This is a genomic window from Actinomadura mexicana (assembly GCF_900188105.1).
In the GTDB taxonomy this organism is placed as follows: Bacteria; Actinomycetota; Actinomycetes; order Streptosporangiales; family Streptosporangiaceae; genus Spirillospora; species Spirillospora mexicana.
On the sequence record NZ_FZNP01000026.1, the window covers coordinates 1 to 57,671 of the forward strand.

Consider the following 57,671-nt stretch of genomic DNA (forward strand, 5'->3'; position numbering starts at 1 on the left):
GACAGGACCTTCGACAAGCCCTATCCTCCCAGCGCAGAGGCACTTTTCTTGTCTAAATGGTCACTCCCGACCCGCCGTCCGGTGAAAGCCCGAGGCTAGCTGGCTGGCCGTTGCCGAGCAGTCGGTAGCAGTCCATGGAGTAGAAATCCCACTTGGCCGGATCAACGGCGAAGTGGTGATCCAGGTTGTCCGGGTAGGGCATCCGCTCCAAGAGCGCCCGGCCTTGGTCTAGGGCAATTTCGACTTGACGGCGGTCGCCGATGCGTGCCCATGCCTTGGCTTTTTGGGCATGGAGTTGGACGGCTGCTCGTGAGTTGGGAGCTATGGCGCTACCGGTCTCTGCGGCTGCGATGACGCCTCGGTAGTCACCTCGGGTGAGGGCGAACCAAGCGCGCATCTCGTGCGCCCAAGCCATCACCTCGGCATCGCCGGACTCCTCGCCGAGACTCAGTGCGGCCTGTCGGGTCGCCTCCGCTGCGGGCCGGTTGGTCGAGTCGTATTCGACGCATCCGACCAGTGCGGCAAGCCAGCCAGCCAAGGACAGGACTTCTTGATGGTGGGCGAGAGACAGGTGCCGATCAAGAAGCGTCGTGATTCGGCGTAGCCAAGCGCGCCCTTCGACAAGGAGTTGATCGGCGGGCATGTGCGGATACTCGCTGCAAAGCCGGTCAACGGTGATCCGGAGTCCTTCGAGTACGGCCGGATCCACGGAGGATGCTCGCAAGCGGGTGACGATCTCCAGGGTGTCCATGCCGGTCCCGGCGACGAGTTCGGCGTCGCTGTCTCGGTTGCCCGCGACGGGCCAGATGGCTGCGGTGACGGTGCCGAAGGTCTTGGCGAAGATGAGCCGGTAGTCGTCATCGGGGCACGACTCACCGCTCTCCCAAGCGTGGACACGGCGAAGCATCGACGCCTTGCCCGGCAGCTGGCGCTCTGCATGCGCCCGTAGAGCCTCGATGAACTGCGGCTTGTTCCAGCCGCGAGCCTCTCGTTCAGCAGTGATCCGCTTCGCCCAATCCGGGCGCTCCTCCGTCACGAGGTTCTCCTCCTGCTTCGGTGTCGTCTCCAGTCTGCGCACGTCGCGGGCGATGTCGCGAGGGGTGTCGAGCAATCATCATCCATCATCACCCCTCGACAGTCTGTTCGAATCATGCTTCTCGTCCGATCGTGGTGACGCAGCACACAGGGAAGCGCACCGAGAGGCGGTGCGGCCCTTGGATCGGAAGGGGAGCTCATGAAGCTCTACGTGGACACCAGCACGAAGCAGGTCATGGTGTCGAAGGACCCGGTGGAGAAGACGGACCAGAACGGGCGTCAGCGGACCGAGCGGAACACCGGCCGGCCGATGTGGTCGACGCAGGTGTTCGTCCAGGACGACGACGGCGGCGAGGTCATCGCCATCACCACGGCGGGTGAGAAGCCGAGCGTGAAGGTGGGACAGTTCGTCACCGTGTCCAGGTTGGAGGCCCTGCCGTGGGCGACCAACGGGCGCAACGGCGTGGCGTTCCGCGCGGAGGAGATCAAGACGGCCGGTCCGGTGGCCAAGTCGGCCTGACCGGGGCTCCTGGCTCCAGCATCGAAATCTGCTGCATCTGGTGACTCACGGAGGGGCCGAACCGATGGCTCCGAAGATCGAACCGTCCCCGAAGCGGGACGCCGCCAGCCAACTGAGCTGGCCGAACCCTGTTCCGGACGCGATGTCCGGCGACAACTCCACCGGCCGAAACGACGGCGCGAAGACCGTCACCGGTGGGACCGGTCACCGCCAACGGCGGTGCCAGGAGGCCGACCAGATCACTGAGTGATCGTCATGGTCGTTCTCACGTCAGTACGAGTGCGGGGCCTGGAGGCAGCCACCTCCGGCCCCGCCATCGATCGCACCCCAACACTCCATGAAAGGGCAGATCAACATGTCCAAGTCTACGGGCCTGCCCGCGTTCGGGCGAGGGTCCTTCGGCCGCTCGTCCGGTCGCTCGGGTCGTGGCGGAACCGTCACGCTCATCGAGGATCGGGTCACCCGGTCCTACGCGCGCACCGCGAAGATCACCTTCTACGTGATCGCCATCGTGGTCGGCCTGCTGGCCGCCGTGGTCGCCGCGTCCTACATTCACCCCATCCTCGCGCTGCTGGCCGGTGCCGCCATCGGCGTCGGCCTGGCACTCCCCGTCGCGGGATTCATCGCCGTCTGGCCCGTGCTGCGGGTCCTGTGGTGGTGGACGCCGGAGATCTTCGCCACCGGCCTGGTGGTGTCCGGGTTCGTCGTCCTGTCGACGCACACCAACCTGGTCGTGCGGATCCTCATCGTCGCCCTGGTGGCCGGTGTCCCCGCGGGGATCCCGGTGGTGCGACGCAGGCTCATCGCCATCGGCTGGTGCCTGATCTCGCGGCACCGGCTCCGCTCGTGCTTCAACGAGTTCATCATCTCCAACCGGTCGGGAAGCCTCCCGCTGATCCTGTGGGCCAAGCCCACCCTGGTCGGAGAGCGCGTGTGGATCTGGCTTCGGCCCGGCCTTTCGCTGGCCGACCTGGAATCGCGCCTAGACAAGATCGCGGTCGCCTGCTGGGCCGCGAACATCACCGTCGAGCGGGCCTCGACCCGCAACGCCGCCTTCGTGCGGGCCGACATCAAGCGCCGCGACGCGCTGACCGGCACGGTGACCTCACCGCTGGTCGACCTGGTCGACCCCGACGCCCCTGTGATGCCTCGCGCCGCTAGCGAGGCCCCGACCGCGCTGGACCTGCCCGACATCCCGGCCCAGCGCACTCCCGACACCGACACCACTCCGCGCACGACCAAGCGCGCGGGACGCAACGAGCGGGCCGACAAGAAGCCGGCCCCCGCTCCCGCACCGGAACCGGCCAAGCCCGGCACCGGTGACGACCTCCTCGACTGGGTCTGAACCCCCGGTCGTCCTGCTTCACCGGCGGCACCCCGGCTGGGTGCCTTCCCGCTACCGGTGACCGACGCCCCTTGCTGATCACAGGTGACCGCACCTGCTGACGGGGCGCCCGTCCGTGTCCACTCGCACGGGTCCTGGGCACGAAGGTCACCCGTCGCGGGTCGCCTCGTGCCCAGGTCCCTCCCAACTACCTGGAAGGGACCTCGCCTCATGGCAACCCTGACCGTCCCACGTCCGGCCGCCACGGCGTCCGTGCCCGTGGGACCGATCCTGTCGATGTTCGACCCCGTCTATCTGGGGGTCGACGAGTTCGGCCAGCCCGTCTACGTGGTGCTGGCCTACCGCAACATGCTGATCGCCGGAGAGCCCGGCGGCGGCAAGTCCGGGCTGATCCAGAACATCACCGCCCACGCGTTCATGGCCGCCGGAACCCGGCCCGTTCTACTGGACCCCAAGCTCGTCGAGCTGGGCATGTGGGCCGACCTCGCCGAAGAGTTCGTCGGCCCCGACATTGACCACGCCCTGGTCACCCTGCGGCGGGTGCAGCAGGTCATGAACAACCGCTACGCCTGGCTGCTGGCCAACGGCCGCCGCAAGATCACCGCCGCTGACGGCGTCACCGTCATCCCGGTCATCCTCGACGAGTTGGCGTACTACTCCGCCACCATCGGCACCAAAGAGCAGCAGGCCGAGTTCATCGCCCTCGTGCGCGACATCGTCGCCCGGGGCCGTGCTTGCGCCATTCCGGTCATCGCCGCGACCCAGCGCCCCAGCGTGGACATCATCCCCACCTCGCTGCGGGACATCTTCGGGTTCCGGGTCGCGTTCCGCTGCACCACCCCCAATTCCAGCGACATCATCCTCGGCCACGGCTGGGCCCATTCGGGCTTTAACGCCGCCGACATCCTCCCCACCAACCAGGGCGTGGCGTACCTGATCGCCGAAGGCGGCGTCCCCGCCCTGTTCAAAGCGGCCTACCTGCGCGACGACCAGATCAACGGCCTGGTCGACCACGCCACCTGGATCCGCACCAACCACACCCGGCCGCCGGCCCCCGCATCCGCCAACGCGCTGGCCGCCTGACCCCCTCGAAGGGACACCCGATGACGCGACCGCAACCCCCGACCCGAATCCTGGTCACCACCATCACACCGGAGACCAACGGCTACACCGGCATCTGCCTGGTCTGCTTCGAACCCCACACCGTCGCCATCGGCGACTACCTGGCCCTCGGCGAGTGGGCCCGCGAACACACCTGCAACCCCGAACGCGCCGCCGTCGTCGCCGACCTCATCGGCGACCGCATCGCCCGATGCCTGTACTGCGGCTCCACCGACGTCTACGAAACCCGCGTCCTGGTCGACGACCGCCACCAGGACATGGCGCTGCAATGCGGCGCCTGCCACGGAGTGTGGGCCCAATGATCCACAAGCACTACCACCCCAACGGCAAACCCGCCTGGTCCCGCTGGGTCATGGAATGCGACTCCTGCCACTGCACCGCCTACATGATGAGCGCGGAAAACGTCGAGTGGCTCGTGTCGGCCTGGCCCGACATGAACATCTACTGCCCCGACTGCTTCAACGCCTGGGCCGACCAGCTCATCATCAGCGCTCTGCGCTGTCCCGACTGCGGCTGCATCGACCTGCGTCTGTGGCCCTGCGAACCCGACGCACACCCCGACGACCAGCACCCCGGCCTGGTCGACTGCGCCCGCTGCGGCGCCATCCTCCTGGTGGTCGAACCGCCCACCTGGTTCTAGATACGGCTCGGGGCCGGACCTCTCGCCAAAGATTCCCGGCCCCCGCCGTCCACCCATCCCTAGCAAGGACGTGGACCCATGCACGGTACCCAGTACACGCACGCCACCACCACCGCCGCCCGCATCCCTGACCTGGATGCCACCATGCGCGGTGGCATCTACCTGACCTACTACGACCCCACCGGCGTCCGCTACGGCCTGCCCACCTACCCCTACCGGTGGGCCCCCACAGGCCTGCTCACCCGCCGCCAGCTCCGCGAGCGCGGACTACGCCCCGGCGGACAGCCCGTCGCCGCACAGATCCTCTGGCGCGATGGCGCCCGCGTCGCCTACCTCTACCGCGAAAACCTGGCCAAGCCCAAGCGCACCGCCACCCCGGCCCAACGGGCCGCCATCGACAAAGCGCTACGCGCTCGCCGCATCTGCTCCACCTGCGGACGCGAGCGCTGGTACTACATCCCCCGCTCACTAGGCGAATGCCTCGACTGCGCCGAACAGTCCGGGGGCCTGGCATGAGCGACTTCACCGTCAACACGGCCTTGACATCCAACCGGCGGCGGCGCGTCGTCGAGAACGACGAGTACGCCGCGTTCCTGCGGCGCATCCTGCGCGCCTACAGCCGCCGCATCGCCTCTGGAGACGTCGAAGCCCTCGCCTACCTCGCCGACGTCGCCGCAGAACTCGACGTCGCCACCCACGACGCCGTCACCGGCCTACGCGCCTACGGCTACTCCTGGGCCGACATCGCCCGGCCCCTCGGCATCACCCGGCAAGCCGCCCAACAGCGCTGGGGCGGTGAGACCCGATGACCACACGGACCGCACGTATTGAAAACCTCGTCCAGCTGCTCATCCTGCTGCTGGTCGGCACCATGGCCGGTGCCGCCTCCTTCACTCACGTCCATGACTGGACCATGGCCAACAGTCCCGCCGGAACCGGCGACTGGTTCGGCTGGGCCAACGCTGTCATCTCCGAACTCACCCCCACTGCCGCCGGACTGGAGATCCGGCGCCGCAGGCGCACCCACCAGTCCGTCACCTACCCCATGGCGGTCCTGATCGCCGCCGCCGGCCTGTCCATCTCCGCGCAACTGGCCGTCGCCAAACCCGGCCCTACCGGATGGCTCCTGTCCGCCGTCCCCGCCCTGGCGTTCCTGGCCCTGTCCAAACTGGTTCTGTCGCGCACCACCCCAGCCAGCGACCCGGCGACCTCGCCGGACTCACCACACATCGACGACACGTCTGCCGTACACATCGACGCCTCGCCGGTCCCCGCGGACCTGCCCGCACTCGAGACCGACCACCACACCCCGGCCGAACCGGTCGAACCTGTACCGGCCCACCTGCTGACCGGCGCCCGCATGGCCGCCTTCACCCACCAGCACACCACCGGCCAACCCATCACCGCCGACGCACTCGCCGAACACCTCGGCATCCCGGCGCCCCTGGCCGCCACCACACTGCGGCATCTCCAGGCACCAACCCCCAGCGAGGGGGACCGCCTGTGACCCACGCCCCGGCGTCAGGTTCGACGCTGGCTCTCGCTCCCGGAACCGCTTCCCCGGCTCCGGGAACGGGGGCGAACACCGAACCTCACCAACTGCGCTTGCCCTCTCGTCGGCTACTGCCCTCACGCATCACCCGCCGTCCTGTCCTGGCCACCGACACCGCCCTGACCCGCGCCGGAGACGGATACTTCGACTGGCTCGACCACGTGTGGCCCGCCGCAGGCTGCTCCCACCCCGTCCGTCTGTTCGGCACCCTCGACGCTGTCGATACCCGGACCGGGGAAGTCACCGCCACCGCCGCAACTACTGACATGCCGGACGGCGTGATCTACAAGGCGTGCGGAAACCGTCGCGTCACTGTCTGCCCCTCCTGCGCCGACACCTACCGCCGCGACGCCTTCCAACTCATCCGCTCTGGCCTGACCGGCGGCAAGACCGTCCCCACCACCGTCGCCCGTCATCCGGCCGTGTTCGCCACCTTCACCGCGCCGTCCTTCGGGCCCGTCCACACTCGGCACGTCCGGCGTCACAGCTGCACCGACAAGACCCGGTGCAGCTGCCGACCCGAACCCTGCCACGCCCGCAGCGACCTACCCGTCTGCCCCCATGGCCGGCCCCTGGCCTGTTTCGCCCGTCATCAGCCCGGCGACGCCCAGCTCGGGCAACCGCTCTGCTCGGACTGCTACGACTACGAACAGCACGCCGTCTGGAACAACCACGCGGGTGAGCTGTGGCGACGTACCAAACAAGCCATCACCCGCTACCTCAACCGTCTCGCCCGCTCACGGCGGCTGCCTCCGGTCCGGGTCTCGCACGGCAAGGTCGCCGAATTCCAGGCACGCGGCGCCGTCCACTTCCACGCCCTTCTACGCCTGGACGGTGTCGACCCTGACGACCCGGCCGCCTTCGTCTCACCACCGGCCGGAATCACCGCCGCCGACCTCGACGACGCTGTTCGCTACGCCGCCGCGCACATCACCTGCACCACCGACCCGCACCTCGCCCGGCCCGGCGGCTGGCCCATCGCCTGGGGTGACCAAGTCGACGTTCGTATCATCAGCCTCAGCGGCGAGTCCGTCAGTGACGCCATGGTGGCCGGTTACCTCGCCAAGTACGCCACCAAAGGCACCGAAGTCACCGGACACACCTCCCGCCGCCTCCACGCCGCGAGCATCGCGCTCTACGCCAAACCCGACGGCACCCACACTGAACGCCTCGTCCACGCCGCCTGGACCCTCGGCGAACACCCCGGCTTCGAATCCCTGCGCCGCTGGGCCCACATGCTCGGCTTCGGCGGCCACTTCCTCACCAAAGCTCGCCGCTACTCGGTCACCTTCGGCGCTCTACGCGCCGCACGCGTCCTGTACCGCCGCACCCAGACCCCAGGACCGGACCACCCACCCGAGCGATTCGAGCGTCAAGCCGACCTTGACGCCGAAACGACCGTGATCCTCGGTCGCTTGTCCTACGTCGGCTCCGGATGGAAGACCACCGGAGACGCCCTCCTAGCCAACACCGCCGCCGACCAAGCCCGCCGCCGACAACAAGCCGGACGCGAGGAACTCGCACACGAGCTTGGTTCGCCCACCCCCACCGCAGAAGCCGCCTGACCGACCAAAGGAACGCGATGACTGAAACCCTCGAACGACAGAATGCCGGGCTGCTGCTCGGCGGCTGGTACACCACCGAAGAACTCGCCGAGATCATCGGTGTTGACCCCTCCACGCTTCGCCGTTGGCGGACCGCTCGCCCTATCCAGGGGCCGCCTTTCGTCAAGCTGAGCGGCTCCGTCACCCGCTACAGCGCCCTCGACGTTCAGCGCTGGTTGATGAGCCACCGGACCGACCCGGAGGAGAAGACGGCATGAGCGCGAGAGAACAGATCCCGGTCGGCGTCTCGCTGTCGGCTGACATCGAGTACCGGGCAGGACGTCCCCGGCCTTACCGCGCTCGCGTCCGCTGGACCGATCCGGCGACTCGTCGGCGGTGTTCCGTTTCAGAGTCGGTCGAGACCGAAGACCAGGCCGAAGACTGGATCGACGAAATCCAGAAAGGTGCTCGCGCGGGCATCGACCCGGCCACGTTCACCATGACCCTCGCCGAGTACGGCGAGAGCGTGATGACCCTCGCCACACGCGGGCTGGAGAGCAAGACGCTCGACCCGTACATGGCGGGCTGGCGCCGCCGGGTAGTGCCGTCGCTCGGGCATCTACAGGTCCGGATGATCAGCAACGGGGCCGTGGACCGCACTGTTCACGCCTGGATCTCCGACGAATGCGGGCGCTCAACCGTCAAGAACAGCCTTGCGATCCTCGTCCGGGTTATGGAGCAGGCCGTACGAGACGGCATCATCACCCACAACCCCGCGCGGGTGACCGGCTGGCAACAGCAGTACAAGAGGGCCGAAGACGAGCTGGACGACCCGCGCGTCCTCGCGCTTCCGGACTGGTCCGCCCTCGTCGGCCTGGCGGCCGCGCTCGTCGAACGATCCTCCGGCCGCTTCTCCGGCTGGGGCGAGGTAGTGATCTTCGCCGCCTGCACCGCTGCTCGGATTGGCGAGGTATCCGGCGTCCGCGTCGGCGACATCGACCGCGATGCTTGGACGTGGAGGGTTCGCCGGCAGACCACGCCCAGTCCCGGCGGCCTGGTCGACAAAGGCACCAAAGGCAAGCGGGCCCGGACCGTACCTCTGATCGAGGAAATCCGGCCGATCGTCGCTCGGCGCCTTGACGCGCTCGGGGACAAGCCCGCGGCTCGTCTATTCACCGGCCCGCGCGGTGGGCGCATCACCACTGCCGTGCTTCGCGATGCGACCCATTGGGACGACGTGGTCACCCAGCTCGGATACGAGCATCTCCGGCGTCACGACCTGCGGCATACCGGCCTGACGTGGATGGCTGATGGGGGCGTTCCGGTGCATGTGCTCCGCAAGATCGCCGGGCACGGATCACTCAGTACGACACAGCGGTATCTGCAACCGGATGCCGCTTCGATCAGTGCGGCCGGAGAGGCTCTGAGCGTCCATCTGAGGGCCCGTAGGTCCCCGGATGGTCCCCGGCTCCGGGCCGTCTAGATCATGACGGCTACGGCCACCAGGAACACAAAAGCCCTGTTGACCTCGGATTACTCCGTGATCGACAGGGCTTCCTGTTCTGTCGGGACGGCGGGATTTGAACCCACGACCCCTTGACCCCCAGTGCCCTGAAAGCGTTCATCTCACCTCCTTTGCGATGAGCCGAATCCATGAGAACATGCAGGTCAGAGGCCTAGAGTGCGTGACGTGCAGTCATCCTGGATCCCGCCCCGTGAGGCAGAGTCCACTAACGAGCGACTAACAAACGATCATTCGGGGGAGTGACGTTGGGGTACGCGTTCAAGCGCATCGACCGCCACGGCAAGCCGCGCTACACCGCCTGCTACGAAGACCTCAAAGGCAAGATCACATCGGCGGGGACCTTCTCGTCCAAGAAGGAGGCCGACCGGGCCTGGCAGCGCGCCGAGGCCGAGGTCGGCAAGGGCAGGGACCTCAACCTCAAGCGAGGCCGGCAGACCTTCAAGAAGTACGTCGAGGAGACCTGGCTACCCAACCACGAGGTCGAGCCGACCACCATGCAGAGCTACCACTACTCGACCTACAAGCACGTCATGCCCGAGTTCGGCGCGATGCGGATGATGGACATCCTCCCCGAGCACGTCCGCGCCTGGATCAGCCAGATGAAGAAGAACGGCGTCTCCGCCGCCACCATCCGCTACAACAAGGTCGTCCTCAGCGCCATCTTCACCACCGCCCTGAACGACCAGGTCACCTACATCCACCCCTGCAAAGGAGTCCGCACCCCCACCGTCCCCGAGAAACCACTGGAAATCATCAGCCCCGAGCAGTTCGACGACCTCTACCACGCCCTCCCGGACGCCGACTCCAAACTCCTGGTCGAAACCGCCATCGAAACCGGCCTGCGCTGGGGCGAACTCACCGAACTCCGCGGCCGCGACCTCAAAACCCGCTCCCGTCTCCTGACGGTCAGCCGCGTCGTGGTGGAGCTCAACCCGAAGTTCCACCCCGAGGGCAAACGCTTCCTGGTCAAGGACTACCCCAAAGACAAAGAGTGGCGCCGCTTCAAGCTCAGCGACCAGATCGTCGCCAAACTCGAAGACCACATCATCGAAGAGAAACTGGGCACCGACGGACTCCTGTTCGTCTACCAACCGGAAGCCGCAGACGAGGAGCGACCCGCCCCGCTCGATCCCGAAGCACTCGGCTGGACCGAAGAGAACGCCAAGGGACGCCGCTACCGGCACGGCACGCTAAGCGCCTACAACGCCGCCAAATGCCGTTGCGGCCACTGCAGACGAGCCTTCGCCGAATACCGGGCCCGCCGCCGCGCCGACGGCAAGGACAACCCCCGCGAACCCCGCCGCCGCGAGACCGATGGTCACGTCCCCGCCAACTGGTTCCGCAACCGGATCTGGAAGCCCGCCCTCAAGAAAGCCGATCTGGACGTCAAGGTCCGCATCCACGACCTCCGCCACGCCCACGCATCCTGGCTCCTGGCCGGCGGCGCCGACCTCCAGGTCGTCAAAGAACGCCTCGGCCACGGATCCATCTCCACCACCGAGCGCTACCTCCACACCCTCGACGACGCCGACGACACCGCCCTCGCCGCCTTCGACAAGATCCGCCGCCGCCGCGCCGACTGACGAAAATCGGCGGTGCGAGGGTGCGCGGATGCGCTGGGACGGACGACCCCTGCTCGCGCGGGGAGAACGAGATGACCACCACGAACGCGAACACCATCAGCGGACCACCCCCGCTCGCGGGAAGAACTCCTCCCAGTACTGCATGAAGATGGCGTGACTCGGACCGCCCCCGCTCGCGCGGGGAGAACCACCCCATGAACCAGGTCACCGTGTCCCTCACCAGGCCACCCCCGCTCGCGCGGGGAGAACAGTGACGTGATCCGCCGCGCAGCCTCCGGGTCCGGACCACCCCCGCTCGCGCGGGGAGAACAAGCCGCCGGTGATGCGGGATCCGAGGCCGGGCGGACCACCCCCGCTCGCGCGGGGAGAACGGGTTGTTGCCCTCGCGGGGCACGTAATTGCTCGGACCACCCCCGCTCGCGCGGGGAGAACTCGACGGCCTGCGCGCGGGCCTCGTCGGCAGCCGGACCACCCCCGCTCGCGCGGGGAGAACCGTCTCGGGAACCGGCCCCGCAAGTTCCGCGACGGACCACCCCCGCTCGCGCGGGGAGAACTCGACCGGCCGGTTCACCCGGGTCAACAGGATCGGACCACCCCCGCTCGCGCGGGGAGAACAACATCTCGTCGGTCTCGGCCTGCCGCCGCGACGGACCACCCCCGATCGCGCGGGGAGAACGCGTCCCGCAGATCGCCACGGACGATGCTCACCGGACCACCCCCGCTCGCGCGGGGAGAACTACGGGATCACCGGGGACACGTCCGAACAGTGCGGACCACCCCCGCTCGCGCGGGGAGAACGGGTACTCCGCCTACTCAGGTGACGGCGGCCCCGGACCACCCCCGCTCGCGCGGGGAGAACTCGGTCAACGCGACCGGCAGCCGTTCCGGGATCGGACCACCCCCGCTCGCGCGGGGAGAACTTCATCGTGCTGGCCATCGCGATCTCGGTCATCGGACCACCCCCGCTCGCGCGGGGAGAACTAGCGGCGGGCGACCGCGACGACGGCGCGGGCCGGACCACCCCCGCTCGCGCGGGGAGAACGCCGCGCGCTGGGCCCGGATGGCCACGCCGAGCGGACCACCCCCGCTCGCGCGGGGAGAACCTGCTCGCCGCTGACACGCGACTGGCGCGGCACGGACCACCCCCGCTCGCGCGGGGAGAACTGGTGAAGCGCGGTCGCCGTCTCCGTCGCGGCCGGACTACCCCCGCTCGCGCGGGGAGAACTTGGCCGGCGCGTCGCCGTCCTCCTTGCCGGGCGGACCACCCCCGCTCGCGCGGGGAGAACATGACGATCGCGGTGCAGTCCGTCCCGAACGGGGACCACCCCCGCTCGCACGGGGAGAACGGCATCGTGTCGCCGGCGAGCGAATCGGACCACGGACCACCCCCGCTCGCGCGGGGAGAACGGCATCGTGTCGCCGGCGAGCGAATCGGACCACGGACCACCCCCGCTCGCGCGGGGAGAACGGCAGGTCCTCGCCCATCGCCACCGCGCGCAGCGGACCCCCCCGCTCGCGCGGGGAGAACCGGCCCCGGCGGACCGCAGCGCCAAGATGGCCTCGGACCACCCCCGCTCGCGCGGGGAGAACATGACGATCGCGGTGCAGTCCGTCCCGAACGGGGACCACCCCCGCTCGCGCGGGGAGAACGATCCCCGGTAGATCACCAGCATGCGGCCGCGCGGACCACCCCCGCTCGCGCGGGGAGAACCGCTGCGCGACGAACTGGAGTGGATCGGCTCCCGGACCACCCCCGCTCGCGCGGGGAGAACGCGTCCAGGGCCTGCCCGTCCCGGTCGGTCCCGGTCGCGGACCACCCCCGCTCGCGGGGAGAACGGCTTGGCCTTGCCGTAGTACTCCAGCCACGCCGGACCACCCCCGCTCGCGCGGGGAGAACCGCTGCGCGACGAACTGGAGTGGATCGGCTCCCGGACCACCCCCGCTCGCGCGGGGAGAACGCGTCCAGGGCCTGCCCGTCCCGGTCGGTCCCGGTCGCGGACCACCCCCGCTCGCGGGGAGAACGGCTTGGCCTTGCCGTAGTACTCCAGCCACGCCGGACCACCCCCGCTCGCGCGGGGAGAACGCTTACTACCGGCTGAACGAGGCCCGCGAGCTCGGACCACCCCCGCTCGCGCGGGGAGAACGCTTACTACCGGCTGAACGAGGCCCGCGAGCTCGGACCACCCCCGCTCGCGCGGGGAGAACGCTTACTACCGGCTGAACGAGGCCCGCGAGCTCGGACCACCCCCGCTCGCGCGGGGAGAACGCTTACTACCGGCTGAACGAGGCCCGCGAGCTCGGACCACCCCCGCTCGCGCGGGGAGAACGCTTACTACCGGCTGAACGAGGCCCGCGAGCTCGGACCACCCCCGCTCGCGCGGGGAGAACGTCACCAGGTCACCCGTCACCGGCGACGTGAACGGACCACCCCCGCTCGCGCGGGGAGAACCCGAGCGCAGGCCAGAACGTCGTGTACGTACTCGGACCACCCCCGCTCGCGCGGGGAGAACACCCGCTGGCCGGACGAGCTGCCCGGCACCGGGGACCACCCCCGCTCGCGCGGGGAGAACGAGTTGGGGTCCTCGGGTTCAGCGGAGGCGGGCGGACCACCCCCGCTCGCGCGGGGAGAACTACCGGCGGACCGCGACCAGCGAGTCCGGGTGCGGACCACCCCCGCTCGCGCGGGGAGAACGCGAGACCGATCACGCGGCCGCCGGTGTGCCGCGGACCACCCCCGCTCGCGCGGGGAGAACGACGTTCAGTTGAAGGGTGGCGAGGAGGAAGTCGGACCACCCCCGCTCGCGCGGGGAGAACATCCCGACCGGGTCCCGCGACGAGGAGCCGTTCGGACCACCCCCGCTCGCGCGGGGAGAACGTCATCTCCGGCACCGGCCTGATCACGCCGACCGGACCACCCCCGCTCGCGCGGGGAGAACGCGCCACAGAACTCGTTGTAGGCCTCCGACAGCGGACCACCCCCGCTCGCGCGGGGAGAACGCTTCCCGACCTGCGACTATGGAGAGCCGTTACCGATCTGAGACATGGGATCTGGGTGGTCGTGATGTCGCATGTGGCTGAGCCTATGCGTTGCGACGAATTTTGTCGGTGCCGCGTGGTTCAGTGAGCGGCGGTACAGGGCGGACAGTGTTGGAGTGGTCCTATGTCGCCAGACGATCAAGAGGCAGCGTACTGGCCGAGGGTCGACGCTCGTTTATGGGGTAAGCATCAGGGGCTGCCGACTCCCTATCCGGTGATCTGTCATCTCATCGACACTGCGGCGATCGCCGGTGCCCTTTGGGATGCGTGGGCCGGAGGGTTCGCTGTACTGCGGGATATTGATCGTTCGGGGCTTGCGGGCACCAGTTTCAGGAGTTTGGTCTGTTTTTGGGCGGGGCTCCATGACCTAGGTAAGATTTCGCCGTCTTTTCAGGCGGTGGTCGATGGGCTCTATCAAGATCTGCTGACACAGACACCGGCCTATGACGGGGTGGGCGATGATCCTGTGCGCTCACTTCGGCATAACGAGGTGACCCAATGGGCGCTGGTCGAGATCCTCAGGGAGATGGGCTATCCGGCCGACGTGGTGGCTCGCCGGGATGTGGGCCACCAGATCGCCCAACTTCTGGGCGGGCATCACGGACGCTTTTGTGCTGCTCTCTCCCGAGCTGAGCTGCGAAACCCCCGGCGGGACGGGGTGGGCGAGGGGATTTGGGCGCAACAGCGCCGGGCCCATGCCGAGGTCTTGCAGAAGTTGACCGGGGCGCGGGAGGCCCTCGGTGAGCGTCTGCCCGTTCCGGTGGCGGTCGTAGTGATCGGAGTCGTGATCGTTGCGGATTGGCTGGCGAGTCAGGAGGAGTTCATCTGCGCCCGGCTCCCGTCACCGGAGTGGGAGACGTCAGAGGCAGAGCTGCGTGCTCATTGGAACCGTGCGGTAACCGAAGCTCCGAGCGTGGTCCGGGCGGCGGGGCTGGGGCGAGCTCAGTTCGGTGACCGAGCTTTTGAGGAGCTCTTTCCGTTCGAGCCGAACGCGTTGCAATCATCGGTCGCGCAGCAGTTGCCCGGCTTGGTCCATGGGCCGGGGCTGCTGCTGGTGACCGCGCCTCCAGGTGACGGCAAGACCGAGGTGGCCTTGTACGGGGCGGGTGTGCTGGCCCGTGCCTGCGGCTCGGGCGGTCTGGGGTTTTGTCTGCCGACCATGGCGACGACCGACGCGATGCACCGGCGGGTTGCTGAGTTCGCGGGGAAGGCGCTGCTAGGGGACGCAGCGCTCACGCGGGTGCACAGCATGGCCTGGCTCTCGGCGGATGCGGCGGCGGAAGCGGCCGCCTCGGCCGTCGACGCCGACCCAGTGGTCACCGATCGTGATGCGTCGGTGGAGGCGGCTCGGTGGCTGCACTCCAGCCGGCGTGGCCTGCTGGCCCCGTTGAGCACCTTCACCATCGACCAGGGGCTGACCGGTGTCCTGCCAGTGAAGTACAACGTCCTGCGGCTACTGGCGCTGGCAGGCAAGGTCGTGGTCATTGATGAGGCACACTCCTATGACGCCTGGATGCACGCGCTCCTGCTGCGGCTGTTGGAGTGGCTGGGGGCGTTGAAGGCTCCGGTCGTGTTGCTGTCGGCGACGCTCACCGGATCGTCCGCTCGGTCGCTGGTCGAGGCCTATATGCGGGGGAGCGGCCACCCGATGTCTGATGGGCTGCGGCCCTGTTATCCGGGGTGGTTGTTCGCCGACGCGGTCACCGGTGAGGTGTTCGAGCCACGGCCGGTGCCCAGCGAGCGGGAACGCCGACTGTCGTTCGAGATTGTGCCGGTGCGTCGCGGCGAGACTCCCGAGCGGTCTGGCCAGCGGACCGCAGTGATCCAGGAGCTGCTGGAGCCGGTCGTGGACAGTGACTTGGGATGTGTGCTGATCTGCTGCACTACGGTGCGGGAGGCGCAAGACACCTATCAGGATCTCGCCCGATGGTTCGCAGATCTGGCGGAAGCTGGCAGTCGGCCGCCCGAGCTGCGGTTGCTGCATTCGCGGTTCCGCGCTTCCGACCGCGCGGCCATCACTGAGGGATGTGAGGCCGACTTCGGGAAGACCGGAAGCCGGCCTCATACCGTCCTGGTGTCGACGCAGATCATCGAGCAGTCACTCGACCTAGACTTCGACCTGCTCATCACCGACTTGGCTCCGGTGGCGTTGCTGTTGCAGCGGGCTGGACGGTGCCAGCGTCACCGCAGCCCGCGGGAGGATCTGCACCACGCCTGCCGCCCCCGGTGGAGCACCGGGGATCCGCGGATCGTTGTCTTGGATCCGGTGGACGACGGGGGGCAATTCGCGGTGCCCAAGGAGTGGGGTGATGTCTATGACGAATCCCTGCTGCACCGTACGAGCCGGCTACTGCGGGAGCGGGCAGCCACACCCGTTATGGTGCCGGGAGCGGTGCAGGAACTGGTGGATGCGGTATACGCCGAGGATTTCGCGCACATCGTGGAGTTGGACGAGTCCACTGCGGGAAAGATCTTGCGCGCGGATGGCGAACGCATGGCCGCCCAGGCCGCCGCTCACCAGATCGCCGAACTCATCAAGATCGAGGCGCCTCACAGTCGGCTTCTAGGTGATCTGTGGAAGCTGAGCAACGCCAAGGCCGAGGTCGATGCGTCATTGATCACGACTCGGTTGGGGGCCGACTCGGCGCGTCTGGTGTGCGTCTATGAGCAGGAGAACGACCGCTGGACGCTCGACGAAGGCGGGCAGGTTCCTGCTCCCGGATTGAGCGGGAGGAAAAGGATCACGGTGGCTGAGGCTCGATTGATCGCTCAGCACATGATCCCGGTACCGGGCAAGTGGGTTGAGGGCGACGCCGACCTTCTGGAACAGCCCCCCGCGTGGATCGACAATTCCGTGCTGGCGGACTGGAGATTGGCGCCGATGCGACGCGGCTCCGATGGTCGATGGAATGGCCGTATGCGGTCAGGACCGTTCCAATACGACTCTCTTCACGGGATTCGACTCCTTTCCTAAGCAGGCTTGCTAAGTTTCCTGCACGCGATAGTCCTGGGGCTGGAAGCCCAGGAGTCAGACATGCCCCCGCTCGCGCAGGGAGCTGTTCTGAGCCAGTGACTCCTGTCCTAGGCAGGCGGCTCACCCCCGCCGAGCGGGGAATTTGAACGCTGCCGACCGGCCGTACACGGGGTGCTTGGGCGCAGCGGTCGTTCCGGTAATGGATCAGGCTACCGGTCAGTTGTTCGGCGGAGGCGGGGAGGCGCTGTGGTTCGGCAAGCCAGCTTTGATCTGGCCGCCAGGGACTGGATCGAGGTTCGTTGGACAGAGCCATCGAGGGAGCGTGCTGCAAGAATCAGTCTGCGGGATCTGCTCGTTCATGCGCATGAGATCGAGGCGTTGACGATTACTCCTGCGCCTGCGTTGTCGGCGATGTACCGGGTCCTGTACGCGATGACGGCGCGGATCACGGGCCTGGACGACCCCGGCGAGCACCAGGACGACTGGCTGGACCGCCGCCAGGAGTTGTTGAGTACGCCACTGGATCCCAAGGCCGTCAATGAGTACTTCGATGGACTGGACGGCAGGTTCGATCTGTTTGACCCCGAGCGTCCGTTCCTGCAGGACCCTCGCCTGGCCGATCCGCAGGTGTGCCCAAAAAGTGCAGGAGTGAACAAGCTTGCGCTGGGCCGCCCCGCCGGAAACAACTCGGTGTGGTTCGGGCACCATTGGGATGCCTCACCCGTCCCGATCACAGCGCCGGAAGCGGTCGTCGCGCTGCTGGTCTGGTTGTACTACGGCCCTTCGGGCCGCTGCGGCACCCGCACGCACGGCGACACCACCAAGGCGGACGTGTCTGCCGGACCGCTGCGCTCCAGCTTGTCGTACCACCCGGAGGGCGCCACTCTGCAAGAGACGCTCCTAGCCGGGCTGACGCCCCCACCCGCAGAGCTTTCCCCCGAGCAGGATCAGTGCCCCTGGGAGCTTCCCGACCTCCCTGACCCGCTGGCCCCACCCCCAGAACCCGCGCCCTACCCGGGACCGCGCAGCCGACTGACCGGCGGGTGGCAGCACGCGGTGCTGCTGGTGCCCGACGCCACCGGCGATCACGTTGTTGACGCCTACATCACCTGGGGACGGCGCCTCAAGCAGCCGTCCACCAACGATGCGTACGTCATCCACCAGATCAGCCAGCAAGGCAACCCGTATGCGCGGCCGGCCGACGCCAACCGGGCCCTATGGCGTGATCTGGACGGCCTGCTGCAACTCCCCACCAACAGCGCCTCCAAACCGCGCCGTCCCGAAGTGTTCGACACCGTAGACGACCTGGGGACGTTCAAAGCGCGGGCGTTGGGGTTCGAACAGGACGGCAAGACCAAGGACATCCAGTTCGTGTCGGCCATCACCCCGCCACTGCTGTTCCGGATCCAGGACGACGATCCCCAGATCGCCCGGCGGATCGGTGACCTTCACGTGTTCGGTGAGCTGTATGGGCGGCGCCTGGAGTTCGCAGCCAAACGAGCGTGGGCGCTGGTGATCGACGACAAGCCCGGCCCATGCGCGTGGGCCGAGCACGCTGCCGCCGCGTACTGGCCCCAGGCGGAGGACATCTTCTGGGCGCGGATGTGCGCCCAGGACTACAAAGAGTCATGGCGACCCTTCCTGCAGGCCGCCAACGCCGCGTTCGAGCAGGTCACTCAGGAGCACGTCCGCAATACGCGCAGCGCCCGAGCGATCGAACAGGCACGGCTGGAACTGTACGGCGGCCGCCCCAAGACCAAACGCAAGCCCTGAACCCATTTACCCGCACCACGGGCAGGACGCCATGACCACTCAGACAGCACCGTCGGAAAACTCCACCATTCGGCGGGCCCGCGAATTCGTCGCCGACGTCGTGCGGCTGTGTGACGATCCCGGTAAACGCGCCGCGTTGCGCAGCGGGCTGGGTCGTCCCCTCGACCGCTGCCACCGCATGCACCAGGTACTCGCCGCCCGGGTCCCGACCGGCAGCGACAGCAGGGAGCGCGCCTACTATGCCGTCGCCGCCATGATCGCCTCACTGCCTCCGCAGGCCCGCGGCACCGCCTCTCCCTCCGCTGCCGATCAGTCCACCGATGACCTCGGTGCGGTGCGAAGGCGCAACTTCGGGCAGTGCCTGGCCGAAGGCGTCGGTCGAGGCGCGCTCCGCGAGACCGCTGCTGAAGCCCGCCTCAACCTTCTCACCCGCCAAAGCATCGACGGCGTACACCGACATCTGCCCGCCGCCGTCCGGGCTGTGGCCGATCACCCCTCAGCGGTGGACTGGGCGCAACTACTGGCCGATCTGCACTGGTGGGAGCACTACCGGGATCAGATCACGCGCCGCTGGTTGCAGTCGTTCTACCGGACCCGGTTCCAGGCCGAACGCGACGCCGCTGAACAAGCTGACCGGGCTGAGCGCCCCAAGGGCGACCCCGCCTAACCTCCTTTTCAAAAGAGCACGCTGGAGTTCACCATGACCGCGATTCCCGGACGTTTCCTCGAAATGCACGTCCTGCAGGCCATCCCCTTCGCCAATCTCAACCGTGACGACACCAACGCGATCAAAACCGTGAAGTGGGGCGGCACCGAACGCACCCGCGTCAGCAGCCAGTGCTGGAAGCGCGCCATGCGCCTGCACTTGCAGCAGCACCTGGGGCAGCAGGCGTTGCGCACCCGGCGGCTGCCCGAATACCTCGCCGAACACCTCCAGCGAGAGCACAACTGGCCAGCCGACTTGGCCGAACGCGCCGGCCGCCATACCGCGGTCGCCTCCAGCGTCGGCGCCGAGGCACCGAAAAAGAAGAAGGACGAGGCAGCCGAAGCCAACGGCGCGTCCGACGCGTGGACAACCGCCGCCATGGTCTACATCCCCGGCACCGCCATCGCCGAACTCGCCGAACTGGCGATCCAGCGCCGAGACGCACTCGAGACGGCCAAGGACCCCGCCAAGTTCGAACGCAAGGACTCCGTCATCCCCACCGCTGAGGTCGACGCGGTGCTGCGCAGCCGTAACGGCATCATCTCCCTGTTCGGCCGGATGCTCGCCCAAGTCGACGAAGCCAAGGTGGACGGCGCCGTTCAGGTCGCCCACGCCTTCACCACCCACGCCACCGACACTGAAATCGACTACTTCAGCGCTGTCGATGACGTCACCGACGCTTGGGGCGACACCACCGGCAGCGCCCACATGGGCCAAGCCGAACACAGCGCTGGCGTCCTGTACCGCTACATCGTGCTGGACCTGCACGAGCTGCACACCAAGCTCGGCAACGATCTCGCCGACACCCGTGAACTGGCCACTGCCCTGGCCCGAGCCGCGTTGCTGTCGCTGCCCCACGCCAAGAAGAACTCCACCGCCCCCAACACCATCCCGCACCTGGCGCACCTGACCGTCCGCGGCGACCGGCCCGTCTCCTACGCCGCAGCCTTCGAACAGCCTGTACGCGCAGCACGCTCCGGCGGCCACAGCGAACCCTCGGTCGAGGCACTCAACAACTACGCCACCGCCGTTAACACACTGCTGGGCACCGACGGGCTGCTCCACAGCGCCCACGCCACCTTGTCGGCTGCCGAAGCTGACGGCCTGGGCGAACGCGTCCCCTCCTTCGAAGCTCTGATCGACACAGCACTGGACAGCGCGCTGCGCGTGAAGGAAACGGTGTGACCACCGAACCGGCCGCAGGCCTGCTGCTGCACCTGAGCGGCCCGCTCCAATCATGGGGGGAGCGGTCACGCTTCAACCAGCGCGACACCTCCCAGGCTCCTACCCGATCCGGCCTGATCGGACTGATCGCCGCCGCCCTCGGACGCCGCCGGAACCACCCCATCGACGACCTGGCGGCCCTGCGGTTCAGCATCCGAATCGATCGACCCGGCGCTCTGCTCCGCGACTTCCACACTGTGGGCGGCGGGATGCCCCGCGAACTCACCGTGATCACCGCGGAGGGCAAGCGGCGCTCCGCCGACAAGGCCACCCTGGTATCGGACCGCTACTACCTGCAGGACGCCGCGTTCACCGTCGCCGCCACCGCATCCGACCGCGATCTCCTGGACAATTGCGCCCAAGCCCTGCGCGCACCGGCCTGGCCGCCCTACCTGGGCCGCCGGTCCTGCCCGCCCGACGCGCCACTGCTGATCAGCGGCCCGCTCGATGACCCGATCAAGAACCTGATCGGCCTGCCGCTCGCCCGCCCAGCATCTGCCAGCAGGCAAACCGTGTCCGTGGAATTCCGCGCGGACACCCCCTTCGAAGGCCTCGCCTGGCCTGGCGACCCCGACACTATCCAAGCCGATCAGGTGTACACCCAGACTCAGGACGACCCCATCTCCTTCGACCCCGGCAACCGGCAATACCGCTCCCGCCCGGTCTACCGGCGGCACCTGGACCTGCCCTCCCAGCAATGCGCTGGCCTAGGCACCGCCTACATCACGCGCCTCACCGCCTACCTGAACGAACACGCCGGGAAGGCCACCTGATGAACACCGAACTGTGGATCACACAAATCGTCCCTGACACACGCGACCGCGCCGTCCTGGCCGACCTGCGGGACGCCACCCGCCTGCACCGCCGGGTCATGACCGTGTTCCCGGACGGCCTAGGCCCCAGCGCCCGCCGGCAAACCGCAGCCCTGTTCCGCCTGGAAGAACAACCCACCGGGTTCGCCATCCTCATCCAAAGCACACTCAAACCCGCGCTGAACAACCTGCCCGCCGGCTACGGCACTGCCCGCACCAAATCCCTGGCCCTCCTACTGGCCGGCCTCACCGAAGGCGCCAACATTCACTACCGGATCATTGCCAACGCCACCAGGAAACTCGGCAAGAACACTACGGCCGGGCGCCCCAAACAAGTCGTCCCCCTCTACGGCGCCGAAGCCGACCAGTGGTGGCACCGCCAAGCCGACTCCGCCGGACTCGTCCTGCGCAGCCTGCACAGCAGCCAACTCTCCACGGTCACTGGACAACGCCAAGGCAACGGCCGTGTCACTCACGCCCGCACTCAATTCGACGGAACCGCCACCGTCACCGACCCCAGTGCGTTGACTGAGAAAATTCGCAGCGGCATCGGACGTGGCAAATCCTTCGGGTGCGGACTCCTGACCATCGCCCCCGCACCATGAGCACGACACCGCACCGAAACGCACGCCAACGCCTGGCCGCCCCCACCGCCGCCATGCTTCCCCGGATCGGCGACTCCCTGTCGTTCCTCTACATTGACGTAGCGCGCATCGTGCAGGACGACACCGGCGTCAAAGCTCTGTTCCAACTCGGCGACGACACTCGCCGCGTCGCTTTACCCACTGCCGCCCTTGGGTGCCTGCTGCTGGGCCCCGGAGTCTCCATCACCACCCGCGCCCTGGCCACCCTCGCCCGCCACGGAACCACCGTGGTCTGCACCGGAACCGCAGGCATCCGCTGCTACACCGCCACCGTCCCCGACTCGTTGCCCACCCGGTGGCTGGAAACCCAGGCCCGGGCCTGGGCAGACGACACCCAGCGCACCGCCGTTGCTCGCCGCATGTACCTTCACCGATTCGGCAACGCCGCACCCAGAGATGCCACCATCGCCCAACTACGCGGCCTCGAAGGGCAACGCATAAAGGTCCTTTATCGCATGCTCGCCGAACGCAACGGCGTTCGCCCCTTCAAACGCTCCTACGCCCCTGACGACTGGGACGCGCAAGATCCGGTCAACCGTGCGCTTTCAGCCGCCAATACCTGCCTCTACGGCATCACCCACGCCGCGATCAACGCCATCGGCTGCGCCCCCGGACTCGGCTTCGTCCACACCGGCACCAGCAACTCCTTCGTCTACGACATCGCCGACCTCTACAAGGGCGAACTCACCCTCCCCCTCGCCTTTACCCTCCACGACTCCACCGACCCCGACGGGCAAGCCCGCCGCTCATTCCGCGACGGTCTCCGTCTTTTCAAACTGCTGCCCCGCATCGTCGCCGACATCCAGAACCTTCTAGAACCCGACGACGGGACCCGGGAAGAAGACGCCCAAGACGCCGCCGAAGAACTCGTCGACCTCTGGGACCCCGACTTCGGACGCATCGCTGGCGGCACCAACTACGGACACCACTGACATGGCAAACATGACCGTCATCGCCACCACCGCCATCCCCGACCACCTACGCGGCGCTCTCACCCGCTGGATGACAGAACCCATGCCAGGCCTCTACGTCGGTACACTCTCCGCTCGCGTCCGCACTGAACTTTGGACCGCAGTCGCCGCAACCGTCGACGACGGAGCCGCTCTCCTCATCCATCCCGACGCCAACGAACAAGGCTTCACCCTCCACACCGCCGGGCGTCGCCGACGCACACCGATCGACTTCGACGGACTCACTCTCATCGCCTTCAACCCCACCGAACCAGCCAACGAACCGGCAGAATCCTAGGAGCGGCGAGCGCCATAAACTGTTCTCGTTCAATCCACTTAGTCGCGTGGGGAACGGCGGGCAAATCGTCTCCGCGAGACTCCTGCGCGGTTTGCCTCTGCTTGTGCGGGGGAGCCCGCCGGGCATCGTCGCGAGCGTGTAAGTCCTGGCCGAACCCTCCCCGCCCGCGCGGGGAGAACATCGAGTACCCGAGCCCGTTCTGGATCAGGCACGGATTACCCCCGCTCGCGCGGGGAGGACTTCTACGCGGCGTCGAACGTCAGGTTGCCGTTCGGACCACCCCCGCTCGCGCGGGGAGAACTCGCGGCCCGGGTTCGCCGGGCCGATGAACCTCGAACCACCCCCGCTCGCGCGGGGAGAACGTCCAGATCGTCCGGCCGGGCGCCAAGGACCGCGGACCACCCCCCCGCTCGCGCGGGGAGAACCGCACCGGGTAGTGCCGGCGCTCGATGCCCCGCGGACCACCCCCGCTCACGCGGGGAGAACTCGTCCAGGACGGCCAGCACCGCGCGCCGCAGCGGACCACCCCCCCGCTCGCGCGGGGAGAACTGGCGGAACGTTCGGCGGATCATCGCCGGGTTCGGACCACTCCCGCTCGCGCGGGGAGAACCTCGGCCCGGCCAGCGACAGCGCGGTCTCCCACGAACCATCCCCGCTCGCGCGGGGAGAACAAGATCAGCGGGAACAGCCACGCCACCTCGAACGGACCACCCCCGCTCGCGCGGGGAAAACGAGGAGTCGGGGTGGAGGGCGTGGGACGGCGCCGGACCACCCCCGCCTGCGCGGGGAGAACCGGCACGAGCCGACCGGCGCGTTTCAGATCAACGGACCACCCCCGCCTGCGCGGGGAGAACGCTAGGAAGACATTGTCATCGACGCCAGTTACCGGATCACCCCCGCCTGCGCGGGGAGAACTGATCCGCTTGTCGGTCCTGCTGCGGAGAGCACGGACCACCCCCGCCTCCGCGGGGAGAACTTGCTGCGGTACGCCATGATGGACGTACCTCCCGGACCACCCCCGCCTGCGCGGGGAGAACGCCCCGTCCAACGCGGCGACCGCAGCGGTCTGCGGATCACCCCCGCCTGCGCGGGGAGAACGCGAGGGCGATCAGGATGATGCGGGGCTGGGTCGGATCACCCCCGCCTGCGCGGGGAGAACGTCGCCCACCGGTCCGCCAGCTCCTCCAGCGCCGGATCACCCCCGCCTGCGCGGGGAGAACGGGGAACATCCGGAATGACGAAGGACTGAACACCGGATCACCCCCGCCTGCGCGGGGAGAACGACGCCACGTGGACCCACCGCGGGTCGAAGTCCGGATCACCCCCGCCTGCGCGGGGAGAACACCGTCGCGTTCATGGATCCGACCGGGGACCGCGGATCACCCCCGCCTGCGCGGGGAGAACCGGCAGCCCCGGCGGCGGCAGTGCGGCAGGATCGGATCACCCCCGCCTGCGCGGGGAGAACCGTCCGCACAACGCCGGCCGTCCCGGCGAACACCGGATCACCCCCGCCTGCGCGGGGAGAACGCCCAGTACCTGGCCGCCCGAATCACCGAGCACGGATCACCCCCGCCTGCGCGGGGAGAACACCTTCGTCTCCGCGCACACCGTCCCGGACGCCGGATCACCCCCGCCTGCGCGGGGAGAACCGCCCCGGCCACCGCATGCACGTCGTCGGGAACGGATCACCCCCGCCTGCGCGGGGAGAACGCCCCAGTCCGCTACGAGGTCCAACCGACCGGCGGATCACCCCCCTGCGCGGGGAGAACGACCTGGCTATCTCTTGCACCTACCCGGATGGCGGATCACCCCCGCCTGCGCGGGGAGAACTGCACCTGTCCAGAGTTCGGCACCCCGGAGTACGGATCACCCCCGCCTGCGCGGGGAGAACGAGCACGCCCACCGCATCGCGAACTGCGGCAGCGGATCACCCCCGCCTGCGCGGGGAGAACGGATCGAGAAATACGATCTGATCGACCCCTCCCGGATCACCCCCGCCTGCGCGGGGAGAACGTTCGCCGACGTGGGTTCCTTGCCGTCGCGGCCGGATCACCCCCGCCTGCGCGGGGAGAACTGATGCGCGAGTAGCAGCGCGGCGTCTGTGGCCGGATCACCCCCGCCTGCGCGGGGAGAACCGGTCTACTGACGTAGTACGTCTTACGTTCTTCGGATCACCCCCGCCTGCGCGGGGAGAACCGCTCGATCCGCGACCTGGTTCGCGTGATCGCCGGATCACCCCCGCCTGCGCGGGGAGAACGCGCTCGCGCTGTTCATGAACGCGGTGGCGCTCGGATCACCCCCGCCTGCGCGGGGAGAACACTTCCCGACCTGCAGCTATGGAGAGCCGTTACCGATTTGAGATGCCCTGGTCCTCCATAGGGACATGACCCAACCTTATGCGGTGACATGAACCAGTAACGAGCAGATGGGCGCCCCTCCAGCCCAGCTGAGTCTCAGTCAGCTGGTCCATGTGTGATGAACGCAAGATCCTTGACGAGTGGAAAATCTGCCCGCGTGAGGCGGTTGAGTTTGGGAGGGGCGGCTTGTTAGAAGCGCTCAGTTAGCCCTCTGCCCGTGCGGAGCCAAGCATGTGCTGCGGGGGCGGGGATGGCTTTCGAGCGCGGCCCGGCGGTGCTGCTGTTCTGGACGGAGGCTAAGGGCGGCTCCTACTTCCGGTGAGGTCAGCGATGGGCGAGTGTCGCCTCCAGGCACGATTGGACCGTGGATCAGCTCATCGACCACGGAACGATGGTTCCTCAGCCCAGGCTGTCCGGCTCGAATGTTGGTGTGGCTGTACTACGTACGCTGAGCGTGTGATCCGTTGTGTGGTCTTCGATGTGGGCGAGACTCTGGTGGACGACAGCCGCGAGTGGCAGGGGTGGGCAGACTGGTTGGGTGTTTCGGCGCACACGATGTCGGCACTGGTGGGTGCGGTGACGGCGCAGGGTCGGGACAACGCTGATGCGTTGCGGCTGGTGCGGCCTGGGTTGGATGTAGGTGAGGAGCGGCAGGCTCGTGTCGCGGCCGGGCATGCCGTGGAGTTGGTTGAGGCTGATCTCTATCCCGATGTTCGTCCGGCGTTGCAGGAGCATCGGCAGCGTGGGCTCTGGGTTGGTGTCGCGGGGAATCAAGTGGCGCGGGTCGGGGCGCGGTTGCGTGAGCTTGGGCTTCCGGCGGACGGGATCGCTACGTCGGAAGAGTGGGGTGTGGCGAAGCCGGATCCAGGGTTCTTCGCACGGTTGGTCGAGTGGGCCCCAGGGGAGCCAGACGAGATCGTGTACGTGGGTGACCACCCCGCCAACGACGTCGTGCCGGCGCGGGCGGCCGGGTTGCGAACGGCTCTGGTCCGGCGGGGGCCATGGGGCTACCTGTGGGCAGACGACTTCCGCGGCATCGCGGACTGGGTTATTGATGACCTGACTGAGCTTCCGAGGTTGTTGGCTTCTTTGTGAAGGCCGCGCTTCCTGGCGGACCCGCGCTACTGTGCTGGCAGGATGGACCGCTGGAGACCGCAGGTGAGGCCGACGCACTCGATCGGCGATCGTATCGCCGCGTACCGCACGGCGCGGCGGCTGACCCAGCGCCAGTTGGCCGCAGCGGCGCACGTGTCGCTGAGTCTGCTTCGGAAAGTTGAGCAGGGGGATCGTCCGGCGTCCGATCAGACGTTGGCCGCGATTGCTGAAGCGCTGGGTACGGAGCCGGACGTGCTGTCGGGCGAGCGGCGCTCGACCGACAGCCGGGTGCACGCGGCGGTGCCGAAGCTCCGGACGGCGATTGACGCCTATGACCTTCCTGAAGACGGGACTGTCCGGCCGCTGGCTCAGTTGCAGCAGGCGATCGGTGAGACGACTCGGTGGCGGTTATCGTCGCAGTACACGCGGCTGGCGGAGTCGTTGCCCGAGTTGCTGGGTGAGCTGACTCGCTGTCGGCACGACGGGGGTGCCGACCAACGGGTGGCTGCAGCGCGGCTCCTCGGGTCGGCGTACCGGGCGGCCGACGCCGTCGCCTACAAGTACGGGTACTACGACTTATCGGCGCGGTTGGTGGAGTTGATGCGGGCATCCGCCGAGGCGGTGGAGGATCCGGCGCTCCTGGCGACGGCCGCCTATGTGCGGACTGAGGTGTTCTTCGCCAGCGACAATCTCGCACCGGGGCTCCGGCTGCTGGAGAAGGCGCTAGATGACGTGCCACAGCCGAATACTCCGGAGCTGCGGGCAGCCGTAGGCGCGCTGCACATGCGGGCTGCGGTGATCGCCGCCAGGATGACCCAGGATTCATCGGCGGTGGACGAGCACTTCCAGCATGCTCGGCGGTTCGCGGGGACAGTACCCGAGGGTGTCTACAACGGGACCGCGTTCGGCCCGGTATCGCTGCTCGTGCACGAGGTGGCGCTCGCGGTTGAGCGCGGCGACGCGGCGCGTGCAGTGGAGGTCGCCAAAGGTGGGGCGGCGCTGTCGGGTTCCTTGGAAAGAGTGCCGGAGGAACGGCGGTCCCACTACTACATCGATGTGGCGCGGGCGCAGTTGTGGCTGGGACAGCGGGACGAGGCGTTCCGGTCGCTGCAGGCGGCCAAACGCATTGCTCCTCAGCACACTCGTGAGCATCCCTATGTGCGGGACGTGCTGGTGAGGTTGCTGCGCCTCCATACTTCGCCACCACACGGGCTGGTGGCGTTCGCGGAGTGGGCGCGCGCAATCTAGCTGGCCTGGCGGTGGTGCCACCAGATGTGGCACTCGTGCCTCTCGTAAGCGGCGAGCATCATCGTCATGTCCGCATCGAGTGCGCGCCGCGTGGACGCTTTCAAGTCCGAGTTGGAGAAGGCTTTTCCGCCGTGGCGGATCGTGGTGACTGATCGGTGCCGCTGGTGGGCCCTGCGCGGCCCGATGCCTCCGGAGCGGATCAACGAGGTGGACACGGTTGAGGCCGACACCCCTGAACAGCTCCGCGACAAGCTCGAAGAATTGGCGGCGGTGGCATCGTGAGCGCGAGGTCAGAGCCGCAGAGCACGATGGCGATGATCGGCTGGATCGGCGGAGGCCGCTGCCTGAGCGCCTTGGTCGAAGGTAGGCGCAGGTGAGCGAGATGCCCCTGACTTGTCAGCCCTTCCGCGCTCTTGAGGTGCCCCTAGAGCGGTTTCCGAGATCAAGCCCGACCCCCTCGGACAGGCTTTGGTGCGAGGGGCGAGACCTGGCAGTGCAGAAGTGCAGCCGTCGGACATCGACCAAGCGCAACGAGATCTACCCAAACCGCATCCGATCAGCAGATAGGAAACGAGCGTGACCGAGCCCCACGACAGCATCGGAGCCGGCGAGGCCAGCGGCGATCAGATCGCCTCCTGGCGCGACCGGGCTGTGGAGCAGCTCATTGGCAACGGGACGATCGTCTCGGACGCCGTCGCCAACGCGATGCGCACGGTGCCCCGTCACCTGTTCATCCCTGAAGTCTCGCCGGAGCAGGCCTACGAGCCGTTCCAGGCTGTGGTCACCAAGAGGGGTGAGGAAGGCAACGCGCTCAGCTCGGTCTCGGACATGCATGTCCAGGCCTTCATGCTGGAGCAGGCCGCGATCGTGCCGGGCATGAACGTCCTGGAGATCGGCAGTGGCGGGTACAACGCCGCGCTGCTCGCCGAACTCGTCGGCCCGTCCGGCACCGTCACCACGGTCGACATCGACCAGTACGTGACCGACCGGGCCAGCCGACTGCTCGATGAAGCCGGGTACTCGCGGGTGAACGTCGTTCTCGCCGACGCCGAGGTAGGCGTGCCCGCCTACGCGCCCTACGAGAGGATCCTGGTCACGATGGGGGCCTGGGACGTCCCGCCCGCCTGGCCGGCGCAGCTGGCCGAGGGCGGCCGCATCAGCACCGCCTTGCGTATCCGCGGGCTCCACCGGGTCATCACCTTCGAGCAAGCCGACGGGTACCTGGTCAGCACGGCGTCCAAGATGTTCGGGTTCGTAGCCGTGCAGGGCGCGGGCGCTCACCAGGCCAAGCTTCTGGTGATGCGTGACGGCGAGGTCACTCTTCGGTTCGACGACGGGACTGACCTTGACTCCAGCATCTTCGAGGGTGTGTTCGACACTCCACGAGTAGAGGTCTGGAGCGGCGCCTTCATCGGTCTCGGCGAGTTTGTGGACACCGTGCAGATGTGGCTGGCCACCGCCTTCCCTGGGTTCTGCATGGTCCTGGTCGACCAGGACCGCGACACCGCCGCGGTCGCGCTGCGTAACGCCTCCTCGGCAATGGCTGTGGTCGACCACGCCGGGAACCTTGCCTACCTGACGACCCGGCCGGCGACTGAGGACGGCCGCAAGGCGCTGGAGTACGGCGTGCACGCTTACGGTCCCGACGCCGCCCGACTCGCCGAGTCGGTGGCCGAACAGTTGCGGGTCTGGAGCCGAAAGCACCGCAGGGGTTCTGGCCCGCAGTACCGGATCTACCCGGCTGGCACGCCCGACGAGCTGCTACCTCACGGGCGCGTCGTGGAAAAGGTGCACAGCCGGGTCTCGATCTCCTGGCCGCAGGCGGCGCCCGCCGTGGTCGGCCAGGGGTTTTCTGCAACCCCCGTCAAGTGAGGAGAGTGGTCAGCATGTTCAACGGCCAGGACTCAGGTGGCGCCACAGCACTGGCTGAGCGGCCTGTCGAGGAGGACGAGTTCTACCTCGACGTGCGAGTGCTCGTCGCCTACGCCCCGGCGGCGCGCGGAGACTGCCCGACCGACGATGGCTGCGGCAACACCTGCTCGGGCAACGCCAGCTCGTGCAACTCCACGTTCGACGATCCGTCCTGACTGAGTTGCTGTCGGCACGCCGCGCGGCGTGCCGACAGCACTGTCGCAAGTGGAGCCTGGGAGGTCTGAAGATGGCGGCGAGATCAGAGGTCTACCGATGGACGGGGGCAGCACTGCTGCGCGCGAGCACCGCGCCCGGCGGGCTGGACCTGCCCGTTGACCTGGACCCGGACGATCCAAGCTTTGTCGGCCGTGCGGTCCGCTGGCTGTCAGAAGTGGCTCATCGACCCAAGATCCACGCCGCCTTGGCCGCCGCGAGCCCGGCGCTGCTGGAGGCCATCCATGCGCTCACCTCCAGCGAGCACCCCGATCCGCGGCAGGCGCGCCGCGTGCTGATCGCCATGGCGTCGTACCTGCTGAGGTGGGACCGCCGCCCCACTCCGTTCGGTCTGTTCGCTGGCGTGGCCGTGGCGCGGTTCGGGCGCTCACCTCGTGTTACCTGGAGGCAGAACCACAAGGCGGTGATCCGTGCCGATTCGAGCTGGCTCGGCGACGTCCTCGCGGCCCTGCACAAGGATCCGGAACTGCTGGACCGGTTACCGATCATTGCCAACAGCACCGGGTATGTGCGTGGCGGACGGTTCGTCGTCCCTGGGCCATCACCCGACGGCGCGGCCCAGGACCTGGCGCCCGTCGAGGTGTCAGTGCGATACAGCCGACCCGTACGCGTCGCTGTAGAAGTGCAGCGCCCCGTGCCGTTCGGCGAACTCACAGCCCAGCTCGCCGAGAAGTTCCCCTCCGCCAGGGGTGAACAGATCAAGGACATGCTGATCGGCCTGCTGGAGCAGAACGTGTTGATCAGCGGCCTTCGAGCGCCCATGACCTGTACGGACGCCCTCGGCCACGCCTGTGACGAACTCCGGGCCGCAGGGGCTCACAACGTCCCAGCGATCAGCGGCCTTGTGGACACCTTGTCCAGGGTGCATCGGGCGATCTCTGTGAACAGCCCGGCGGCTGAGCCTCCGTGGAGGAGCTTGACGGAAGAGATGAGAACCGTCAGCAAGGTGGCCTCCACGCCGCTGGCTGTCGACATGGCCTTGGACTGCGACGTGCAGCTTCCCGAACAGGTGGCCCGCGAAGCCCGTGACGCCGTCGAAGTTCTCTACCGGCTGTCGCCATACCCGTTCGGCTATCCAGCCTGGCGCGACTACCACACCCGGTTCTTGGCCTGGTACGGAACGGGCGCTGTGGTGCCGGTCCTGGACCTGGTCGCCGACAGCGGACTTGGGCTGCCAGCGGAGTATCTCGGCTCGCCGTGGGGGCGCGCAGTCCGGGCCGTGACCGAACGCGAAGAGCACATGCTGGCTTTGATCCAGGAAGCCACGATGGGCGGCCGCGACGAGATCGTCTTGACCGATGAGGCGATCGAGCGCCTCTCGGCCGGCGACGGCACGGGGGTGAGCCTGCCATCACGTGTCGAGATTGCGGTGGAGGTCTGCGCTGCTTCGTTGGAGGCGTTGAATCGTGGGCGGTTCGTGCTATGGGTGACCGGCACTCCTCGGCCAGGCAGCAGCATGATCGGCCGACATGCGCACCTGCTGCCGCCCGACAGCCGAGACCTCCTCGTGCGGAGCTTCGCTGTATCCGCACCGGACACAGTCGCTGCGCAGTTGACCTTCCCGCCGCGAAAGCGCCGCAACGAGAACATAGCCCGCACCCAGCGGCTCCTCCCCACCGTGATCGCCCTGGGAGACCACAGTCCCCACAGGGAGGATCAGATTCCCTTGGCCGATCTCGCGGTAACGGCAGACAAGGATCGGTTTCACCTCGTTCGGATATCCACCGGTCAGATTGTCGAGCCGCGTGTGGCGCACGCGCTGGAAGCCGGCATCCATACCCCTCCGCTCGCACGGTTCCTCGCCGAGATCTCCACCTCGCGATGCGCGGTATACAAGGCATTCCACTTCGGCGTCGCCGCCCAGATGCCCTTCCTGCCCCGCGTCCGCTTCAGACGCACCATCCTCGCCCCAGCCCGGTGGCTGCTCTCCGCAGATGAGCTACCAGGCCATGCTGCTCCGACAGCAGAGTGGGACAAGTGCCTCGACGCCTGGCGCAAGCGGTGGCGAGTGCCCGAACACGTCGCGATGGTCGAACATGATCGGCGGCAACCCGTGGACCTGGGCCATCGGCTTCACCGGCTGCTCTTGCGCACCCGCCTGAACAACGCCGGCCGTCTCGAGCTCCGCGAGACCTCCGCGCCCGACGAGCTGGCATGGATCGGCCGCGCTCATGAGATCGTCATCCCCTTCACCAGAGCCCTGGATCCCGTACGACCACCCGGCAACCGGCGCCCCCTTCTGCCCGAGATCGAAGCCTTACCCGGACGATCGGCCGTCCTGTACGTACAGATCCACGGCCACCCAGCGCGCTGCGATGAACTGCTGACCGAACACACGGCCAAGCTCATCAGCGCCTTCGGCCAGGACCCGCCGCACTGGTGGTTCCGGCGTCACCGTGAGATCCGGCGTCCCGAGGTCGATCCCTACCTAGCCCTCTACCTTCGCCTCTCATCGCCCGCGGCATATGGCGCCGCTGCCGAGAAAGTCAGTGACTGGGCAGCCGACCTGCGCCGCGAACGCCTCGTCTCTCACATCACACTCGCCACCTACCAACCCCAGACGGGCCGTTACGGCCACGGCGCAGCGATGGACGCCGCCCTACAGGTCTTCGCCGCCGATTCCAGCGCGGCCATTACCCAGATCACCACCGCCACCAGGGCGGGTCTACGGCCGCAGGCGCTCGCCGCGGCCAGCATGGTCGACCTGACGATCAGCTTCATCGGCACCCCGAGCGAAGGCATGCACTGGCTCCTCCGGGAGCTACCCCAACAGCACGGCCTCCTCGGCCCCGAGGTCCGTGACCAGGCCCTCGCCCTGGCCGACCCCGACCGCGAATGGTCGAACCTGCACGCCCTGCCCAGCGGCCCCGAGCTGACCGCGCGATGGGGACGGCGCGCCGCCGCTCTCGCCGCCTACCGCAAGCAACTCGACGACGAACGTGACGCCCACCGTGCGCTGCACTCCCTGCTGCACCTGCACCACAACCGTGCGGTTGGTGTCGACACCGACCAGGAGCGAGTCACCAACAGGCTCGTACGAAGCTGCGCCCTCCGCCACACGGCCTCCCACAAGGGCCGATGACGTGAGCGCTCCCACCAAGACCCGCTCCGACCTGGCCGACGCCGCCGACCAGTACGCCGCGCTCCTGGCCCGTCCCGAACCTCCATCAGCCGACCGGCCCTGGCTCGCCCAAGCCCTCCACAAAGGAGCCGCTGGAACCGCCCTCCTCCACATCGAACGCGCCCGGTGCGGTCGGGGAAGCTGGCAGCAGGCGCATACCTGGATCACTCATGCCGTCGCCGGGGAGGTCAGCGCGGCCCACACTGCGGGCCTCTACCTCGGCGCCCCCGCTATCGCCTTTGTTCTCGACACCGCCGCTGGGTCAGAAAGCCGCTACCAGAACGGCCTCGCCGACGTCGACCGGCACGTGGCGGCACTTGCTCATGATCGCGTCGACTTGGCCGCAGCTCGGGTGAAGCGTGGAGACCTGCCCGGATTCCACGAGTACGACGTCTTCTTCGGCCTGACGGGTATCGGCGCCCTACTGCTACGGCGTGATCCCGGCGGAAGCGCGATGGAACGGGTGCTGACCTACTTGGTCGACCTCACCCGCCCCGTTCCCGGCCCGGACGGCCGCAGCGTCCCCGGATGGTGGGTTGGCCACGATCCGCACCGCCGAGAGTCCGCACAGTTCCGCGCCGGTCACGGCAATTTCGGGTTTGCCCACGGGATCACCGGTCCGTTGGCTCTACTCAGCCATGCCGCGCGAGGCGGCGTGATGGTCGATGGCCACGCCGACGCCATCCACCGCATCACCGCATGGCTGGACGCATGGCGGCAAGACTCCGACAAGGGCCCATGGTGGCCAGAGTGGATCACACTTGCGGAGCTGCGCGCCCATCGCCCCAACCAGCTCGGACCCCACCGGCCGAGCTGGTGCTACGGAACTCCGGGGATCGCACGCGCCGGACAACTCGCTGGCCTGGCAAGCGGAAATCCCCATCTTCGACGCACCTATGAAGAAGCGCTCCTGCGCTGCCTCCAAGACCCGGCTCAGCAAGCCAAGATCACCGATGCCGGCATCTGCCACGGCCTCGCCGGGCTCTGTCAGACGGCCTGGCGAGCCGCTCAGGACGCCGCATGCCCGGCGCTCGCGGCCTGCCTCCCGGATCTCGCCGACCGCCTTGGCCAATACGCGCACCCCAACGCGGCGAGGGGAAGCGGGTTCCTCGAAGGCAACGCCGGGACCGCCCTCGCTCTCACCTCCGCCGCCAGCGACTCTGCACCGACCTCGGGATGGGACAGATGCTTGTTGATCAGCTAGTCAGGTCACCCACCGAACAAGCCGTGCTCGCAGTACTGGCCGGCGCGCCCCTCGCCGAGACGGCCGTCGCGGCCGGCCTGGAGCCAACCGACCTGGCCGAAGCCGTCACGACCTACCGGCTGGGCGGGCGCCAGGCCCTGACCGAGCAGGAGGTGGCCAAATGGCGGCAGATCTACGTCCGCTTCCCCCACTGGGAGTTCAGCGAACAGACGGCCGTCACCCATCTGGCTCCGTTCCTGCGCCAAGCCGAGACCGACGGACTGATCAGCACATGGTGGTTCATGCGAAAGCACCCTTGCTGGAGGCTGCGCCTTATCCCCGGCCCCGCGGCCGATTCCCTCCAGGACCCGATCGGGACGGCGTTGGACGACCTGGCTGAGAGCGAGGCGATCGACGGCTGGTGGCCCGGTGTGTATGAGGCCGAAACCGCCGCCTTCGGCGGCCAAGACGGCATGACCGCTGCGCACCAACTCTTTTACGACGACAGCCGCGCGATCCTGCGGCACCTTGCCGGAACCAACATCGGCCTCGGACGCCGCGAACTGTCCCTCCTGCTGTGCGGCACACTGATGAACTCGGCAGGGCTGGAGTGGTACGAACAAGGCGACGTCTGGCACCGAGTCGCGCGCGAGCGACCGCTTCCTCCCGAAGTCCCCGCCCGCAAACTCGATGCGATGGCCGACAGTCTCCGGACCTTGATGCTCGCCGACACCTCCAGGGCAGGAGCGCTCTTCGACACCAGTGGGCCTCTCACCCACGCTGCCGACTGGGCAGAATCCTTCCGCCGTGCCGGTCAGATTCTCGGCGCCTTTGCCCGATCCGGAAGGCTTCAGCGAGGGCTCCGGGACGTCCTGAGCTACCACATCATCTTCCACTGGAACCGTCTCGGGCTCCCCGCCCGCCAGCAGAGCGTCCTGGCTTGGGCCGCCCGGGCGGCGATCCTTGGGCCGTCCTCGGAGACCGTGTCTGCTGCAAACCCTCGCCGTGCCGGATCTCGGACAAGCGCTCCTGCCGACCTCACCCACATTGCAGGCCGATTCCCGCTGATCATCCAGCCCAGGCCGCGCGGCACCAGCCTCCATGACCGCGTGCGCCAGGTGCGCGACTATGCCTCCACCTGCATTGAAACAACCCAGGCAGAAGAAAGGATCGACCTCACCTGCACAGCCTGGAATTTGGCCGCGCTCATTGCCGCAGACTGCGCGCTCACTGACCTGGCGATCGACCTGTGCGAACGGCAGTTCCAAATCTTCCAGTCAGCCTGGCCACTGTCCGGCCGGACGGCCATTGCCGCACTCCAGCCCATCGTGAATCTCGCCCGCCTCGACCTTCGTGCCCGCAACCCGGAACAGGCCTACCAAACCCTCCTCCAACTCCATCGCGCGATCCATCACGGCGGTGATGTCGAGGTTCGCGGCACGCCAATCTGCTTCGATGGCTTCACCTCCTCCGCCGCTGCTCGCACCAACGTGGAACCATGGCTCAGAACCGTCCTCCGCGAGGACGGCACCCGAGCCCTTGCAGCTGCCCGGCAGTGGCAGCGAGCGGCCTGCAACGCTGCTGAACACGCGGTGCCTGGTGGGGGGATCGATGAAGCCATCCAGATGACGATCGTCAGCCAGACGATGAACGGTCACTTCGATGCCGCTTACTCCACCTTCCCCACGGTCAACCTCAGCGCTCCATGGGATCAAGCGACCGTGCACTGCCTGCGCACTTTCGTCGACATCGCCTGCGGGCAGCCGGACCTCAGCGTCCTTCCCTCGTTGCTGGTCACCGCTCGCCACACCGTCCATCGGCCGGACCGCAGGAGAGTGACGACCCAGATCCGACTGGGCTTGACCGCGGTCGACCTCTCCTTAGAGCTCGACCCGAATCAGGCGAAGCTTCTGTACGCCGAGGTAGCCGAAGCCGCTTCCAGATCCGGCGATGCCTTCGCCGCGCGGGAAGTACTGAAACACCCCCACAAAGAAGGGCTCAGCTCGGCTCAGAACGCCGCGCTCACAGAGCTCGTCGAGCGGGCTGCCCTCGGACGGGGGAGCATTCAGCCGGACCTTCTGGCTGAACTAACAGACTCGGTCGAAACGGCCGGCCAGGTCCTTCGGGACGCTCTCTCCGGGTGACGGCTGCTTCTGGAGAAGCAGGCACCGCGCAGAGAGCACCGCGGCCGGGGCCCGTCGTCGTCCTGGCAATGTCCATGGAAGCTCGGTCGCGTTCGGAGCGCCGCGCGATCTCGGCGGGGGAGTGGGGCCAAGCACAGGGGGCAGATCTCCGTGGTATATGGCGCGGGCGGTTGTTGCAGGCGGACATCGGCGGCGTTCTGGTCGCCGAGGTGGAACGCGGAATGTCCGACCGCGGCGCACAGTAAGCCAGCCCACCGGCCGACACGCACCCCTCGGCCAGACGACGCCTGGCCGAGGGGTGCGTAGCGGGAGCCTCTCCCGTTACTGCGCCTATGCGATCTGATCGAGCATCCGGGACACGCTCGGCTCGGGCCGCCGACGCTGGGTCGCGACAGGGCTGGTCGCCCGGATCCAGGACACTCCGACCTTGCTCGTGAGGGCCTCGGCTCTGAGGGAACGACCGCGCGCGACTGGACTGATGACGACACCGTCCAGCGGGTCCCTGAGGCCGGCGATCAGGAGGCTGGCCCTGTTGCGGGTGGAGCTGGCCGTGTCCGCGCGGCCCGGTTCGCGAAGCCCGAACAGACTGCCGAGAGGACTGGGAGAGACCTCTGTTTCCCCGCTTGGGGCGGTGAGCGAGCCTCTGTGGAATCGCTGGCTACTCGTCCCGTAGAGGACGTGTGAGGTGCGTGCCAGAGCCTTCATGGAATCCTCCGATCGTTTTGCTGACGAGCCACAATGAAACCCTGAGAATTCAGGTTGTTAAATGAGGAGAACGTTCGCTGGGCACAACTGACCAGCAGCGCGATGCGGCTGCTGAGCGCTGAAGGCGCCGCAGAGAACCCTGGCCCAGGAGGTGTAGGCCTAAGTTGTCGCTACTGGCTACTTGTGCTGATTGGTAAGGAACACTCGCCGGCCGGTGGGGCCTGGTGAGGAGAAGCGTGGCCTTTGAACGCCCATCCAAAGACGGGCGGCAGGTGAACGCGGCGCCGCACGATGATCCCGGCTGGCCTCCCCGTCCCCGGAACGGATAAAGCCAGGTGGGGTAACCATGCTGGTCGCCGTCCTCAACTAGGAGGACGTTCGCCTGGTGTCTCTTGATCACCGGATCCACTGTTTGCCCAGCTGAGGGTTCGGAGTCTGGCGACTGCCTGATCTCGGGTGAGGAGATCCAGGTTGTGGCAGGGCGGGTGCTGGGGGCCGTCGGTGGTGACGAAGTGAGTGGGGCCGTACGGCCAGGGGCCGTTGAACAGCGCGATGAGGTCTGTCGAATGTTGACCTTCGAGTGTCTGGTGGACGACGTCAGCGTCGGCCCCTGGTGTCGCCAGCCAGAGCACTGGCGGTTGCTCCACCATGCCTGCGGCAGTGGTGGCGGAAGCCCTGCTCTCAAGGTGCTCGATCGCGTCTTCAAGGGTGTCAGTGATGTGTACGACGGACGCCAGGTGCAACGGAACTTGGAGGGAGGTGGCGCCGAGTAGGCGCTCCAGGTCGGGACGCGCGATGACGACATCGCATCCCTCTGCGCCACGGGCCAGGGTGTCGACCAGCACGGTCCGAAGCAAGCGCTGGGCGCCAGGGCCGATGACGCCGGCTCCCTGGGGGTGGCTGAAGGCTCGGGCCAGGAACGGGGCAGGGGCAGATCCACCGCACGCGCACTGGTTGAGTCCCGGTGTGGTGAGGCGGATGAGCCACTGGATCATGGGTGAGTGGGTGGCCTTGCGTAGACGGTTCATTCTCGCTCCGGTCTATCGGCGGCGGGGCACCTTGATCAAACCGGGTTCGGCCAGCTCACAGGCCTGATCGAAACGCCTCATGGTGGTAAGTGACCAGGGTTCGGTGGCCCGATTCAGGGGTGCTGGTCTCTAGGAGACCGCCTTCGGTGACAGCTCTGGGGAGTCCCAGCTGTGGTGGCGGGCTGTCGGTGGTCACTTTGCTCGTTGACACCAAACGCTCATCGGCCAGCTTGTAACGCTATTCACTCGTGTCGATACTCTCTGTCATGGAGGTGTGAGTGAGTACCGAGCTCGAACAGACGGCCACCAGGCTGTTGAAGGGCATCGTCGCCGATGATCTGCTCGTCCCTTACGCCCAGCTGCTCGGCTCGGACGGGTGTCTGCCCTCCGAGGCCGCCGAGGTGCTCGGCGGCCCGCAAGTCGTCGCGGCGTTGAAGGAGGCTGGGCTGGCCTACGTCATGCCGCTGGGGATGGCGGTTCCTGCACGTCTCGTCGCCACCGCGCCGGACCTGGCCCTCCAAGGGGCGCTTGCCGCGCTTTCTCGCAAGCTGGTCGATGACCAACAACGGCTGCTGGACGGTCAGCGGCGCATGGTCGACATGCACCCCTTCCCCGGCGTGATGGAAGGCCAGGCCGATCAATTGGTGCGGATCCTCACAGACCGCACCGAGATCACAGACACCTCACGCTCACTGCTGGGAACCGCAAGACGGCACTGGTTGACCTTGGAGAACTTCGCCATGGAACGGCCGCTGGAAGAACTGGCTGGAATGCCTCCCCTTCCCGCGTTCGAAGGCAACGTTTTGAGCCGGACCATCTACCAGGCGTCCTGTGCCGAACACCCTGTCGGCGCCAAGATCATCCGAATGCACGCTGAGGCTGGTGAAGAGGCCAGGATCCTGCCCGAGATCGGCATGAAGATGAAGCTGGCCGACGAGGCCGTGGCGCTGCTGCCGCTGACTCCGACCGGATTGCCCGGTGCCCTGCTGATCAAGTCACCGGTGATCGTCGCCGCCTTGCGTGAGTACTTCGAACTGCTGTGGCAGCGCGCGGTTCCGCTGGGGGAGGCCGAGCCCCAGTTGCCGCTCAAGCCGATCCAGATGTCGATCCTGCGGATGCTGGCGCAGGGGATGACCGACGACGGGATCTCGCGGCGGATCGGGCTGAAGACCAGCAGCGTGCGGCGCCACGTCAGCGCGATCAGCAAAGAGCTCGGCACCACCAGCCGTGTCGCTATGGGCGCCGCAGCCGCCCGCCGCGGCTGGGTCAAATAACACGATGCGTCTGGAGCACATCACCGATGCCCGACTACCTGGACTTCGTCCCCACCGAGCGCTTCCGCGGGCAAGTGGCCCTGTCCTCGGATGCCAAGACCGTGGCCTACTGCAGCAACGCCGGAGGGTCTTTCGACGTATGGACGATTCCGACCGTCGGCGGGACACCGCGCCGGCTGACCCGGCTCGAAGGCCAGGCGGCGTGCCGGCTCGCATGGTGGCCGGATGGCAAAGGCCTGGTCTTTACTGCCGACCGCAACGGCGATGAGCAGTACCGCATCTACCGCATCGGTACTGACGGTGAGGAGGTCACTGAGATCAGCCCCGGTCCGGACTGTCAGCGAGTGCTGGCGGATGCTCCATTCGGTGCGGAAGGCCGGTATTTGCTCTACGCAGCCAACGACCGTGACCGCACTGTGCAGGACATCCTCGTCCGGGATCTGTCGGACGACACTGAACGCCGGATCGTTCCTCCGGACGGGGTCAACTTCACCCCTGCCAGCATGTCGCCCGACGACCGGTGGCTGCTGGCGGCCGGCGTTCGGTCTAACACTGACGTTGCCATCTATCTCATCGACCTCACCGATCCCGACCTCGACGCCGTGTGCGTTACCGCTGAGCATGGGAGCGGCTACTTCGATCCGGGACCGTGGACACCGGACTCGACTGCCTTCTACCTGTCCACCGACGTGTGGGGCGAGTTCACCGCCATCGGCCGGTACGCCCTGGGCGAGGCCTCGGTGGAACGCATTACCAACGACGACTGGGACGTTGAGCACATCGAAGCCGTCGGCGAGATGCTCGTCTGGTCCCTCAACCAAGGAGGACGTTCCGTGCTGCGCGCCACGCGGAACGCAACCGAACTCGCGCTCGCGGACCTCCCGCAGGGAGTCATCGACGCGATCGCACTGAGCCCGGACGGGGAACAGATCGTCCTGGAGATCGACACCCCGACACGACCCAGCGAGCTCGGGGTCCTCGACCCGGCGGGTGGGTTTCGATACCTCACCGACACCCGCCCACCCGCAGTTCAGGTGATCGATCCAGTCGAGCCTAACCTGATCACTTACTCGTCCTCCGGCGGACGCCACATACACGCTCTGCTCTACCAGCCCAGGACCCCAGGCCCGCATCCGGTCCTGCTCTCGGTCCACGGCGGTCCAGAAGCCCAGGAACGTCCCGAGTACGCCTATGCCGGCCTCTACCAGTACCTCCTTCATGAGGGCGTCGCGGTGCTGGCACCCAACATCGCCGGCTCCACGGGTTACGGCCTTACCCACCAAAAGCTCATCTACCGCGACTGGGGTGGGATCGATCTGGTCGACCTCGATCACGCGGTTCGCCACCTGACAACGCTTCCCGGCATTGACGCCGACCGCATCGCCGTCATGGGGGGCTCCTACGGAGGCTTCGCCGCCCTGTCCTGCCTGTCTCGGTTGCCATATCGATGGGCGGCCGGGGTGTCGTTCTGTGGCCCCTCCAACCTGGTCACTCTCGCTCGGGCCTGCCCACCCACCTGGCGGCCCACGGTCGACGCTGTTCTGGGCAACCCCGACACCGACGCCGAACACCTCACGCGCCGGTCGCCGATCACCTACGCCGACGCCATCACCGCACCACTGCTGGTCCTTCAGGGCGCCCATGATCCGCGCGTTCCGCAGGACGAATCCGACCAGATCGTCACCAGGCTTCGAGCGCGCGGCATCGACGTGCGCTACGACATCTATCCCGATGAGGGCCATGGGTTCAGCAACCGCACCAACGAGATCAAGGCCTACGGAGACATCGCCCAGTTCCTCCTCACACACCTGATGAGAAAGTAGAAGGCTCCGTGTCGGGATTCCTATCGCCCCTCACCTTGTTCCGAGACCCGTCCGTGGCGCCCCTGTTCATCTCCCGCATCGTCTCCAGCGCGAGCGTCGGGTTCGGACAACTCGCCCTGGCCTGGGGCGTCATGGATCTGGGCTATGGCGCCCGAGGCCTGTCTCTGGTCATGGCCTGTAACGCGTTCCCGGCCCTGCTCATCATCTGCGGCGGAGTCGCGGGGGACCGCTTCCGCCGGCACTACGTCCTCATGGGAGCCGAGACGCTGGCCTGCCTTTCCTGGCTGGCGATCGGTGCCGCGCTTTTCACCGGTAGAGCGCCCCTGGCGCTGCTGTGTGCGCTGGCCGCCGTCGGCGGCGTCGCGACGGCACTGTTCCTGCCCACGCTCCGCGGCATCATCGCCGACCTCCTCGACTCACCGAACCGGCCGGCCGGCAATGCGCTGATCAACCAGACCCAGTCGATAGGCCTGCTCATCGGGCTCGTCTCGTCCGGGGCCATGGTCACTGCGGTCGGCCCAGCATGGTCTGCCTCGATGCGAGGTGTCCTGTGCGGGCTCAGCGTCGTACTGCTCAGCCGCCTTGCGACTTCTCGTCCCAGCGAACCCGGCACCGGACCGCTCCGAGACCTGCGGAACGGATGGCGCGAGTTCGGAGCACGCCCATGGGTGTGGATTATGACCTTGCAGTACACGGCGATCACCACTGCGGTGGTCTGTTACACCAAGATCGCTGGTCCGCTCTATGCCGTCGACGGGCATGGCGGCGCCTGGTCTTGGGGCATCATCAGTGCCTGCGAACCTCTCGGGGCCGTGATGGGTGCATTGGTCGGCGCCCGCTGGCGTCCCGGCTGGCCTATGTCGGCTGCCGCGGTGCTGCCCGTGTCGGTCGCATTTCCCATGCTCCTGATGGGAAGTGGAGCCCCTTGGCCGTCGATCGCCGCAGCAGCCGTCGTGCCCGGAGTACTCCAAGCCGTCTACTACGTTCTGTGGGCTACTGCACTGCAGGAGCGGATCGCGCTGGACGTACTAGTCCGTGTTAACAGCTGGAACATGGTCGCCAGCTATCTCCTCATGCCACTGATTATGCTGGGGTCCGGACGACTGGCGACCATCCTGGGGGCGGAGGCGCTCGCGTTTTGGTCGGGAACCACGGCGATCATTGCAACGCTTTCCGCGCTGATCGGACTCCGACTGGTCGCCGGGAGAGAGAATTCTTCGAAGATCGAAACAAAAGAGGCTATGGCGTAAGGCGATTGTCTGCTTCCAGCGAAGGACCGGGTTCAGATCTCGGCTCAAACACTCGAGCTTAGGCTGCTGCATGCGCTCTCTCGAAGAGAAGACCGTTCGACTGCTTGGCGGAGTCGTTGAAGCGCAAACTCTTCGTCTATATCTCCGCCTCCTCGTCGCAGATGGCTGTCCGGCGGATGAGGCCGCAGACCTCCTCGGGGGCGTGGATGAGGTCGAGACCCTGATCCACGCCGAAATGGCCCAGGTCCGCGAACCGGCAGCCGGCTTGCCGGCTCGCCTGATGCCCGTTCCGATGGACGTGGTCCTGCAGCACACGCTCGTCGGCCTCGCTCGTAAGGCGCTGGCCGACTATGAAAGGCTCCTGGGCGGTTACCAGCGCATGTGTGCCCTCGCTTCCTCCGCACACGAAGAGCCAGACGCGTCGGTGGGGCAGTTGGCGCGGCTCATCACCGACACCGACGAAGTCAGCAGACTGACCAGCACGCTCCTAGGCTCAGTTCAGCGCGAGTGGTTGACCCTGAGCAACTATGCGCCGATAGAACCAATGGATGGGGCCGGTATCACTGCGACTCCCTCTCCCGTCGGTCGCGGTGCTCGATGTAGAGCCATCTACGACGGCGATCTCTTGGCGGAAACAGTTGCGCGCGACAAGATGGAATCGATAGCCGAGACCGGCATCGAAGTTCGGATCCTTCCTCGTATCCGCATGAGCCTGGGGCTCGCCGACGAGGGAGTTGCGCTCCTTCCACTCACCTCCTCCGAAACGGCCGGCGTGCTGCTCGTTCAGTCCTCGGTGATCGTGGGTGCCCTCTGGGAGTACTTCGAACTACTTTGGGAGAGGGCCATTCCATACGGGGGAAGTGGGGTCAACGGGAAAGGTTTACCGGAGATCCAGGTGAAAATCTTGCGCCTCCTGGTCCAGGGGTTGCCAGATGACGCCATCGCGCAACAGGTGAATTTAAGCCTGACCACGGTCCGTCGCCACATCAAGGCACTTCGAGAGAACCTCGACATCAAAACACGTTTCCAGCTCGGCGTGATCGCCGTCCAGCATGGCCTGGTGGACTGAGTGTCAAGTCGCCACGAGATGACCACCCGCATGCCCGGGTGGGGATGCCGGACTGACGGACCTCGCACCCGAATGACCGAGATAGCCATCCCGAACTCGGGGGCTTCGGCGGCGGAGGCGGCGCTTAGCGGCATGTAACCGATACCATCACCGGGCCGCCTCAGGAATGTCGGGTGCTCTCCTCGACGAGTTCAAGTCAGCGGCGAAGCGGGGGGCATGACGTTAGGTCGATGCCCTCGTTTCGTCTGAAATGACGCTGCGGCGCTCAGCATTTCGCCGTCACTGGACGTCGGGTCCTTGCTCTCCCTTGCCGAGCCCGCGCAAAAGGGACCGAGGCGTCCCGGCCGACACGCTCGGCAAGGTCGAGCCCGGGATGCCGGCGCGGGAACTCGCCGACGCCGACCTGGGCGCCGTCCTGGAGGCCGCTGTCGTCGACGTGCTACGGGACTCGGCGGCGTGGACGCGGTACGAGCTGACCAGGGCGATCAACCGGCACCTCCCCGACTACCTGGGCGGGCTGCACCCCGAGCGGGTCGAGGCCCTGCTCGAAGACCTCACCGAGGCCGCGCTCGACCTCGCCGGACCGGCCGCCGTGCGGTTGCTCAACGCCCCCGTGTGATCGACGTCCTCGCCGATCTACGCCGCGAGAACGGCCGCAGCGTGTTCCTCGCGCAGGCCGCCGAGCGGTACATCACGGCCGGGCGCGACCGCGAAGCGGCGCTCATGGCGGTAGCGCTCGCTCCCGGCGGGCTGCGCTTGACTGCCGAGAAGGCCGCCGCGGCGGTCGGGATCAGCGCCGAGGAGGCCAAGCGCCGCACGCTCGCGGGTGAAGCGGTCCCGGAGGCGGCCGGGACCTCGCCCCTACGACGACCGGCACCGCGTGATCACCGGCATCCTGACGTCCGGGCGCCGAATGGACGTGCTGGTCGGCGCCGCCAGCACCGGGAGGTCCTTCACCAGGCGTACATCCGCCGGGCCCGGGAGGCTGGTGTGCTGTCGCCGGGCGACGCGGAGACGCTGCGCCAGGACGAGGCGCTCGGCACGCTCGGCCGGTTGCTGCGCCAGATCGAGATGAGCGGCCGCGACGCTCAAACGATCTTTCACGAGGCCATCACGGAGCGGGAGCTCGATTCTGCTGACTCCCTCGCCCAGGTGCTGGCGTGCCCAGGGCCCGCGGTGGTGGAGCTCTACCAAGAGGTAAAGAGCAGCCTGGATGCGCCCAGCACCAGCCCGACCAGCCGACTATTCGGCCGGGGCATCCTGGCGGCGATCGAGTTCGCCACCGGCGTCCAACCCACTGCGCCGGTATCGGGCGAACCCGCCGAGGAGAACCCGCCGCCGGTCGGGCAGCTCTCCCGAGAGGAGGAGCGGGCCGCAGACATCGCCGCCGGCCACGTCCGCGCCCAGGTCAGCCGGGATTACGCCACCGGCGTGGAGCACACCATCATGTGGCTGCTCGCCCGAACCGACACCCGCCCGTGGGGCCGTCTCCGCTGAGCGGCCTTGTTCTCAGAACCTGTGGCCGCGTCAGTCCGCGCCACTCGGCGGTCACCCACGACTCTCACTACCGGCTCGCACTACCGGGGCGTGAGGAGGATCAGGTTGGGCTTTGCCCCGAAACCTCTACACGGCGATGGCCGAGCCGGGGCCGCAGAGAATCAGGCGCTCCCCGTCCGTGTCATGGGCAGACGTGCCAGAGGGCGTGTAAGGCAGTCCCCCTTCTCTACTTCTCTGTGCCCATACACCAGGGCGGCAAGAGCGTCACCGAGGGCACCGTCACCCGCTGGCTGGAGAAGGAGGATGAGGGGCATGCGCGCGGCAGGTGGTTAGCAGAAGGAGTCCCTCGGAGACCAAGGACTGAAGGAACGGGTGCAACCAGGGCTCCTGCAGACGCAGGGGTATGCGCCAGCCTATGTCGCATCAGGTCAGAACGTTGCTTGCGACCTGTTCTCAACCTTTGAAACCCGCCGAGGCGGGAGGTTGAGGAGGCCTGGACGCCGGACTGTCCCACGACCACTATGACCACGGCACCCGAGCGGGCCAGTTCGACGGTAAAAGCCCTGGTAGAGCCGGGATGGTGCGGGTTGTATCGGCTTGTTGGCCCATCGGTCGAACGTTGCGAGGCAACACCGGTGGTCAAAGGGCGGCCGCACACATCCGGGAAGTGCGCGCGTGCGTTGCTAGACTCAGCGTGCTGCACCGGTTCATGAACGTCGTCACGTCTGTACAGGGGTTCTCGCTCGGACTCGTCCGGGACGAGCTCGCCGGATGAATTCCGTTCGGCGGGGGCCTTCCGGCCGGCCCAACTCGGCCGGGGACGTGAGGTTCGGGATGGATCGGTCGGACTGGACTCGGTGGTACCGACGGGCGCGCAAACACGCGTGGTTGTTCGAGATCGTCGTCAAGGTGATCACTTGGGTGATCATTACGGGGATCGGCCGCTAACCGGGGAAGGGACGAACGCAGCGGAACGGCCTCATACCAGGGTTCCTTGCCAGTTCCTGCCGGTATGAGGCCGTTTCACGCTGGGCGTAGCTGGAAAACGTCACGAAAAGCTCGGTGAAAGTTGCACCGCGTTTCCCGGCCTCCGGCGACGACTGTACACCAATCGCAGGGCACATCCCCAGGTGGGACGGGTGATGGCCGGTCCCTGGCGGGTTTGCTCCGGGCTGTGACCAGCCCTAACAACCACCCTCCGCAGTGACCCACGTCACATAATGCCTGGCGGTTGCAGACGTCGTTCTACCCGCCCGGCATCACCGTCCCCGCCGTCGGCAGGCAAGGAAGTGGTGGCGAACAAGTAAGCCCTCGGCCTGGGACGCGAGCGTCGTCAGCACGGTCCCGGCTCCCGGCGCCGATCGCAGGTCATCCAGCTGGTGACTTGGGATTCCTTCACCTGGCGGCTGACGTGGCTGTAGGCGGCGCGCTCTAGGGGTTGTGAGGCCGTCTTTGACGAGTTCGTCGTAAACGGGTTTGGAGACGACCATGCACAGTGAAGCGGCGTCGTGAAGCGTCCTGTCGAACGGGGGCGCATCGATCAGGCGGGCCACATGATGGCATCCCCTGAGACGCCGCCGGGGCTGGTGGACACGGGGCCGGCATGCAGCGCCAGGCGCGACGCTCGGTTGCGGGGTGTGGTTCTCCCCAGGGCCCACCCGGGTTGGCGGGATCGCCGCTGGCCGCCCGCCAGAGCTGCCGCCCACCCCCACTCGTGCCGCTCGGCGGTGCCAGCCGGGCGGCCGTCACCGAAACGGAGGTCGAACCCCTGCGCCCAGCAGGACCGCGCCCGCCGTCACTGCTGACCGCCGCTGGTATCCGGGCACGTAGACCCAGCCGTCGATGTCTGTTTCCTTCACCTGGCAGCGGATGGGCTCGTACTCGTCGGCGTCTACATAGCCTGGGCTGTGGGCGATGACGGAGTCGTAGACGAACCTCGAGGTGATGACACCGAGGTCGGCGCGCGTCGCGGCGAGCCTTTCTCTCACCGGTGCGGCGTCGAGGAGCCGCGCTGCGGTGATGATCGGCCGACCGGACACGCCAGACGGTTCGGGCAGCACGGGCCCGACGTCCACCGCGACCCTGAGTTGGACACGAGCCGCCTCGCTGGACCTGTGGTTGTGGCGCCGCAGCCGCATGCCGAGCAGAGGGATCACCGGATCGATGACGGTGGCGGTTGGTGTTTTGGGCGGGACGACGATGAGCGCGCCGTTGCCGCGGTCCTGGCTGTAGCAGCCGTCCCACGGCACCCCCGCTTCCTCGAAGGACTCCTGCAGGGCGGTGTACATGGCACGCCGCACCTCGCTCCGGTCCTTGTCGTTGCGGCCGCGTGAACTGGATCCGGTGATGTCGGTGAGCACGACGGTGCAGTTCTGCCCCGCCCACGGCGGGCCGGATGACGGCGCGACCGCCGCCACGGGCTGTGCCGGTTGTGGGGGAAGCGGAACGCCCGTAGCGGTCACCGAGTACGCAGGCCAGGACGGCGCGAACGGTTCCGCCGCTGAGATCCAGCCGACGGTGCGGGGCACGCATGCCATATCTGGATCGTGAAGGCGCAGCGGAGGTACCGACGCGGCGGCCGCGGACCTGGGCGGATCGTGTTGGGTCATTGGGCCGTATGAAGGTGCAACCGTCCACTGCGGGTCCTGTACAGAATGAATCTGCTGTTCGGTGAGTCGGCCGTACACTTCCCGTTCCAAGACAGCGACCACGCGCGGATGTTCACTCAAGTAGGTGGCGAACTCCTGTGTGGGCATGCGTAGGCCATGGAGGGTGTCCATGGCGACGACGGTGGCGGAGCGCTGCCGCAGCAGCAGCGCGGCGCGCTCGCCGATGATGTCACCAGGGCCGCGGAAGGCCACGAACCGCTCGCGGCCGTCCCGCTCCACGCAGACCCGCACCGCGCCTGACTTGATCACGATGGCGTGGTCAGCGGCCTGGCCCTCCTCCCACAGGACCGCACCAGCCGGATACACCACCTCCTGCGCGGTCGCGAGGAACCCGGCACGCTCAACCGCGGTGAGCACCTGCCAGAAACCCGGCCGTAGCCCGGAACTGGTGGAAATTTCATCTTCCTTCGGCACTCCAGGCGGGCCCGCCGATCGCGACATGTCCTGGACGGCGGCCTCATTGTGCCGCGCGTCGTCGGACTTTGGAAGTCTCCAGGCAGTGCTCTGCGTGGCGACACCATCCGGCGGTTCCTCGCTTGCTCCAGGAGTGGTCGCCGATTCGGCAACCAACTCCGGCGCCGCTGGCCAGGTGCGCCCTGCGCCCAAGCTATGGGGCATGGGAGGCATCAATCTCGGGGCCCTGCTGCTCTCTAGTCGATATGCCGGCTCCGCCAGGAGACTGCGACCGTTGTCGTCGTGTGCAGGCCTGGGCAGATAAGCCAGCCAGGCCGCTACTTGGTCGTTGATGCTGACTGGGGAGGCGCCGGAGAAGTACGGACCCGTCCGCAACTGAGAATGGAGTTGGTCAGAGGTGATGACTGCCAAGTCCGCTCGCGAAGCGCCGTCGGCGCGGGCCAGTTCGATCAGCTGCATCAGCTGCATCAGCTGCCGGTTGGGCAGTGTGTCCTGGTCAGTGTGCGTTTCCCCGTGCAGAGCGAGAATCATTTTCACCTGGTCGGCGGTGGCACGGGCATCGTTGAAGCGGCCCACCAGCCCGATGAGGTCCCCGACCAGTTCGTGTAGTTCAGAGCTTCGCCAGATCGGCGCCTGAACTATGACCAGCAGACCGTTTTTGCCGGTTTCGTACGTCGTCGGGTTCCAAATGCGCGCTGCGGCTGCCAGCGCTTGATGAATCATCGCGTAGAGCACACTTGCGTCATCGGTGTCGCCCGTGGCTGGGTGCTGCAGAACCCCATCCTGATGAGGGCCTTCCTCGTAGTGCAGTTCCACTGCCAGGAGCAACGGTGTCTGACGCTGAAGTACACGGTTGGGGAGCAGCGGGGCCAGCTGCGTCCGAGGCCCCGACCTCGCTTCAGACTTGCGCAAGCCACAGTCACCTGGCTCGGCCAGCAGCGCCAGATCAGCCAACAGGTCGCTTCCCGCACCATCGGGCATGTTCACCCAGCCGGCTCGGATCGGCAAAGTGTGTGCGCTGGAGGTCCGCAACCTGGTCGCCACAGCGGGCAGGATGCTGGCGGCCTCCCATTGACGCAGGGCAGAGATGGCGAAAACGGCGTAGCCGTTGCGTTCAAAGCATCGCGGCTCTTGCAATGCCACGCCGGTCGCGAATGCGGCAGACTGCAGCGCGTACACCACCGCCGCCCAAGAGCGCTGCGGGAAGGACTCTCCGCTATCCAGGGAGTCCACACACATCACGAACACCCCGGACGATATCGGTGCCTGACCGGCTTGTGGATCAGACGATGCTCCGAAGTTCCGATCGATCTTCTGAGCCTGGTTGCGCGCCGGAGGCAGACCTGAACCGTTTGTTCCCCCACTGTCCACACCGCTTGATCTGCCAGCATAAATCCAGGCGACAGTGGAAAGTTCCGGGAGATAAGTCTGGCGGAACATCTTCGGATGCATTCCGATGTCATATCGGGACTCTTTAATGCCCCGAAAAATCCAGTCGGGAAGAATCATCACCAGCCCCGTCGGCGGTGACTGTTCCAAGGACCGGTCGACTGCTTTCGACCCCAGAAGACGCTTGGTGAGCATCGGGGCTGGACTGTTCGCCTCGAAGCCGAGAGCGGCCATGCCAGCATGCAGCGTGACCTTCAACTGAGACAGTTGGTTCTGGCCAGCATTGAAGGTGGCCAGTCTCTGTTCGAGCAGCCTGACGACGTCTCCCACCAAGGAGGCATCCGCCAGCGCGATCGGCAGGAGGAAGGCGTCCGCATCATTGAGCGCCGTCCAGTACCAGCGCAAAGGATGCGATGCGGTCATGGTGTCTGAGACCAGCTTGAGAAGGTTGTAACGCTCGGCGAGCGGTTCTTCTCGGCAAAAAGAAACCACCAGGGTCATACCGCCGGACTCCCCGTCCGGCCTCATCGAACCGATCATGGTTTCGATGATGTCGTCCCCGTGCTCACTGCTCACCGGCTGCTGCGGCACGGCAAGCGCCGCAGACTCATCGGCACCAACCATGCCGGCGGCGCTGCTTCCTGCGTCTGGCTGGTCGTCACGAGAACGCGCAGAAGGATCGGTAGAATGCGCGCGCGCGATTTTCTTAGCTTCGTTCCGGTCAGTCATAGACCTGATCTGGCGGGCCGCCGGGGTGCCGAGCGAGGAAGACTCAAGCAACATGCGGAACTGGTCATCCACCTGTCCCCCCTCATTGGACTTCGTTGGCCTGTGCCCTGCATGGGCATCGGAGACATCGGTCGGGGCCTCGTAGTTATCCTGTCCAGCCATCAGCACTGCCCTTCCCGTCCGTCAGGCCTCGAATTCCTTTCACCTGCCTGCTTCTTGCGGAGCCTGGCTAGGACCCCTTCAAGCTGCTTCGGCGTCATTCCTGATCGCTCGGCTGCCTCTTTCATTGTAAATCCTGCGGCGTAATATGCAAGGGCCTTTCTTGTCCTCAGATCCACGGTCTCCAAGGCTCGATCGAGCCTGTCCTGAACAATCACTCGTCGAGCAGGATCGTCATGGCTCTCAGTCATCGGCAGGCCTGCTTGCTCGTCTTCCATAGACACCATGCGCCGACGCTGCTCTCTCCATTTGCGATAGATGGCGGGAAACTGGAGAACGCACGCATTAACGAAATATGTGTTAAGAGAGGCCCCTTTTTCGGGAGACCATCTTCCCTGCTCAAATACGCTCTTCTTGAACACCGGCAAGGCATCGCAGATCATGTCTTGGGCGATCTCCTCACGGTCCAGATCTGACCAATCCAGGAAGGACAGATCATCGCTGACCGGTCGGTGCAGCCTCTTGCACTTGGCGAAGACCCGCCCGTCGCGCAGCAGCGCTTTCAGAACCGGACGCGCATACCGGACCAGCTCCTGCAGCAAATATTCCTCGCGAGGACCGCCAAGGCCCTCCTCGATCACCATCTTGACCATTAGGTGGTCAGCCTGCAGCCGGTCGGACTTGGACCCTTCAGAGCTGGACTGCTTCAGCGCCTCTGGCACCAGCTCCGCCTCGGCATCGGCGATCAGCTCTTCAGCCAGGTCAAGATCGATGGCCAGCTCGGCTTCGTCTTGAGGTACCTCCACCTCGTGGCCTTGCCCCTCAGGACCGGTCCCGGTCGGGACATGCGGCCCTGGCGTTTCACCCTGCACCGTGGACATGCCACGCCTCCGTCCCGTCGCGGCCGTTCGGGGGTTACTGCCGTGCATGACGGCATAGGACGGCAGCGCGGATTTTCCCTCGCACCCTCACCAAGATTTTTCGAGTTGCCTTGAACAACGTCGCTGAGCTGCAGGAACACCACGCCGACCAAGTCCATCGAGGCAACGCGAGGGAAAACACGGCGCACTGGCCTATGCCTCGGCGTCCGCCGCATCAGCCCTTCCGGCAAGGAGCTGGATGCGCTGTGACGAGCGGTGTCCTGGCTCTTGACGGCCGGAAGCTCTTTTAACCAGGGGCCATCGTCTCGATGGAGTACATTGGCCTCATGCTACGAGGGCCGCTTCTCCTTAGCTGCCCACCTGGTCGGAGTAAGTGCCAGGTGGGGGGCGCAAAGCTGCTGCGCACGTAGCGCCCATCGACACCCACCTCGCCAACGTTCAGGGTCCAAGGCCACACCGGCCGAGGGCCCTTTTTCTATCTCAGGAAGGAGGCCCCTGAGTGTCAAGCCAGCGCACCGAGCTCGCCCGACTTCTGGTCGTGCGTCAGCTTGATCTTGTCCTCCTTCTGCTTCCCGACGTCACTGCGGCCCCGGAGAAATTCTTCGGGGCCGCAGTGCTTTTCGGTGGATCTGGTTGCCGCCAGCACCACCGATCGATCGCCCAAACGCGCTTGCCGGCGCGTTTGGGGGGCGTAGGCGTCCGCATCTGCACTGTCACAGCACCACGATGCGGGCGCCTTGAACCGTACTCCTCTCGACATGAAGGAGCAGGGCCATCATGCCTGCTAACGCCGCCGAACGTCTTCTCTATACCGCGAACTACCTTCATGCCACCGAGGGGGTCACCGAGGGCGACCGCCTGAGCATCCAGAACGCATGGTGGATCGCCGGGCTCAGTATCCTGCTCCCCGTCGTCTTGTTCATCATTGCCGAGCGCAGGTACGGCGCACGCTTCCGGCAAGAGCGGCAAGAACGCGCAGACGAACGCGAAGAGACCAGGCTCCGCGAGGAACGCGCCGCTGAACGCGCTTCCTGGCAGCAGGAATTCGACGAGATCCGCAGCTACTACCGGCGTGCCGAACGCGTGGTCGACCGCATCATCGCCGCGCCTAACCAAAGCCGCCGCGACGAGGACGAGGACGAGCTGAAAGAGCTCGTGCTCGATTTCGAAGCGGTCGCCAGGCGATGCCCCGCCGCCCTCGTCGAGGACCTTCAGGAAGTCGCCGGAGCGATACGCCAACTGCAGGACGTTCAACTCCTCTGCGACACCGCCGTCCAAGAGGCGTACCGACAGGCACTCGAACCCGGCGGTTCTGGAGCCCTGGACCCCGGCGCGGCCGCGAGCGCGATCGGGGCCCGCGCCATCAGCCAGTACACCGCAGCTGCCCGACTGCGCACAGAACTCGACGACGTGTGGAAAGCGCTGCGGGCGGCCCGTGGCGAAGCGTGAGTCGGGCGAAACCGGCACGAGTGCCGAACTCACCCCTCCTCCTGCCCGGGCGGGACAAGCCCATGACGGGGCTCCAATCCCGCCATGGGCGGGCCCGTCGTCGGCGTCCTCGTCGACGCGCCTGTCGTGGACGACGTCGCGCTCGGCGTGGACGACATCGCGGTCGACCTTCGGATCGGTCCCGACCATCGGCCCGGCCTGGCTCAGTCGGCGGTGACGGCCAGCGTGCCGCCCTTGGCCTCAGGCACGTACTTTATACAGCGTGGACCGGCTCACCCCCAGCAGCCGGGCAATGGAGGACACCGACTCCTCTGGGCGGGCCAGCAGGGCGCGGGCCCGGAGAACCTGGTCAGGGGTGAGCGCCGGTGGCCGCCCGAGGCGCTGCCCACGGGCGCGTGCGGCCTCCAGGCCCTCGTGGGTGCCCTCCACGATCAGCTCACGGATGAACTCGGCCGGCGCGGCGAACACGTGGAACACCAGGCGGCCGCCGGGCGTGGTGGTGTCGATCGCCTCGTGCAGCGACCGGAACCCGACCTGGCGGGTGCGCAGCTCGGCGACGATCGCGATGAGGTCCTGCAGGGACCGGCTGAGGCGGTCCAGTGACGGCACCACGAGCGTGTCGCCGGGCCGGGCGTACTCCAACGCCCTGGCCAGTTCCTCGCGCTCGATGTTCTTGCCCGACTTCTTGTCGGCGTAGATCCGGGCGCAGCCGGCCGCCTTCAGCGCGGCGGTCTGCCGGTCCAGCCGCTGCCCGCCGGTCGACACCCGGGCGTATCCGATCAGCACGCCGCCGCCCATCGCGGGTTCGGGGGCCAGCGGGTCCTCGCTCAGCGAGTCCTCCAGCGACGGGCCAGCCGGACGTTCGGCGTTCGTCATGATGCGGTCCCCTCCAAGGGCGGCGACTGTACGACAAAAGGCCCTGTCAGCTAGTTGAACGCTTCGTCTTTTCGACGCGTTTTTTCGACACTTTCAGGCCGAGTCCGGCCGTGCGGAGGATGCCAATTTCTGAAGTCTGCTGCACAAATGTCCGGAGTTCGCTGCACAGCCGCAGGGCGCGCGCATCAGCTGAGATAGCGTGCGCGGGCGTCGCGAATGAGCCGCAGCGCGTACTCCGCCGTCTTCTTGTCGCAGAACTGTTGGACCAGGGGCACCGCCAGGTCCCATGCCTCGACTGCGCCATCCCGGTCACCTAGCTGCGCCCGAGCGTGGGCAAGCCGGTCCAGAGCTCTGGCCTTGTCGCAGTCCTGACCCGCCTCCCCGTATGCCTCGGCCGCCCGGGTGAATAGTTCGCCTGCGGCCTCGTGGTTCCCTTTCCAGTACTGGTATTCGGCGAGTTCGTGGGCCAGGCCAGCGACGGTCCGCGGGCCGGGCGCTGTCTCAGCCTTGGAGAGACCTTCCGTCCAAGCCTCCCGCGCCTTGGCGAGCCAGCCGCGGTCGCGGTACGCGATGCCGAGCTCGAGCAGCACCTGGGGCTCCCGGATGCGAATGCCGTGCTCATGGCACAGCCGCAAGGACCTCTTCAGGAGGCTCACCGCCTCGGCATGTCTGCCCTGCCGGTTGTACGCCATGCCGAGGTACAGCCGTATTAGGCCCTCATCCTCGCCCCCTTCGGCGTCGATGTGCTGCATGTTCGGCTCCAGCAGGGCGATGACCGCCTCGTGCTGACCGTAGTCCAGGAGGCTGTTGGCCATGAGGCACGCTGACAGTATCTTTGCCGCTTTGGGATCGACGATTGCGGCCAGCTCTGCCGCGGCTGTCATCTCACGCGCTGCGTCCTCGTCGCGGCCCAGGCCCTGGTAGACGTAGCCGAGCTGGAGATGCAGCGCTCCGGCCAACGACGAGTCCTCGCCCTGATCAACCAGTTCCAGGGCCTCGGTCAGCCGCTCCCGTGCCTGTTCCCAGTCTCTGCGGCGGACGAGATACTCACCTTGGACGAGCAACAAACCCGCCTGTACAGCGTGGTTACCAGTCCGCCGTGCCGCAGCCAGGCCCATGCTCAGGGCCCGCTCTCCTTCGACCGGCATACCGTAACGCCGGGCGATGGTCATGATCAGAATTGTCGTCTCAACGGTGACCTCGTCATTGCCGCCGTCGATGAGGTTCAGGAGGCCAAACAGGTTCTCCTCCTCGCCGTCCAGCCATGCCAGCGCTTCAGCTTCGGACACGGCGGGGACAAGGGCGTCGTCAAACCGGCTTGGTGCGATCACCGGCAACCGCAGCGCACAGATCACCTGCGTGATCCCGTAGAGATACCAGGGGAGCATCGCGTCCATAGGCAGCTGAACCTCCCCGCGCTCAACTAGCAGGTCGAGAGCGAACAGCCAGATCAAGTCATGCATCCAATAGCGGCCCGGCGTACCGAGAACTTCGATGAGCTGGTCCAGGATGAGCCGTTCGAGCAGTTCCTCGGCGTCTGGGACGGGGCAGTCAAGTAGTGCGGCGGCGAACTCGGCGGAGAACGTCGGGCCGGGCCGCACGGCCAGCAGGCGGAAGAGCCGAGCGGCGTCCTCACCCAGGCCGCGGTAGGAAAGCTCGAAGGCGGCCCGGACGTCCAGGTCCCCGACGCGCAGCTCGCGCAGCCGACGGCGAGTGTTGGCAAGGCGCTCGGCCAGGTGGGCTGCGGTCCAGTCGGTGCGGGCGCGCAGCCTGGCGGCGGCGATCCGGATTGCCAGCGGCAGCCGTCCGCACAACTCAACGACCTCGCGGCCCGTCGCCTTACTGTCGACCCGGTCCTTGCCAGCGATGTGGGCGAGCAAACCCACAGACTCGTCCTCGCCGAGCAACTCGAGGCGATACGGCGTCGCGCCTTCCAGCGCTGGCAGCGGGTTGCGGCTGGTCACCAGGAGCAGGCAGCTCTGGGTGGGCGGAAGCAGCGGTCGTACCTGCGCCTCGCTCGCTGCGTCGTCCAGCACGACCAGTATGCGCCGCCCGGCGAGCAGCGTGCGGTAGAGCGCCGCCTGCGAGGGCACGTCGTCTGGCACGTCGGCCGCAGGCACGTTGAGCGCGCGCAGGAACCGAGCCAGCACCGAGCCCGACTGCAAGGGTCCCTCGTCCTCCCGCAGCCGGCTGAAGAGCTGTCCGTCTGGATAGCCCGGCGCCAGTTCGCGGGCGGCGTATGACGCCAAGGCCGACTTGCCGACGCCTGCGACGCCGTGGACAACGACCGTGACCGGCCCCGGCCCCTCCGGCGCGCACAGCGCCCGCAGCTCGGCCAGTTCCCGGTCCCTGCCGACGAAGTCCGCAGGGACGACGGGCAACTGCGCTGGCCGGGCTTGCGCGGCCGTCTGCGCGCGGGTTTCGGCTGCGGCGAGCCGGGTGCCAGCGGGCTGGGCCGCATCCAACAGGTCCATCCAGTACCTGCGGTTGGGGGGCCGGTCGCCGGCCCAATCGCTCCAGAGCTCAATCAGCGCCCAGACCGCCGTCTCGATCTCCGGATCGGAGCGCCGGGGGATATCCGCGGCGTCGATATCGTCCCGGAGCCACTCGCTGAGCCGCTGGGCGTGCAGTTTTACGCCCTTTTTCTTCAGCTCCTCGGCGGTCCCCCTCCGGGAGTAGCGAGGTCTGCTCTCGGCCGCCTTGCGTTCCAGGGACCGCAGCGCCTCGTACCAGTCACGCACCGCCCGCGACGCCATTCGGCACCTCCTCCGCAATGTGCCCGCCGCCCGGGTCGCACCCGGCGGGCACCCCCGCCCGCCAGCACCATAACGACGCGTCCGCCCGCTTCGCCCGCTGTTGCGTACGGGCGCCAGCCGCGCAGCGCACTCTCGTGCCTCCGGCATCGTCCAAGGAGGGGCGCCATGACCATGGTCAAAGTTCTCTCGCTGCTGCTAGCTGTCGCGTGCGCCGTCATCATTGCCTTCGCCGCCAGCATCGCCGCCTACTGCGCTGGTTCGGGCCTGGCGCACGCTCTGCTGGTCGGCGGCGGAGCGGCCAGCACCGCACTCGGCATCTACCTTGCCGCCGTCGCCGCCTACCAATAGGTCAGTGATCCCCGGAGGTGATGGCCCGGGGCATGTCCGGGGCCTCATCAGTGTTCCGGCGTCGCCTGGGGGGATGCGCCGAGGTAGCGGTGCAGAGAGGTCTTGGGGATGCCGGTCTTGGCGGCGATGACGCCGAGGGAGTCGCCCTGGGCCTTCAAGAGCCGGGCGTACTCGATCTTGTCTTCGGGGTGGGCCACGGGACGGCCGATCTGCCGCCCGGCGGCCTGGGCGACCGCGCGGGCGTGGGCGGCGCGTTCGGCGGTGAAAGTGCGTTCCATCTCGGCGAACAGGGCCAGCAGCAGGAAGGCGATGCGGGCCATGCCCTCGTCGGCGGTGTTGATCGGCAGCGGATCGGCCAGCGAGCGTACGCCGATCCCCTCCTCGGCCAGGTCGTGAACGAGGTTGAGGACCTCGCGCAGGTTGCGGCCGATGCGGTCCAGGGTGTGCACCACGATGGTGTCGCCAGGCCGGGCGTAGGCCAGCAGCCGGCCCAGGCCGTCGCGGTCGACGGTGGTCCCGGTCTTCTTGTCGACGTAGATCCGCTCGTCGGGGATGCCGGCGGTGGCCAGGGCGTCGAGTTGCCGCTCCAGGTGCTGCTTGGTGGTGGAGACGCGGGCATAGCCGAGGTCGAGTCCGCCGTGCGGGTGATCGCTACCGGTTCCCATCCCTCGATCGTACTGAAAGTCAACTCCGTACGGTCTTCTGGAACGCCCGTTGTGGAACGACTTGCGGAACGGTCGGTGTCCGATTGGGAGCGAGTTGCGGGCCGCTTGGGCATC

45 protein-coding genes and 4 CRISPR repeat arrays are annotated in these 57,671 nt (G+C 67.2%); of the genes, 37 read left to right on the forward strand and 8 right to left on the reverse strand.

From position 1 onward, the window contains the following. Nucleotides 1-52: 52 nt before the first annotated feature. The gene (locus CHC11_RS37780; protein ID WP_179279207.1) at nucleotides 53-1,111 is read right to left on the reverse strand and encodes an NsdA family TPR-like regulatory protein; all 1,059 of its coding nucleotides are present in this window, start codon (nucleotides 1,109-1,111) and stop codon (nucleotides 53-55) included. A 123-nt stretch (nucleotides 1,112-1,234) separates the two neighbouring features. Between CHC11_RS37780 and CHC11_RS37785 the strand changes: the two genes are divergently transcribed. The 29 genes from CHC11_RS37785 to CHC11_RS37925 all read left to right on the forward strand — a co-directional run bounded on the left by CHC11_RS37785 (nucleotide 1,235) and on the right by CHC11_RS37925 (nucleotide 36,576). Further along, nucleotides 1,235-1,555, forward strand: coding sequence for a hypothetical protein (locus CHC11_RS37785; RefSeq protein ID WP_089316708.1), 321 nt, complete (start codon nucleotides 1,235-1,237; stop codon nucleotides 1,553-1,555). Between the two features lie 64 nt (nucleotides 1,556-1,619). After that, on the forward strand, nucleotides 1,620-1,805 hold the full coding sequence (locus CHC11_RS37790; RefSeq protein WP_089316709.1) for a hypothetical protein: 186 nt from the start codon (nucleotides 1,620-1,622) through the stop codon (nucleotides 1,803-1,805). A 105-nt stretch (nucleotides 1,806-1,910) separates the two neighbouring features. After that, a complete protein-coding gene (locus CHC11_RS37795; protein WP_218826419.1) occupies nucleotides 1,911-2,900 on the forward strand; it encodes a hypothetical protein in 990 nt (329 codons plus the stop codon). Nucleotides 2,901-3,110: 210 nt separating this feature from the next. After that, nucleotides 3,111-3,983: an FtsK/SpoIIIE domain-containing protein gene (locus tag CHC11_RS37800; protein ID WP_089316710.1), complete on the forward strand. Its 873-nt coding sequence runs from the start codon at nucleotides 3,111-3,113 to the stop codon at nucleotides 3,981-3,983. 20 nt (nucleotides 3,984-4,003) lie between these two features. Then, complete coding sequence (locus tag CHC11_RS37805) at nucleotides 4,004-4,324, forward strand: hypothetical protein (protein ID WP_089316711.1); 321 nt, start codon at nucleotides 4,004-4,006, stop codon at nucleotides 4,322-4,324. After that, nucleotides 4,321-4,662: a hypothetical protein gene (locus CHC11_RS37810; protein ID WP_089316712.1), complete on the forward strand. Its 342-nt coding sequence runs from the start codon at nucleotides 4,321-4,323 to the stop codon at nucleotides 4,660-4,662. Before CHC11_RS37805 ends, CHC11_RS37810 begins: the two co-directional genes overlap by 4 nt. Before the next feature lie 78 nt (nucleotides 4,663-4,740). Further along, entirely contained in the window at nucleotides 4,741-5,178 is a 438-nt protein-coding gene (locus CHC11_RS37815; RefSeq protein WP_245920263.1) for an RRQRL motif-containing zinc-binding protein, read from the forward strand. Next, nucleotides 5,175-5,471: a hypothetical protein gene (locus CHC11_RS37820; RefSeq protein ID WP_089316713.1), complete on the forward strand. Its 297-nt coding sequence runs from the start codon at nucleotides 5,175-5,177 to the stop codon at nucleotides 5,469-5,471. The genes CHC11_RS37815 and CHC11_RS37820 overlap by 4 nt, the downstream gene beginning before the upstream one ends. Continuing rightward, nucleotides 5,468-6,169: a hypothetical protein gene (locus CHC11_RS37825; protein ID WP_089316714.1), complete on the forward strand. Its 702-nt coding sequence runs from the start codon at nucleotides 5,468-5,470 to the stop codon at nucleotides 6,167-6,169. The genes CHC11_RS37820 and CHC11_RS37825 overlap by 4 nt, the downstream gene beginning before the upstream one ends. Nucleotides 6,170-6,267: 98 nt before the next feature. After that, complete coding sequence (locus CHC11_RS37830) at nucleotides 6,268-7,779, forward strand: replication initiator (protein WP_218826420.1); 1,512 nt, start codon at nucleotides 6,268-6,270, stop codon at nucleotides 7,777-7,779. A gap of 17 nt (nucleotides 7,780-7,796) precedes the next feature. Further along, nucleotides 7,797-8,036 carry a helix-turn-helix domain-containing protein gene (locus CHC11_RS37835; protein ID WP_089316715.1) on the forward strand — a complete coding sequence of 80 codons (240 nt, stop codon included), beginning with the start codon at nucleotides 7,797-7,799 and terminating at the stop codon, nucleotides 8,034-8,036. Beyond that, nucleotides 8,033-9,241 (forward strand): tyrosine-type recombinase/integrase, encoded by a 1,209-nt coding sequence (locus tag CHC11_RS37840; protein ID WP_089316716.1) that lies wholly within the window; start codon nucleotides 8,033-8,035, stop codon nucleotides 9,239-9,241. The genes CHC11_RS37835 and CHC11_RS37840 overlap by 4 nt, the downstream gene beginning before the upstream one ends. 281 nt (nucleotides 9,242-9,522) lie before the next feature. Continuing rightward, entirely contained in the window at nucleotides 9,523-10,866 is a 1,344-nt protein-coding gene (locus tag CHC11_RS37845) for a tyrosine-type recombinase/integrase (RefSeq protein WP_245920264.1), read from the forward strand. A 159-nt stretch (nucleotides 10,867-11,025) separates the two neighbouring features. Continuing rightward, nucleotides 11,026-12,639: direct repeats of the CRISPR family, unit length 29 nt; unit sequence CGGACCACCCCCGCTCGCGCGGGGAGAAC. 281 nt (nucleotides 12,640-12,920) lie between these two features. Continuing rightward, nucleotides 12,921-13,863: a CRISPR direct-repeat array (repeat unit 29 nt; unit sequence CGGACCACCCCCGCTCGCGCGGGGAGAAC). A gap of 163 nt (nucleotides 13,864-14,026) precedes the next feature. After that, complete coding sequence (locus CHC11_RS37850) at nucleotides 14,027-16,876, forward strand: CRISPR-associated helicase/endonuclease Cas3 (RefSeq protein ID WP_089316717.1); 2,850 nt, start codon at nucleotides 14,027-14,029, stop codon at nucleotides 16,874-16,876. Nucleotides 16,877-17,122: 246 nt separating this feature from the next. After that, nucleotides 17,123-18,649, forward strand: a complete 1,527-nt coding sequence (casA, locus tag CHC11_RS37855; protein WP_089316718.1) for a type I-E CRISPR-associated protein Cse1/CasA — start codon at nucleotides 17,123-17,125, stop codon at nucleotides 18,647-18,649. A 31-nt stretch (nucleotides 18,650-18,680) separates the two neighbouring features. Then, entirely contained in the window at nucleotides 18,681-19,316 is a 636-nt protein-coding gene (gene casB / locus CHC11_RS37860; protein ID WP_089316719.1) for a type I-E CRISPR-associated protein Cse2/CasB, read from the forward strand. A 33-nt stretch (nucleotides 19,317-19,349) separates the two neighbouring features. After that, entirely contained in the window at nucleotides 19,350-20,540 is a 1,191-nt protein-coding gene (gene cas7e, locus CHC11_RS37865) for a type I-E CRISPR-associated protein Cas7/Cse4/CasC (protein WP_089316720.1), read from the forward strand. Continuing rightward, the gene (gene cas5e, locus CHC11_RS37870; protein ID WP_089316721.1) at nucleotides 20,537-21,352 is read left to right on the forward strand and encodes a type I-E CRISPR-associated protein Cas5/CasD; all 816 of its coding nucleotides are present in this window, start codon (nucleotides 20,537-20,539) and stop codon (nucleotides 21,350-21,352) included. The genes cas7e and cas5e overlap by 4 nt, the downstream gene beginning before the upstream one ends. Then, entirely contained in the window at nucleotides 21,352-21,996 is a 645-nt protein-coding gene (gene cas6e, locus CHC11_RS37875; protein WP_089316722.1) for a type I-E CRISPR-associated protein Cas6/Cse3/CasE, read from the forward strand. Before cas5e ends, cas6e begins: the two co-directional genes overlap by 1 nt. Beyond that, nucleotides 21,993-22,967, forward strand: a complete 975-nt coding sequence (cas1e, locus tag CHC11_RS37880) for a type I-E CRISPR-associated endonuclease Cas1e (protein WP_089316723.1) — start codon at nucleotides 21,993-21,995, stop codon at nucleotides 22,965-22,967. The genes cas6e and cas1e overlap by 4 nt, the downstream gene beginning before the upstream one ends. Before the next feature lie 10 nt (nucleotides 22,968-22,977). Then, a complete protein-coding gene (cas2e, locus tag CHC11_RS37885) occupies nucleotides 22,978-23,283 on the forward strand; it encodes a type I-E CRISPR-associated endoribonuclease Cas2e (RefSeq protein WP_245920265.1) in 306 nt (101 codons plus the stop codon). 581 nt (nucleotides 23,284-23,864) lie between these two features. Further along, nucleotides 23,865-24,994: direct repeats of the CRISPR family, unit length 29 nt; unit sequence CGGATCACCCCCGCCTGCGCGGGGAGAAC. 90 nt (nucleotides 24,995-25,084) lie between these two features. Next, nucleotides 25,085-25,601: a CRISPR direct-repeat array (repeat unit 29 nt; unit sequence CGGATCACCCCCGCCTGCGCGGGGAGAAC). A 507-nt stretch (nucleotides 25,602-26,108) separates the two neighbouring features. Then, on the forward strand, nucleotides 26,109-26,735 hold the full coding sequence (locus CHC11_RS37890; protein WP_218826421.1) for an HAD family hydrolase: 627 nt from the start codon (nucleotides 26,109-26,111) through the stop codon (nucleotides 26,733-26,735). A gap of 63 nt (nucleotides 26,736-26,798) precedes the next feature. Beyond that, nucleotides 26,799-27,983, forward strand: coding sequence for a helix-turn-helix domain-containing protein (locus CHC11_RS37895; RefSeq protein ID WP_245920266.1), 1,185 nt, complete (start codon nucleotides 26,799-26,801; stop codon nucleotides 27,981-27,983). 66 nt (nucleotides 27,984-28,049) lie between these two features. Continuing rightward, a complete protein-coding gene (locus CHC11_RS40850; RefSeq protein WP_143227453.1) occupies nucleotides 28,050-28,265 on the forward strand; it encodes a hypothetical protein in 216 nt (71 codons plus the stop codon). A 294-nt stretch (nucleotides 28,266-28,559) separates the two neighbouring features. Continuing rightward, entirely contained in the window at nucleotides 28,560-29,855 is a 1,296-nt protein-coding gene (gene fxlM / locus CHC11_RS37905; RefSeq protein WP_245920267.1) for a methyltransferase, FxLD system, read from the forward strand. 14 nt (nucleotides 29,856-29,869) lie between these two features. Continuing rightward, nucleotides 29,870-30,070: an FxLD family lanthipeptide gene (locus tag CHC11_RS37910; RefSeq protein WP_089316728.1), complete on the forward strand. Its 201-nt coding sequence runs from the start codon at nucleotides 29,870-29,872 to the stop codon at nucleotides 30,068-30,070. A gap of 71 nt (nucleotides 30,071-30,141) precedes the next feature. Beyond that, nucleotides 30,142-33,210 carry a lantibiotic dehydratase gene (locus CHC11_RS37915; protein WP_089316729.1) on the forward strand — a complete coding sequence of 1,023 codons (3,069 nt, stop codon included), beginning with the start codon at nucleotides 30,142-30,144 and terminating at the stop codon, nucleotides 33,208-33,210. A 1-nt stretch (nucleotide 33,211) separates the two neighbouring features. Beyond that, nucleotides 33,212-34,453 carry a lanthionine synthetase C family protein gene (locus tag CHC11_RS37920; protein ID WP_245920268.1) on the forward strand — a complete coding sequence of 414 codons (1,242 nt, stop codon included), beginning with the start codon at nucleotides 33,212-33,214 and terminating at the stop codon, nucleotides 34,451-34,453. Next, complete coding sequence (locus CHC11_RS37925) at nucleotides 34,435-36,576, forward strand: thiopeptide-type bacteriocin biosynthesis protein (RefSeq protein WP_089316759.1); 2,142 nt, start codon at nucleotides 34,435-34,437, stop codon at nucleotides 36,574-36,576. The genes CHC11_RS37920 and CHC11_RS37925 overlap by 19 nt, the downstream gene beginning before the upstream one ends. Before the next feature lie 1,067 nt (nucleotides 36,577-37,643). On the opposite strand, the gene CHC11_RS40855 is transcribed toward CHC11_RS37925, so the two are convergent. Beyond that, nucleotides 37,644-38,126 (reverse strand): hypothetical protein, encoded by a 483-nt coding sequence (locus CHC11_RS40855; protein ID WP_143227454.1) that lies wholly within the window; start codon nucleotides 38,124-38,126, stop codon nucleotides 37,644-37,646. 461 nt (nucleotides 38,127-38,587) lie between these two features. On the opposite strand from CHC11_RS40855, the gene CHC11_RS37940 reads away from it, so the two are divergent. From CHC11_RS37940 to CHC11_RS37965, 6 genes are all read left to right on the forward strand, one after another. Continuing rightward, the gene (locus CHC11_RS37940; RefSeq protein ID WP_089316732.1) at nucleotides 38,588-39,583 is read left to right on the forward strand and encodes a helix-turn-helix transcriptional regulator; all 996 of its coding nucleotides are present in this window, start codon (nucleotides 38,588-38,590) and stop codon (nucleotides 39,581-39,583) included. Between the two features lie 26 nt (nucleotides 39,584-39,609). Continuing rightward, nucleotides 39,610-41,406: a S9 family peptidase gene (locus CHC11_RS37945; protein ID WP_089316733.1), complete on the forward strand. Its 1,797-nt coding sequence runs from the start codon at nucleotides 39,610-39,612 to the stop codon at nucleotides 41,404-41,406. 8 nt (nucleotides 41,407-41,414) lie between these two features. Further along, nucleotides 41,415-42,656, forward strand: coding sequence for an MFS transporter (locus tag CHC11_RS37950; protein ID WP_089316734.1), 1,242 nt, complete (start codon nucleotides 41,415-41,417; stop codon nucleotides 42,654-42,656). A gap of 202 nt (nucleotides 42,657-42,858) precedes the next feature. Next, nucleotides 42,859-43,725, forward strand: a complete 867-nt coding sequence (locus CHC11_RS37955) for a helix-turn-helix transcriptional regulator (protein ID WP_179279209.1) — start codon at nucleotides 42,859-42,861, stop codon at nucleotides 43,723-43,725. 373 nt (nucleotides 43,726-44,098) lie between these two features. Beyond that, nucleotides 44,099-44,344, forward strand: a complete 246-nt coding sequence (locus CHC11_RS37960; RefSeq protein ID WP_143227455.1) for a hypothetical protein — start codon at nucleotides 44,099-44,101, stop codon at nucleotides 44,342-44,344. After that, nucleotides 44,341-45,222, forward strand: coding sequence for a hypothetical protein (locus CHC11_RS37965; RefSeq protein ID WP_089316737.1), 882 nt, complete (start codon nucleotides 44,341-44,343; stop codon nucleotides 45,220-45,222). The genes CHC11_RS37960 and CHC11_RS37965 overlap by 4 nt, the downstream gene beginning before the upstream one ends. A 1,745-nt stretch (nucleotides 45,223-46,967) precedes the next feature. Here the strand turns inward: CHC11_RS37965 and CHC11_RS37970 are convergent. The 3 genes from CHC11_RS37970 to CHC11_RS41835 all read right to left on the reverse strand — a co-directional run bounded on the left by CHC11_RS37970 (nucleotide 46,968) and on the right by CHC11_RS41835 (nucleotide 52,112). Beyond that, nucleotides 46,968-50,585, reverse strand: coding sequence for a cyclic nucleotide-binding domain-containing protein (locus CHC11_RS37970; RefSeq protein WP_143227456.1), 3,618 nt, complete (start codon nucleotides 50,583-50,585; stop codon nucleotides 46,968-46,970). Further along, nucleotides 50,585-51,463, reverse strand: a complete 879-nt coding sequence (locus CHC11_RS37975) for a sigma-70 RNA polymerase sigma factor region 4 domain-containing protein (RefSeq protein ID WP_089316739.1) — start codon at nucleotides 51,461-51,463, stop codon at nucleotides 50,585-50,587. The genes CHC11_RS37970 and CHC11_RS37975 overlap by 1 nt, the downstream gene beginning before the upstream one ends. A 502-nt stretch (nucleotides 51,464-51,965) precedes the next feature. After that, the gene (locus tag CHC11_RS41835; RefSeq protein WP_179279210.1) at nucleotides 51,966-52,112 is read right to left on the reverse strand and encodes a hypothetical protein; all 147 of its coding nucleotides are present in this window, start codon (nucleotides 52,110-52,112) and stop codon (nucleotides 51,966-51,968) included. Nucleotides 52,113-52,240: 128 nt separating this feature from the next. On the opposite strand from CHC11_RS41835, the gene CHC11_RS37980 reads away from it, so the two are divergent. Next, nucleotides 52,241-52,912 (forward strand): hypothetical protein, encoded by a 672-nt coding sequence (locus CHC11_RS37980; protein WP_089316740.1) that lies wholly within the window; start codon nucleotides 52,241-52,243, stop codon nucleotides 52,910-52,912. A 240-nt stretch (nucleotides 52,913-53,152) separates the two neighbouring features. On the opposite strand, the gene CHC11_RS37985 is transcribed toward CHC11_RS37980, so the two are convergent. Further along, nucleotides 53,153-53,788 carry a recombinase family protein gene (locus tag CHC11_RS37985; RefSeq protein WP_089316741.1) on the reverse strand — a complete coding sequence of 212 codons (636 nt, stop codon included), beginning with the start codon at nucleotides 53,786-53,788 and terminating at the stop codon, nucleotides 53,153-53,155. A gap of 185 nt (nucleotides 53,789-53,973) precedes the next feature. Continuing rightward, complete coding sequence (locus CHC11_RS37990) at nucleotides 53,974-56,544, reverse strand: AAA family ATPase (RefSeq protein WP_179279211.1); 2,571 nt, start codon at nucleotides 56,542-56,544, stop codon at nucleotides 53,974-53,976. Between the two features lie 165 nt (nucleotides 56,545-56,709). On the opposite strand from CHC11_RS37990, the gene CHC11_RS37995 reads away from it, so the two are divergent. Continuing rightward, nucleotides 56,710-56,892, forward strand: a complete 183-nt coding sequence (locus tag CHC11_RS37995; protein WP_089316743.1) for a hypothetical protein — start codon at nucleotides 56,710-56,712, stop codon at nucleotides 56,890-56,892. A gap of 47 nt (nucleotides 56,893-56,939) precedes the next feature. On the opposite strand, the gene CHC11_RS38000 is transcribed toward CHC11_RS37995, so the two are convergent. Beyond that, nucleotides 56,940-57,557 (reverse strand): recombinase family protein, encoded by a 618-nt coding sequence (locus tag CHC11_RS38000; protein ID WP_089316744.1) that lies wholly within the window; start codon nucleotides 57,555-57,557, stop codon nucleotides 56,940-56,942. Between the last annotated feature and the right edge of the window lie 114 nt (nucleotides 57,558-57,671).

Bases quoted from the DNA above. Each gene is read 5' to 3' on its own strand.
- CHC11_RS37910 (WP_089316728.1), top strand. From the start codon at position 29,870: ATGTTCAACGGCCAGGACTCAGGTGGCGCCACAGCACTGGCTGAGCGG.
- CHC11_RS37990 (WP_179279211.1), bottom strand. From the start codon at position 56,544: ATGGCGTCGCGGGCGGTGCGTGACTGGTACGAGGCGCTGCGGTCCCTG.
- CHC11_RS37790 (WP_089316709.1), top strand. From the start codon at position 1,620: ATGGCTCCGAAGATCGAACCGTCCCCGAAGCGGGACGCCGCCAGCCAA.
- CHC11_RS37800 (WP_089316710.1), top strand. From the start codon at position 3,111: ATGGCAACCCTGACCGTCCCACGTCCGGCCGCCACGGCGTCCGTGCCC.
- CHC11_RS37825 (WP_089316714.1), top strand. From the start codon at position 5,468: ATGACCACACGGACCGCACGTATTGAAAACCTCGTCCAGCTGCTCATC.
- CHC11_RS37945 (WP_089316733.1), top strand. From the start codon at position 39,610: ATGCCCGACTACCTGGACTTCGTCCCCACCGAGCGCTTCCGCGGGCAA.
- CHC11_RS37980 (WP_089316740.1), top strand. From the start codon at position 52,241: ATGCCTGCTAACGCCGCCGAACGTCTTCTCTATACCGCGAACTACCTT.
- CHC11_RS37810 (WP_089316712.1), top strand. From the start codon at position 4,321: ATGATCCACAAGCACTACCACCCCAACGGCAAACCCGCCTGGTCCCGC.
- CHC11_RS37850 (WP_089316717.1), top strand. From the start codon at position 14,027: ATGTCGCCAGACGATCAAGAGGCAGCGTACTGGCCGAGGGTCGACGCT.
- CHC11_RS37820 (WP_089316713.1), top strand. From the start codon at position 5,175: ATGAGCGACTTCACCGTCAACACGGCCTTGACATCCAACCGGCGGCGG.
- cas2e (WP_245920265.1), top strand. From the start codon at position 22,978: ATGACCGTCATCGCCACCACCGCCATCCCCGACCACCTACGCGGCGCT.
- CHC11_RS37785 (WP_089316708.1), top strand. From the start codon at position 1,235: ATGAAGCTCTACGTGGACACCAGCACGAAGCAGGTCATGGTGTCGAAG.
- CHC11_RS37915 (WP_089316729.1), top strand. From the start codon at position 30,142: ATGGCGGCGAGATCAGAGGTCTACCGATGGACGGGGGCAGCACTGCTG.
- CHC11_RS37970 (WP_143227456.1), bottom strand. From the start codon at position 50,585: ATGGCTGGACAGGATAACTACGAGGCCCCGACCGATGTCTCCGATGCC.
- CHC11_RS37840 (WP_089316716.1), top strand. From the start codon at position 8,033: ATGAGCGCGAGAGAACAGATCCCGGTCGGCGTCTCGCTGTCGGCTGAC.
- CHC11_RS37925 (WP_089316759.1), top strand. From the start codon at position 34,435: ATGCTTGTTGATCAGCTAGTCAGGTCACCCACCGAACAAGCCGTGCTC.
- CHC11_RS38000 (WP_089316744.1), bottom strand. From the start codon at position 57,557: ATGGGAACCGGTAGCGATCACCCGCACGGCGGACTCGACCTCGGCTAT.
- cas6e (WP_089316722.1), top strand. From the start codon at position 21,352: ATGAACACCGAACTGTGGATCACACAAATCGTCCCTGACACACGCGAC.
- CHC11_RS37960 (WP_143227455.1), top strand. From the start codon at position 44,099: ATGCCGGCGCGGGAACTCGCCGACGCCGACCTGGGCGCCGTCCTGGAG.
- CHC11_RS37815 (WP_245920263.1), top strand. From the start codon at position 4,741: ATGCACGGTACCCAGTACACGCACGCCACCACCACCGCCGCCCGCATC.
- CHC11_RS37985 (WP_089316741.1), bottom strand. From the start codon at position 53,788: ATGACGAACGCCGAACGTCCGGCTGGCCCGTCGCTGGAGGACTCGCTG.
- cas7e (WP_089316720.1), top strand. From the start codon at position 19,350: ATGACCGCGATTCCCGGACGTTTCCTCGAAATGCACGTCCTGCAGGCC.
- cas1e (WP_089316723.1), top strand. From the start codon at position 21,993: ATGAGCACGACACCGCACCGAAACGCACGCCAACGCCTGGCCGCCCCC.
- CHC11_RS40850 (WP_143227453.1), top strand. From the start codon at position 28,050: ATGTCCGCATCGAGTGCGCGCCGCGTGGACGCTTTCAAGTCCGAGTTG.
- CHC11_RS37795 (WP_218826419.1), top strand. From the start codon at position 1,911: ATGTCCAAGTCTACGGGCCTGCCCGCGTTCGGGCGAGGGTCCTTCGGC.
- CHC11_RS37995 (WP_089316743.1), top strand. From the start codon at position 56,710: ATGACCATGGTCAAAGTTCTCTCGCTGCTGCTAGCTGTCGCGTGCGCC.
- CHC11_RS37835 (WP_089316715.1), top strand. From the start codon at position 7,797: ATGACTGAAACCCTCGAACGACAGAATGCCGGGCTGCTGCTCGGCGGC.
- CHC11_RS37975 (WP_089316739.1), bottom strand. From the start codon at position 51,463: ATGTCCACGGTGCAGGGTGAAACGCCAGGGCCGCATGTCCCGACCGGG.
- CHC11_RS37805 (WP_089316711.1), top strand. From the start codon at position 4,004: ATGACGCGACCGCAACCCCCGACCCGAATCCTGGTCACCACCATCACA.
- casB (WP_089316719.1), top strand. From the start codon at position 18,681: ATGACCACTCAGACAGCACCGTCGGAAAACTCCACCATTCGGCGGGCC.